Below are 57,671 nucleotides of genomic sequence, written 5' to 3'. Positions count from 1 at the left end.
TTCAATTCCAGAAATCTTCCAGAAATCATTTTGGAGGCAATTAATGCTTTTTCAGCAAGACACAATGGATATGAATTCTATCTAGTAGGTACGGTTGAAGTGTCTTATTCCTTTGAGGCAAATGGTTCTAAAGTATATGTACTAAACAAACTTCCAAAAGATGAGTATATAAATTTGATCGGGAGCTGCGATGCCGTTGTTTCAATGATTTATTCTGCACACCCAGGCGTTATTGCTTGGCAATCCGCCGCCTCCGGTATTCCAACCGTGACAAATTGTTTTTTACAGCGTGACAAAGACACTATAGAAAAAATCTCCAAGAACATCGTAGTTTATGATCCTTATCGCGATGAACTTGCGGATAAAATGGAATTGGCGTTGCAAATGGATAAGGGGGATGCCGATTTTAATCGAGAATTTTACGAAAATAAAGAGCCTAAAGATATTCGATCGTTCTTGTTGGACATTACTTCGGAGTAATCCTCCTCACGAATAAGGAACTTCAAAAGTCTATAAGACATAACAATATGTTGCCGAGCGTCGGAACATAACCTTGATGTTTGCAATTGTGACCTATGTTTCTGAACTGGCGATAGCAGCCTTCCAGTCCTTTGTATTGACCCATTGAAATTCTGCTCATGCTATAGGTAAGGAAAATAGTGATGAGTACGACTATGGACGATAAGATCAAACGCTGGACAGCGAAGCGGAAATCGGCATTGGTTATTGAGATCATTCAGGGCAAGACGACGGTATCAGAAGCAAGCCGCTCTTTTGATCTGTCGCCCTCCGAGATTGAGGGATGGGTTGAAGACGCCAAGCGAGGGTTGGAGAATAGCCTGCGTGCCAATCCCCTCGACATTATACCAAGGGCGTGAAGTTCTGACTCTTTAGGGATTCCATTTTTAGCACTGGCGTGATTCAACATGGCAAAGGAGATTTTGCCATGTCTGCCGCTTTGATTCTTAGCGATGCTTTTGACGCCGATAGTTTGCGCCGTCTTGCCAAAGGATGCCGCAATGCCAAACAGAGCCGCCGCCTACTGGCCATTGCGGCTGTCTATGACGGCATGAACCGTGCTGATGCCGCCAAAGTCGGCGGTATGGACCGCCAGACTTTGCGAGATTGGGTTCTTCGCTTCAATGAGCAAGGCACCGATGGTCTTGTCGACATCAAAGCAACCGGCGCTCCCATGCGCTTGAGCCCAGAACAGCTCGAAGAGTTTGTTGCTATCGTTGAAACCGGTCCTGATCCTGAGAAGGACGGCGTCTCTGTCTGGCGTAGCCAGGATCTGGTGCGTGTGATCCAAGAGCGGTTTGGGGTCTCCTACAAGGAACGTGGAGTACGGGATCTTTTGCGCCGCATGGGGTATGTGCGCATATCTGGTCGACCTCAACATCCAGAACAAAAGCCTGAAGTCATTGATGCTTTCAAAAAAACTTCTCCGCAACGTTGGCAGCGCATGTAGGCCATTTGCCAAAGAACAAGCCCATCGAGATTTGGTGGCAAGATGAGGCTAGGCTTGGTCAGAAGAATGGACTGGCGGGACTATGCAGAATTTTGTGCCCTGGCGCTTTGATTACGCCATTTGGAAACGATCTTCGAACATTATTGCGAACTGGCTTTTCACTGAGTGCCATTCGCGCACGGAGCGTTTCCATTCCACAGAAGTAGCATTCAGGGCGAGATAAATCAATTTCGCAGCTGCCTCGTCACTGGGGAAATGCCCGCGGGAGCGAACGGCCCGGCGGATTTTCGAGTTCAGTGCTTCAATGGCGTTCGTGGTGTAGATCAGCCTGCGCACTTGGGGCGGATAGTCAAGGAACGGGATCACCTCGTTCCAAGTCCGGCGCCAACTCGGCGCGATTGCCGGGTATTTGGCGGCAAGGTCGCTGTTTTCGAACTCCGCCAGCGCAGTCTCCGCGGCTGCTGCGTCCACAGCGGTGTAGACAGCCTTAAGAGCCGCTGCGACGGCCTTGCGATCCTTGTAGCTGGCAAAGCTCATGGAATGGCGCAGCAGATGCACGATACAGGTCTGGACCTGGGTCTGAGGAAAGGCTGCCTCGATGGCCTGGGGGAAGCCCTTCAGACCGTCCACGACGGCGATGAGAATGTCCTGAACGCCACGGTTGCGCAGATCGCTGAGAACTTTAGCCCAGAACTTGGCACCCTCATTGGCCTGGAACCAAAGCCCCAGAACGTCGCGGGTGCCGTCCGGGAGAACAGCCAGGGCCACAAAAACCGCCTTGTTCAGAACCACGCCGTCGGTGCGGATCTTGACCCGGATCGCGTCCATGAACACAATCGGATAACACGGTTCCAGCGGGCGGTTCTGCCAGGCGGTCACTTCCTCCATCACGGCATCGGTGATCGCCGAAATCAGGCTCGGGGACGCCTCTATACCATAGATATCCTCGATATGCCCCTGGATCTCGCGGGTCGTCATCCCGCGCGCGTACATGCTGATGATCTTGGTGTCGAACTCGGGAAAGCGGCGCTGATACTTGGCGATCAGCAGAGGATCAAAGCTGCCGTTGCGGTCACGGGGAATGTCGAGAATGACCTTCCCGCTGTCGGTGGTCACCGTCTTCTGGCTGCGGCCATTGCGACGATTTGGCGCCTGGTTCGCGCCTTCAGGCGGCGCATCGGCGCGTTCTTCGGTCAGATGCTCGTCCAGTTCGGCGCTCAGGGCTCGTTCGGCCAGCGCCTTGGTCAGTTCTTGCAGAATCCCGTCCTCTCCGAACAGATCGCCCGCTTTGCGGCCTTCCATCAGATGATCCAAAAGGGCTTTGTCGATGCTCATACGTGGGTCTCCTCATATTAGAGTTACCACGCCAGGGCACAAAATTCTCCATAGTCGGGCCAGTCCATTCTTCTGACCAAGCCTAGCCTCATCTTGCCACCAAATCTCGATGGGCTTGTTCTTTGGCAAATGGCCTACATGCGCTGCCAACGTTGCGGAGAAGTTTTTTTGAAAGCATCAATGACTTCAGGCTTTTGTTCTGGATGTTGAGGTCGACCAGATATGCGCACATACCCCATGCGGCGCAAAAGATCCCGTACTCCACGTTCCTTGTAGGAGACCCCAAACCGCTCTTGGATCACACGCACCAGATCCTGGCTACGCCAGACAGAGACGCCGTCCTTCTCAGGATCAGGACCGGTTTCAACGATAGCAACAAACTCTTCGAGCTGTTCTGGGCTCAAGCGCATGGGAGCGCCGGTTGCTTTGATGTCGACAAGACCATCGGTGCCTTGCTCATTGAAGCGAAGAACCCAATCTCGCAAAGTCTGGCGGTCCATACCGCCGACTTTGGCGGCATCAGCACGGTTCATGCCGTCATAGACAGCCGCAATGGCCAGTAGGCGGCGGCTCTGTTTGGCATTGCGGCATCCTTTGGCAAGACGGCGCAAACTATCGGCGTCAAAAGCATCGCTAAGAATCAAAGCGGCAGACATGGCAAAATCTCCTTTGCCATGTTGAATCACGCCAGTGCTAAAAATGGAATCCCTAAAGAGTCAGAACTTCACGCCCTTGGTATCAATATCCGTGGTGCAGATTACTTCCATTGAAAGGACAGGATATGCTGACACATCCAACCCTGGAGCAGCTCAATAGCCTCAAGCTCGACGGCATGGCAGAGGCCTTCACCGAGCTAGCCAGCCAAGACGGAACGGTCGATCTCACCCACGCCGAATGGTTGGGGCTACTCATCGACAGAGAAGCTGCCAGCCGCGAGACCAAGCGGTTCGAGAGCCGAATGCGAACCGCCCGTCTGCGCCATGTCGGAGCCGCCCCAGAAGATGTCGACTACAAAACCAGACGTGGGCTGGACAAGGCGCTGTTCCAGCAACTGCTGACAGGTAAATGGATACGGGACAAACGGAACTTGATGATCACCGGCTCATGTGGCGTCGGTAAAACCTGGTTAGCCTGTGCGCTCGCTCAGGCCGCTTGTCGAAGTGGTGTCACCGTGCTTTACAAACGTGTGCCACGTCTGTTTGGCGAATTGGAGATGGCCCATGCAGACGGGCGCTTCCCGCGCCTCTTTCGAAGCCTTGCCAAAACCCAACTCCTGATCCTCGACGACTGGGGACCCGACCGTCTGAATGCAAACCAGAGACGGGACCTCATGGAAATCGTCGAAGACCGATATGGTGCAGGGTCAATCCTGATCACCAGCCAATTGCCACTGAAAACCTGGCACGAGGTTATCGGCGAACCTACCTTCGCCGATGCAATCCTCGATCGGCTCGTGCACAACGCATATCGCCTCGAACTCGAAGGCCAGTCCTTCCGAAAAACCCATGTCAAAACGGGTGACGAAAACAACAAAAGCTGATACCTAAATCTTCAGGCCTCAAGACGGCACGCCAAAGGTGGCCGGATACTCCGGATTAGGTGGCCGGATGTTATCGGAATGGCCGGCCGGATGCTCCGGAATGCGCAGAAGGCCGCAAAGCGGGCGATCTGTTCGGAGAGGACGGGATTCTGCAAGAACTGACCAAGGCGCTGGCCGAACGAGCCCTGAGCGCCGAACTGGACGAGCATCTGACCGAAGAACGCGCCGATGCGCCGCCTGAAGGCGCGAACCAGGCGCCAAATCGTCGCAATGGCCGCAGCCAGAAGACGGTGACCACCGACAGCGGGAAGGTCATTCTCGACATTCCCCGTGACCGCAACGGCAGCTTTGATCCTCTGCTGATCGCCAAGTATCAGCGCCGCTTTCCCGAGTTCGACACCAAGATCATCAGCATGTACGCGCGCGGGATGACGACCCGCGAGATCCAGGGGCATATCGAGGATATCTATGGTATAGAGGCGTCCCCGAGCCTGATTTCGGCGATCACCGATGCCGTGATGGAGGAAGTGACCGCCTGGCAGAACCGCCCGCTGGAACCGTGTTATCCGATTGTGTTCATGGACGCGATCCGGGTCAAGATCCGCACCGACGGCGTGGTTCTGAACAAGGCGGTTTTTGTGGCCCTGGCTGTTCTCCCGGACGGCACCCGCGACGTTCTGGGGCTTTGGTTCCAGGCCAATGAGGGTGCCAAGTTCTGGGCTAAAGTTCTCAGCGATCTGCGCAACCGTGGCGTTCAGGACATTCTCATCGCCGTCGTGGACGGTCTGAAGGGCTTCCCCCAGGCCATCGAGGCAGCCTTTCCTCAGACCCAGGTCCAGACCTGTATCGTGCATCTGCTGCGCCATTCCATGAGCTTTGCCAGCTACAAGGATCGCAAGGCCGTCGCAGCGGCTCTTAAGGCTGTCTACACCGCTGTGGACGCAGCAGCCGCGGAGACTGCGCTGGCGGAGTTCGAAAACAGCGACCTTGCCGCCAAATACCCGGCAATCGCGCCGAGTTGGCGCCGGACTTGGAACGAGGTGATCCCGTTCCTTGACTATCCGCCCCAAGTGCGCAGGCTGATCTACACCACGAACGCCATTGAAGCACTGAACTCGAAAATCCGCCGGGCCGTTCGCTCCCGCGGGCATTTCCCCAGTGACGAGGCAGCTGCGAAATTGATTTATCTCGCCCTGAATGCTACTTCTGTGGAATGGAAACGCTCCGTGCGCGAATGGCACTCAGTGAAAAGCCAGTTCGCAATAATGTTCGAAGATCGTTTCCAAATGGCGTAATCAAAGCGCCAGGGCACAAAATTCTCCATAGTCCCGTGCGGTTGATCGCCGGGTCATGGAAACAGGCCTTGATCACAGCTGACTTCAGATTATCTGAGACAATCATCGCAGGCACACCGCCGAAGAAATCGAAGGCCCGCACATGGCTCGATATCCAATCCGGCAGGCTCTGGGTCCAACTGGCCTCCACATAGGTGTAGTTCGGCGCCCCAAGCGTGGCCACAAAGATCTGAGCTGTGCGCACTTCACCGGTCTGAGGACAGATCACATCCACGGTCTGGCCCGCATAATCGACAAACAACCGTTCACCAGCGGGGTGACGCTGGCGCATTACCGGCGAAAGCTTGCCTTCCCACGCTGAATAGCGGGCACAATATTGGCTGTAACCATAGCCGTCAGGATGAACCTCGCGATATTCCTGCCACAACAGAGCCAGCGTCACACCTTTGCGGCGCAGCTCGGCATGCATATGAGCCCAGTCCGGCTGCGGTACCGCGCGAGAGGACGCCCCAGGTTGGGATGGGTAAAGAAGAAGTTCCAGATCACTGTCAGACAAATCAACCGGCAGAGGCCATGCCAAACCAGCCAAATCCGCGCGACGGAAATAGTCCGATATCGTTGCTCGTCCTATCGAAAGGCTTTGCGCCACTCGGCGTCCTGACAAGCCTTCTGCCCGAAGCCGAAGGGCTTCCCGGATCTTGCGCATTGGTAATCTCTTCATGGGGCTTTCTCACGCTCCAAAAGAACACAAGATAGCCGGTGAGTGATTACCTCAAAACGGTCGGCAAATCCCCTTCACAAGGGGGGCCGAATGCTCCGGAATCAATGGCCGGATCAAATCGGAATGGGTGGCCGGATGCTGTCGGAATCAGTGGCCGGATAAGACCGGAATGCGCAATTATGGTCTCAAACAGGAGTTCATAACTCCGCATTGCCCGCAACAGAATGGAATGGTCGAACGTGTTATCAGAACAATGCATTCACAGACACCGCTTCGAAACCATTAAACATGCAAATCGGGTTATAAGCGATTGGATTGCCTTTTACAATAATTACCGCCCGCACCAAGCACTCGCCATGCGGACACCCGCTGAGGCATTCAAATTAGCAGCATAAACTGTGCAGATTCCGATGGGTCAATACAACCCTTCGAACGATCAAAATTGTAGGCGAGATTGGCCAGTGTCAGTTTTGTTTCAGCCCGAGCAAGCCCGATCGTTCGGATGAACAGGCCGTAGCGGTTCTTCTGATGAGCAAAGACATGTTCGACTCGGGCGCGGATTGAGGACTTCTTCGCATTTGCACGCGATGTTACGAGCGGCATGGGCTTGCCTGCTGGCTTGCGTCGATGGATCTGGCTTGTCAGCATGTTGCTGGCCAGCCATTTCTCATTGCTCTGAGAACGATAGGCACTGTCAGCCCAGACATCGGAAGCCGTGTTGTCCTTGCGCAAAACATGCCTTAACTGACGTCCGTCAGCATCAGCGGCCGATGTCACTGTGCTGCCCCTTATGAAGCCGAATTTGCGATCAATGCTGATATGGTTCTTGTAGCCAAATACTGGAAGGGCAATCTGAGGCAATGGCGTTCCGTCTGGCCGATAGCGCACTTTTCCGCCAACCTTCAGTGTCCAGCGGGCGTTGGTATCCTTTTGCGCGGCCTTGTTAGGCTGGTCTGGCCAAATCTCTTTGGCAGGCTTGCCTGCCTTGACCGCTTCCTTCTCACCATCCGTGTTGCGTTGCTTGGGAGCGGGAACCAGCGTGGCATCCACAATCTGGCCTGACATTGGGATGTAACCCTTCTTGTGCAATTGCCAATCAAAGGTTTTCATGACACGCCTCAGGGTGCCTGTTTCCGTCATGCGATTGCGGAAGTGTCGGATGGTATTCTCGTCGGGAGTGGCGCCGCCAAGTTCAAAGTTCAGGAACCGCATCCAGGATAGCCGATCACGGATCATGAATTCCATCTTGGCATCGGACAAATTGTGCTGAGCCTGCAGGATCAGAATTTTGAACATGGACACAGGATCAAACGGAGGGCGACCAACCTTGGACCCATCACCGTAACCGAGACCTTCAACAAGCCAGCCACGGAAATATTCAAAGTCGATCGTGACTTCGAGAACCTCGAGAGGATCACCGTGCTTGCTCAGACGTTCAAATTGCGAGCGGTTTTTGCGGGTCTCCAAGTGCAACACGCTTAAGCAAAGCAAATTTTGGCGTCTTTTCCAAGGTCTTGCAGCAGCGCCTGGAATGGGGTTTTGAATCCGAGGCTTTCGCGGAAAACTTCGGTGTTGCGTTTGAAATGTGAATCCACCGTCTCCTGAATTGAGCCCGGTCGAGAATATATGGCAGTTCATGCGGAAAAACCGGCTTTTCAACCGGATCTTCTCATCCTACGAGGAAATCCTCGCGATATGTTGCGAAGCCTGGAACAAACTCGTCGGTCAACCTTGGATAATTATGTCCATCGAATTGCGAGAATGGGCATATCGGTTCTGAATTCTGCTCGATGGTATTACCTATTATAATGCAGAGCGCCCACATTCTAGACATGGCATCTTGACCCCGAATGAGGCATATGACACCATACTAACCATCAAAAAATCGCAGCCTGATGTGAAACAATGAGCCACCTTAAAATGGCTGCAACATGATCCAAACTCTAGGACCACCTCTCACTTCGCGATGGAATCCACCATCCCGAGGCATATGATGCTCCATCATCTCATCAAAGGCGGTTGAATTACAACCTATTAATATCCCTCAACTACTTTTAAATCCGGCTCTTGTGAACCCAGCAGCGTTGCTGTCGGGTCGTCGGAAAGATCTCTTCCAGTGCCGCCCAAAATCCCATGGCATCATCTCCGGTGGCCAGTTTCGGCGGATTGAGACCGCGGTCTTTGAGAGCCAGCAGAACCTCTCGCCAGCTCTGGGTGGATTCCCGAACACCATCGTCGATAGCCAGAAAATGGCTTCAGCACGGCAGTTTACACCGATCACGACCAGAGCGCAGAGCCGGTCATCAGTGCCACGCAGTCCGCTGTAGATGCCGTCAGCCCAGATGCAGACGTTGGGTTAACACTTCAAGAGCGACACCCGGCGCCTAATTTTTCCTTGAGTAAATATCCTCTGCCTGCTAAATGGTTTCCCTAGAGTTTTTAGAATTATTGGTCTATATTAAGAATGTATTCAGTACCACCAAACTTCCTAGTTTCAAAGTACTTTGAATTTTTGTTCGCAATATGGATGTTTTCACTCTGCATCTTCACCCTTTTGGGCAATGCTGCTTCTGATATCTGGCTAACTGGGACAGTGGTGATTTTTCTTGCCGTCTGTCTGGCAGAGAGGAATTGGGGTTGGATGCGCATGCGCTGGGTTCAGATTGCTGCAGTTTTCTGGGTTTGGATTTTAATAGCGTCGCTGCTTTCTCAATGGCCGCAAAATGTTCTAAAAGACCCGCTGGTCTGGATTCGCTTTCCCCTGTTCGCTGTGGCTCTACCGTTTCTGCTCAACCGCTATCCAGATGCCCGAAAGATATTGTTGGTGTCTCTTTTAGCGGGTCTAACCATTCTCTTCGCAGTTCTGATTTCGGAAAAGATCAAAAATCCCGATGCACAACGACTTTATGGAACTTGGGGCAGGGACCTAAACCCTAAATCAGGTTGGCTCGTTGTGGGGTTTGGCTTACCGGTCGCTCTTTGGGCGCTAAGCAAGTTCTATTCTCAGCCAAAAGCTATGATTTGGGCCATTCCATTAATCGCGTTGATCACCTCGGCTGCGGTACTAACCGGCGAAATCTATGTCACCCTTTCTCTTATCCTTGGCATCGCTCTGTTTCTGTTGACGTGTAGGATGAATGTGAAGCTCTTTGCTAGTGTCGTGGCCGCTGTATCCGCTATGGCTGGCTTTGTTCTATGGATGTTCCCTGTGCTGTCCAATCGTTTCGAGCTTGCTCTGACAGCTCGGTTGCCGTGGCTTTCCAGTAGCGACTATTATATGCCTTGGATGAGCGGAATTGAAACGGCCAAACTCAATCCGTTGATTGGGGTCGGGCCTAGAGGGTTTGGTTCCTATTGCAACCAGAGCCCTGAGTTGCAGGTCCTGTTTGACGCAGGATGCTATCATCACCCGCATCAGCTCTATATTCAGATCGCCGCCGAGACAGGCTTGATTGGTTTGGGCTTGTTCTTGCTGCTGTTTGTCACCTTGCTTGCGCATATCCTTCAGGCCAGAAACTGGCGCGCACTGCCGAGCAATGTGACAGCCGCACTATGTTTAGTGATCACCGCACTCTGGCCCATTTCTACATATTCCAATGCCTTTGGCCAGCATAAAAACTTCTTCACTTGGCTTATCATAGCCTTTGCACTAGCGCTTGCTTCCCCAAACAACAAAGAACGACAAAATCAAGGCTAGCGGATTGTACGAAGCTCTGTATTGACCTACCGGAATCTGCACAGATTATGCTGCTAATTTGAAAGCCTCAGCCGGAGTTAGCATCGCGAGCGCCTGATGTGGCCGTTGGTTGTTGTAAAAAAAGATCCAGTCGGCAATAACGCGATTGGCGTGCTGGATGGTTTCGAAGCGGTGTCTGTGAATGCACTGCTCCTTCATCGTTCGGATCACACGCTCCACCATTCCATTTTGCTGCGGGCAATGAGGCGTGATAAACTCCTGTTTGAGCCCGTAGCTTTTGACGATTGCGGTGAAGTGCCGACTGGTAAAAACCAAACCATTGTCCGAGCGGAGAAGGAATTCCCGATCGACACGACCAAGTGTTCCAAATCGACTGATCAGAGCATGCTCTAGGGCTGCTGTAGCCGTCGTCGCCTTGCCTGTTCGTGAGAGATGCCAACCGAGGAGTTCACGGGTATGGCAATCGATCACCAATGCCAACGATGCCCAACCATCTTTTCCGGTCCAGACACGTGCCAAGTCTGTCGACCCATTGCCCGGCAGGCAATTGCGAAGCAAATGCCGAGAGGAGGCGCTCATTAGGCGCAGTGGCAACTGACGGTACCGCCTCGATCCGGGGACGCATTCCAACAGCCCTCTTACGAACCTGCCATCCCTTGATCTGGACGATCCTCTGAACGGTATTTTTGTTGAATCCTAAGAGCCAGGCAACCGTTCGATAGCCGAAGGACGGCTCCTTCTCGATCATGGCTTTGATCGGCTCAGCAAACCGGGGATCGACTTTGGGGGCCGATTTGGTTGGCCGGTAATACACGGTCCTGCGAGGAACGCCAAACCATGCGCAGAGCTTGGCAATCGGTGCACGCAATTCAAGCATGGCCTCGCCATAGGCTTCCTGAAGATCCTTCAATTGCTTCTCATATTGGGCGTGAATGTCGAGGGGATTGGCACGCAGGCTATTCTCCAACCCTCGCTTGGCATCTTCAACCCATCCCTCAATCTCGGAGGGCGACAGATCAAAAGAGCGGCTTGCTTCTGATACCGTTGTCTTGCCCTGAATGATCTCAATAACCAATGCCGATTTCCGCTTCGCTGTCCAGCGTTTGATCTTATCGTCCATGGTCGTACTCATCGCTATTTTTCTTACCTATTGCGGATTTCAGAAATACCGGACAGCGATTTCAGTAATTCGCGAACAGCTGAGTAATGGCTGATCCTTTACCTGGTTCAGGTTTGTGGATTGATGGTTTTCTGTTCTGTTTGTTGGGTCAAGTTCTGATTTTCTTCTGATCGCCTCATACTTTCCCCTTTGAGCTCTATTCGGTGCGCATTGTGAATAATTTGATCAAGGATGGCATCGGCAATTGTCGGCTCGCCGATCATCTCGTGCCATGCCGAAACGGGAAGTTGAGCCGTGATGATGGTTGATTTGCGTTGGTATCTTTCCTCGAAGAGCTCGAGCAGATCGAGGCGCTGCTGGTCTGTGAGCGAATGGGTTCTCCAGTCATCCAGGATGAGCAACTGGACGCGAGCAAGTTTGTCGACCAGCCTTGGAAAGCGCCCATCGAGACGGGCCATGGCCATGTCCTCAAACAGGCGGGGCATTCTGACATAAAAGACGGAATAGTCGAGCCTGGCGGATTGGCGTCCGAAGGCGCAGGCGAGCCATGTTTTGCCGGTTCCGGTTTGCCCTGTGAGAATGATTTGTTCATGAGCCTTAATCCAGTCTCCTTGAGCGAGAGAAAGGATTTTGCTCTGATCAAGGCCACGATTGGCAGCGAAGCTGATGTCTTCGATGCATGCATCAGGAAAGCGCATTTTTGCATTGCGCAGCCTGTTGGCAAAACGCTTGTCGGCTCGGGATGCTACTTCCTGGTCGAGCATAAGGCCAAGCCATTCATTCCGATCTAGGGATTGCCCAGGATCTTGTTCATTCAGGCTCTTCCAAGCTTGTGCCATTCCGGTCATGCCGAGTGCGGCCATTTGGTTCAATGTCGGGTGTGTCAGCATTCTTTCTCTCCTGTTTTGATGTTTGTTGATTACTGGTAGTAGGTTGCGCCTCGGATATTGTCGTGGCTCGGTGCTGGAGGGGCGGGTTCCTGGTGCGCGGGTGCCTTGTCGAGACCGGATACCAGGATGGATTGAACGGATTTGTATCTGACCGTCTCGCATGTCAGAGCCCTTTGACAGGCTGCTTCCAGTCTGTCTGTTCCGAACCGGCGTTGTAGGCTCACCCCCCCCAGTGCCGAGCGGAAACCCTGCTCGGGGTGTGGCCGATCTCGCATCAGGCGTTCCACCAACAGGGCGGTGTGATATCCAATGCGGGCAGCCTGAGCGACGAGGGTTTGAGGCGTCATGCCTGCGTGACGCTGGTGGGCCTTGGGCATATGCTGTGTAATCGTGGAATGGCCACCCCGATCCCGCCTGCGCTGATGAACTGCAACCCGCTCATGATTGCAAAATATCTCGACAACACGATGGGTTAGCCGGACATCAACCTGCCGTCCGATTAGCTTGTGAGGGACGGAATAGAAACCTCGTAAAATCTCGACATGATAGTCGAGATGCACCTTGGCCCGTTTCCATTCGGCATATTCAAATGGAGTGTCGGGCAACAGACGCAGGGCAGGCCGTTCAATCTCTTCAAACAGTTCCTTGCGGGATCTTCCGATCCGCCGCATTTGCTTGTTGTTGAGCACCACCAGCAATTCCGCGATGGTATTGTTCAACGCTTCAATCGAGAAGAATTGCTGATTGCGCAGCCGGGCCAGGATCCAACGTTCGACAATCAGAACCGCTCCTTCCACCTTTGCCTTGTCGCGCGGCTTACGTGGTCGTGTCGGCAAAATGGTCGTGTCGTAATGGGTTGCCATGGCTTCAAAGGTGGCAGTTAGCGATGGCTCGAACCACAATGGTGTGGCCACGGCGGCCTTGAGATTGTCGCAAATGATGGCCTTGGTAACGCCGCCGAAAAACTTCAGTGACCGAACTTGCGCATCAATCCAGTCCGGCAGCTTCTGGCTTCGAGAGGCCCAGGCAAATGTGTAGTTCGAGGCTCCGAGGACTGCGACGAAAATCTGGGCCTGATATGCCTCTCCGGTCGCAGGATCAAAAACCGGAATAGTGTGGCCGGCATAATCGGTCTGAATGGCCGCACCCGCTTCATGCCGGTTGCGAAAACGGGGATTGGCCCGGCACTCGAATTCCCTGAAACGAGTGCAGAACCAAGTATAGCCGTAACCTTCGGGATGGACCGCCCTATATTCCTCCCAGAGCAAGGTCAGGGTCACACCCTTGCGCTTCAATTCCGTCGCAATATGGCGCCAATCAGGTTCTGCATCGTCACGCGGTGGTCGACCTACATTCTGAAACAGGGCTGCCCGCAATTGCTCGTCATCATCGCGATCGGCTGGTATTGGCCAGCTGTTCAAGCCAGCGTCACGGGCTCGGTGAAGGTAGGTGGCAACGGTTGTCTTGCTCAGCTTCATTCGCGCAGAGACCTCTCGTGTAGAAAGCCCCGGATCATGCGTCAGCCGTAATATCTCTCGTATATCTTGCACAGTCGTGCGCCTCACTTGCTTGCGTCGGGGCATGCTCCCTCCTGATCTGTTCTTCGACCAAAAGAGTGCCCCAATTAGGCAGGTAAGGATCAACCAAAATTATGCCTTGAAAACTGTCCGGGTTTTTGTGAAATCGCTGTCCGGTATTTAATGAAACGACTGTCCGGGAATTACTGAAACCCGCAGGCAAATAGCATGAGCAAAATTTCAATGGGTCAATACACCTCCTTCAATCAGTCGTGCTGGAGCCTTGGCCTGAGCAACGCCGTCCGTACAGAATCTGCAGGCATATTTGGGGCGGCGGGTGACAATGACCCGGAATTGCGCTGGGATCACATCATGCCGTTCGGTCACATCCTCACCGATACAGTGCAACTCACCACCACAGGAGCAAACCAGATTGTCTGGTTCGATCACCTCTTCGATGCGCGGCAAATGCTTTGGCAAGGCCCCGCGATTGGCAGACCGGCACTTCTTGCGTTTGCGCTCTATTGGGGAAGGGGCTGCCTCATCGGCGGCATGCACTACGGCAATGGCTGTTTCCAGATCCTCAAGGGCCAATTGGAACTGATCGGGATCAACCTTTTCTGACTTGCTGCCGAAGAGCGCCTGTTTGAAGGCCTTTACCAGCTTCTCCAGCTCAGCAATCCGCTCATCCTGACGGGCACCATGGGCTTTGCTGGCAATCACCAGCGCTTTCAAAGCATCAATATCATCGGGCAGATCGGCTTCGGTCAACATGACCCTGATTTAGCAGATTTCTGCCATCAAGACCCAAGGAATATCGAACCCGAATCACCCTGACGCACCTATTCCACACCCTGAGGTGCACGCACGTTCACGCCCCGAGCCCGACGCCAGCCTAAAGCGTGATGCGATTAATTGACCTCAGACCTGGCAGCTTTGAAGTCGTTCAGACACTCCTTGGCAGAATAGAGGTCACAAATGTCACCGATCGCGTCTGAGATTGCATCGAAGTTTCTGGCTGCTCGCTTGCGCAGCAGTGTCTTGAGTTTGGAATATGCCATTTCGATGGGATTGAGGTCCGGTGAATATGGCGGAAGAAACAGCAGCCATGCCCCCTTTGATCTGACGAGCTTGTCAGCTTTCTCACTTTTGTGGAAGGCGACATTATCGAGGATGACGATGTCGCCAGCTGACAGGGTCGGCAGTAGTTGAGTTTCAATCCAAGTTTCAAAGATACGTCGGTTCATCGGAGCATTGACGATCCAGGGCGCAACCATCCCACGGGATCTCAAACCAGCGATGAAGGCCTGGGATTTCCAATGACCAAAAGAAGCGTGGGCGCGATAGCGCTGTCCTTTTGGTGACCATCCAGACCGTTTGGTCAGCTTCGTGTTGGTTGATGTCTCATCGATAAAGATCAATCGGGACAGTGCCTTGTTGAAGAAAGACTGGCGCTGATTGATCCATACATACCGATCATGAGCAATGGCGGCCCGTAGCTGTTTAGTGGCTACCAGACTTTTTTATGGCTCAGGCCGAGCCTGTGAAGCAGGCGCCCAACGCTGGAGCGATGCACATGGACCCCGCGTTCAGCCAATTCCAGACAAAGCTCATCAAGCGTCAGATCGCCATTCTCAGACATGCGCCTTGTGATCCATTCATGATGCCCACCCAACTTGCCTTTGTCTGGTCGGCCTTGCTTGCGAGGCTGCACAGAACCCGTCTCTTTCTTGAGAAGCATCAGGTTATTGACAAACCGTGGTGAAACGCGGAAATGGGTGGCGGCCGCCCGATGAGAGTGACCGGCCTCAACAAATGAGCAACACGTTCGCGCAATGCAATAGGAAGTGATTTGCCCATGATGATCCCCTTTTCTCAAAGGGAATCACAATTGGCAAAAAATGGGAATCCTGAATCTCATTAACTGCGACACGCTTTAGGAAGATGCGAATAGCATGGCATGGCAACACTCCTGACGGTCTCGACAACCACCTCGATACCATATCGAGGCGAGAGTGTTGCAATTCACGGCGGAATTCAAGGGGCGGTCTGTGCGGCCGCCCTTTTTATGAATAGTCTTGCTGGCCAATATCGCTAGGCGCGTTCAATGCAAAGAGCAATGCCCATGCCGCCGCCGATGCAAAGGGTGGCGAGGCCCTTCTTGGCGTCACGGCGGCGCATTTCATGCAGCAAGGTGACCAGTATGCGGGCGCCGGAAGCACCAATCGGGTGGCCAAGGGCGATGGCACCGCCATTGACATTCACCTTGTCGGTGTCCCATGCCAGTTCCTTGTTGACCGCGATGGCTTGAGCGGCAAAGGCTTCGTTCGCTTCGACCAGATCGAGATCATCGATTGACCAACCCGCGCGTTCCAGCGCTTTGCGCGAAGCCTCAATCGGGCCAGTGCCCATGATTTTGGGATCAACACCTGCTGTTGCCCAGGCAACAACCTTGCCGAGCGGCTCAACGCCGCGGCGAGCCGCTTCCTCGCCAGACATCAGCAGTACGGCAGCCGCGCCATCATTGACACCAGAGGCATTGCCTGCGGTGACTGTGCCGTCCTTCTTGAAGGCAGGGCGGAGCTTGCCGAGTGATTCTGCCGTTGTATCGCCACGGATAAACTCGTCGCGGTCAATGACTTCCTCGCCACGGCGTTTTTTGACCGTGACCGGGACAATCTCCTTGGTGAAGCGCCCTTCCGATTGAGCCAAGGCAGCGCGCCGCTGGGATTCAGCTGCGAACGCGTCTTGCTCTTCGCGGCTTATGCCAAATTGCTCGGCAACGTTTTCAGCTGTGATCCCCATGTGATAGTCGTTGAAGGCATCCCAAAGACCATCCTTGATCATGGTGTCGGTCATGCTTGCGTTGCCCATCTTGGTGCCATTACGCAAATGCATCACATGGCCAGACAGGCTCATATTTTCTTGTCCACCAGCGATGACAACGGCAGCATCACCGCATTTGATGGATTGCATGCCAAGAGCCACAGCGCGCAGACCCGAACCACAGACCTGATTGATGGTCATGGCAGTGGATCCCTCAGGCAGTCCTGCGTTGAGGGCAGCCTGACGAGCGGGGTTTTGCCCCTGACCGGCCGTCAGCACCTGACCGAGCAGGACATCTGATACGTCTTGCGGCTTGAGGTTTGCTTCTTCAAGCAAGGCGCGGATCACGCTTCCTCCCAAGACATGGGCTGGAACTGAAGATAATCCGCCATTGAAATTGCCAACAGCGGTGCGGGCTGCTGCTGCGATGATGATCTCTGTCATCTCGAATGTCCTGTTCGTTCGTCTGATTATGGATGCTATAAGCGGGCGGTTGGCCGAAATGCTTAGCTTGCCAGTTTCATTGTGATTACGTTGTCCGGGATGATCAGTTTGGCCTCGGTTGCTGCGATCACTTGATCAACGGAGACGTCTGGGGCGACTTCCCTGAGAACCAAACCATCTTCCGTTGGTTCGATGACAGCCATATCGGTCACGATAAGGTCAATCCGGCGCAGCGCGGTCAGCGGCAAATTGCATTCTTTAACAATTTTGGGACTGCCCTTGGCTGTATGCGTCATGGCAACGATGACGCGCTTTGCACCTTCGACAAGATCCATTGCGCCGCCCATGCCCGGAACCATCTTGCCCGGAACCATCCAGTTGGCGAGTTGACCTTTTTCATCGACTTGCAGTCCGCCGAGAACTGTCAAATCCAGATGGCCACCGCGGATCAGCGCGAAAGAAAACGCGGAGTCAAAACCGCATGCTCCCGGCATTGCGCCTATCGGGCTACCACCCGCATCGGTGAGGTCTTCATCGTGCAATTGCGGGTCCGGCAGCGGGCTCATGCCAAGGATGCCGTTTTCCGACTGAAAGAAGATTTCCACGCCTTGGGGCAGATAGTTGGCTACCATGGTTGGCAAGCCAATGCCCAGGTTTACCAGATCACCACTTTTCAATTCGCATGCAACACGGCTTGCGATAATCTGCTTGTTATCCATTGCGTTGCTCCTTTCTGACCAGATAGTCCACGATCACATGAGGGGTTGCGATGAGGTCTGGAGCCAGTGCACCGGTCGGGACAATACTCGCCGGTTCGGCAAGCACAGTCTGCGCTGCCATCGCCATCAGCGGGTTGAAGTTGCGCGCCGTCAAATTGTAGGTGAGGTTCCCCAGATAGTCGGAGCATTTGGCATTGACGAGTGCAAAGTCAGCCTTCAGGGGCTTGGCCAGAATGAAGGTCTTGCCATCAATTTCGATCGTGTCCTGACCTTCTTCAGCGAGGGTGCCGACGCCTGTTGGCGTGACCACAGCCCCAAGACCACAACCGCCTGCGCGGATGCGTTCTGCAAGCGTGCCTTGCGGTACCAGCTCGACTTCAATCTCACCAGCAATCATTTTCTGCTGGGTGATCGGGTTTGTGCCGATATGGCTAGTGATAAGCTTCGCTACCAGACCGGCATCAACCAACTTGCCGATGCCAGCATTTGGGCGGGCGGTGTCATTTGCAATGATGGTCAGATTGCCTGTTTGCTGCCTGACCAATTCGTCGATCAACTGTGGCGGGGTGCCAACACCCATAAAGCCACCGATCATGAGGACGGAACCATCGGTGATTTTTTCGACGGCGCCCTCAAGGGAAATAACCTTGGACATGTTTCTGCCTTTGAGAAGAGAAGAGGCTCCAGGTGTTCCGAGGGAGGATACAAAGAGGAAATCACCTGGAGCCTGATGGCATCAGCTGCGGGAATCGGCAATTTCCATTGCCATCAGCGCTGACGCCAGACACTTGCCGTGGGGATCCAGAGCGAGGGAACGGGTTACACCGCCACCAAGCGCCTGTTGCATGACGAAGTTCAGAGCTCCGATTGACGGAAGTTCATAGCGAACAACGTCGCCTTCAACGATCCCGGCAAAATGGGCTTTGACTTTTTCTGCGGTCACCTCCCGAGCGAGAAGTTCATAATCGCTCGGGTCATAGGCAATCACGGAAATGTTGGAGATGTCACCTTTGTCGCCGGTACGCGAATGGGCAATATCAAAGAGTTTCATGATTTCAAGCCTCGATGAACTGAATGGACGGGGTGACTTGTTCGCGCGGCAGCAGGGCCGAGAGCATTGCGACTACCTGCTTGGCAGATTTTGTGGCTCCGCCACCACCTGCCGGACCATTGGTGTAGAGGGTTTCTACCTCGTTGCCGATCCTGCCTGCTTCTTTCATCGTATCGCAACGACCTGTCACGCGAATGCGCACTTCGGTGGGTTCGGGCTGTGGCGCCAGAACGTCCTTGTGAATGGCGTTGACCCCGATGAGATCGAACCGCAATTCATTGGCTTCCAGACCAATGATCTGAAGGCGTTCCTTGACGATTTCCAGTGCCAGTTCGCCGCGCGCTCGAGCGCCCGGACCTGCATAGGACATTTCGCCCGAGCCCATATATCCATCGACATAACCAACGGATGCTTTGAGGGTTTCAGGGCGCGCAGTACCAGTGACATTGCCAACCTTGACGCGATCCTGACCGTCTTGCTCGAAGGTAATCTGCGAGAAGTTGGCTGTAACATCAGGGGTCAGGTAACGTGCAGGGTCGTGAACCTCATAGAGGATCTGTTCCTTGCAGGTGTGAACCGTGACGGATCCGCCCGCTTCAGCAATCTTGGTAATGACGATATCGCCATTTTCCGTTACTTCGGCAATCGGGAAGCCGAGGTGGCCGAGGCCCTCAATGTCCTTCTTGCCTGGTTCGGCAAAATACCCACCAGTAACCTGGCCGCCACATTCCAGCAAATGGCCAACGGCAGTCCCTTTGGCCATCTTGTCCCAATCATCCAGCGCCCAGCCAAATTCGACGATCTGCGGGGCAAGGAACATGGAAGGATCGGCAACGCGGCCGGTGATGACCACGTCGGCTCCGTCCTTCAGAGCCTTTGCAATCGGCTCACAGCCAACATAGGCATTGGCAGAAACGATCGTGTTGGACATCGAGGAAACCGGCATGCCGGTTTCGGTGATTTTGTTGTCGCCAGATTTGAGGACTTCCAGAACGTCATCCCCAAACACAGCTGCGACCTTGAGCTGGCCGAGACCGAGCTGAACGGCAATCTCGTGCGTGCGTTTTGCCGCAGCGACCGGGTTTGCAGCGCCCATATTGGTGATGATCTTAATGCCGTTCTTCTTGCATGCCGGCAGTACAGCCAGCATGCGGTCGTCGAGAAGGGCATCATAGCCCTTCTCCGGATCATTGAGTTTTGCCTTCTGGGCAATCGCAATGGTCCGTTCGGCGAGACATTCGAACACCAGATAGTCGATGTCTCCTTTTTCCGCCAACTCTACGGCGGGCTCGATACGGTCCCCGGAGTAACCGGCGCCGGACCCAATACGGATGGTCTTCATATCGATTTTCCTTGTTGTTGTTATTCTGTGGCTATCCAACGACCGATCACAGCGGGAAGACACCAAACAAGATGGCTGCAATTGTCATGATGAGCGTGATTGCAAAGGCCAGCGGGATGGTGAATTTCTGATGCTCACCGAGCGGAACGCCGGTCAAGCCAATCAGAAGGAAGGTCGATGCTGTCAGCGGGCTGACAGGGAAGCCGGTGGTCATCTGACCAAGAATGGACGCCTGACCAATCGCGACAGGATCGCCACCAAATGTCTGATAGACTTCTGCGATGACTTTCATGACGCCGAAATAGTAGCTGTCCGGATCAAACAGCAGGCTCAATGGCATGGACAACACGCCAACTGCGGCTGGCATATGCGAAGCAAATTCGGGAGAAACGAAGCCTGCTGCGGTTTCTGCCATGGCTTTGAGCATGCCGGTTTCGCGCATGATGCCGGTGAATGCGCCGGCAGCAAACAGGATGGATGCCATCATCAGGGCTGCTTTGGCATGCGCATCAATGCGGGTCTTTTGGGCTTCTGGCCGCGGATAGTTGATCAGCAGAGCAAAGACGGTGCCGAGCATGAAGGAAATGGCGGCAGGAAGAATGCCCGTGATCATCGCTGCAATCACTGCAATGGTAAGCAGGATGTTCACCCAGAACAGTTTTGGACGGCGATTTGCTTGTTCTTCTTCGGTCAATTCGCGAACATGGCTTTCGCCTTTGGCGAAATCGGAGCCTGCATAGCCAAGGCGTTTTTCTTCACGCAAGCCGAGCAAATAGGCAAAGCCGAGAACCGAGAGCATGCCGACAATCATGACGCCGATCATCGGGTTGAAGACTGTTGTGACTTCAACGCCCAGCGAGGAGGCTGCCCGCAATGTTGGACCACCCCAGGGCAACATGTTTGCTGTCCCTGCGGCTATCGCAGCAATCGCTGCCAGAACAACGCGCCGCATTTTCAGTCTGTCATAGAGCGGTAACATGGCAGGAATTGTCACCAGGAATGTGACGGCACCGGACCCATCGAGATGGACCATCATTGCAAGAATCGCCGTGCCGACCGTGATGCGTGCTGGTTTCATGCCAACTGTTTTTAGAACGCGGTTGATGATGGGGTCCATCATTCCGGCATCGGAGAGAATCCCGAAGAAGACGATGGCAAAAACGAACATCACCGCAACAGGTGCGATCTTCTTGATACCCGCTACCATGAAACCGGTTGTTTCCAGTCCGAAGCCGCCAATCAAAGCGGCTGCAATCGGAATAAGAATCAGCGCAACCAGTGGCGAGAGTTTGTTCGTCATGATCGTTGCGAGTAACGCAAGGATCGTGACAAGACCCAATAGTGCTAGCATTTCATCCCTCAGCTTTCAGGACATCCCACATGCGGCATTGTTTCCCTTCGCATGTTGGTGCCTTTATTAGTTTATAATGCAGTGTAGGGATAATTACATATGTATTTTCACTTCCCTTGGGGATGTGAATATTACCCCTCCCAAACTGAATGCAAGTTTTATTCTTAAGCTTGCGGAGCATATATTATTTGAAATCTATATATAAAAAAATTGAAATTAAATGATTTCAGTTATAGGAATTGATTATAAGAGGGTGGTTAGCTGCCTTGAAAATATTGAACTTTATCTGGACTCATTCAAAGGGCCAAATTTTCCTTCACGATTCAAGACTTGCTCACCTCATCGGTGGGTCCGGAAATTGATCTTGTTCACTAGGGTGAAGTAGGTTCTGGCAAGGAGAAATCATGCAACCCAGCTTCCGTCAAATCCGAGCCTTTCTTGCCGTGGCGTCTCATATGAAATTCGTGCGTGCCGCGGAGGAGCTTCATATCTCTCAACCGGCGCTAACGGTGCAGATCAGCCAATTGGAAGAAGCGCTTTCCATCAAGCTCTTCAATAGAAACCGCCGCGAGGTTTCTCTTACTCCAGCGGGGCAAAATCTTTTGCCCATGTTTGAGCGTATTGTTGCTGACCTGGAAGAAGTTATGGCGGCCAGCACGGAAATCCACCACGCTCGCCGTGGTGTGGTCCGTATTGCGGCCCTGCCGTCGGTCACGTCTCGAATCGTGCCTTACGCCATGGCTCGCTTCAGACAGACCCACCCGAACATTCAGATCAAGGTCAAAGACGTGGTGGCTGAAACCATTGTGGAACTGGTCAAGGATGACAAGGTTGATTTCGGTATCGGGACGCGTCTCACACCGGACAGCGAGATCAAGGTGGAGAATTTCATCACCGATGATGTCTGCGCCTTCTTTCAGGATGGACATCCTCTGCAAGATGGCCCCCCTGTCCTGAAGCTGTCCGATTGCACAGCCTATCCTCTGGTGCTTACGGGTAAGAACAGCTCTGTCCGGGTTCTTTTTGAGAGGTCAATGGCACGTGAAGGGGCCGAAGTGGATATTGCTTCAGAAGCAAATTATATGTCCACGGCCCTCGGTATGGTCTCCGCCGGGTTGGGCGTTGCCATTCTGCCGATGTCTGCGATCCATGCCGGGAGCGTTTCCGGGCTTGCCTATAAACGGATTGACGCTCCATGGCTGCATAGACGTGTGGGGATTATCCGGAAAGCCAATCGAACAGATTCTCCCGTTGCTGAGCAATTCATCAGAGCCCTGCACCACGCGACAGCGAGCCTCCCAAACGATCCATTCCAAAAGCTCTGAGAGACGCAGAAGCTCCGAGACCAAAGCCAGAGTGCCGCGTTGCTCGGCTCTTATCCTGTTTGCGATGGCTGCCAAAAGCGAGGCAGCAACTGGCGCAGAATGATCGGAGCGACTACGGCCAGTCCTACTGCTGTTGCAACTAAATTGGGCGCCACCAGTAGCAAGGCGGCAACAACCAGCACGATGCGCTCAAACCAGTAGAGCGGGGCAAAAAGCCAGTTGGAAACGGCCGATGCCAATACCCAGATTCCGAGAACCGCGCCACCAAAGGCCAAAGCGAAGGCCTGCCAGGTGAAGCCATCGGTGACGATCAACAGAGCTGGCTGAAAGGCGAAGACGAAGGGGACGAGGGCCTTTCCCATGCTGAGACGGAAAGCCGTATTCCCCGCCTTGAAAGCGTTCGCTCCGGCTATCCCTGCGCCCGCATAGGCAGCCATGGCCACCGGCGGTGTCACATCCGCGAGCACGCCGTAATAAAAGACGAAATAGTGAGCCACCATCTGCTGCACGCCGAGCATGCCCAGAATGGGAGCGGCAACTGCGACCATGATGATATAATTTGCAGTCGTGGGGATGCCGCAGCCCATCAGAATGCAGACCACGGCGGTCAACATGAGCGTGAACAGCAAGGTCAGCGAGGGAACGGTCATCAGCTCGAACGGCAAAAAGGCGATCAGCCCATGCATCGTTGTTGCCCAATCCTGCGCGATGCTGGTGACCATATAAGCGATCTTGAAGCCGACGCCGGTCAGGGTGACAACGCCAATCACAACACCCACAAGCGCTGCTGCGGCGGTCACCGACAACGACTGCTTGGCACCCAGAATGAAGCCCTGAAAGACCTCATGGGCCGTTCCCTTGATGCCCCCAATGAGACCTGAGGCCATAACCTGCTGGATGGCCAGAACGACGATGCAGGCAGAGATGGAATAGAAGGCTGCGGCAAAGGGGGTGCGTCCGGACAAGAGAACCGCAATCAGAATGACCAATGGGATGACAGACAGCCAACCCTTTTTCAGCACTTTCCAAGCGTTCGGCAATTCAGAGGCAGACAAGCCTCTGAGGCCGAGGCGACGGGCTTCGAGATGGACCTGAACCAGAACGCCGAAGAAATGCATGAAAGCCGGGACCAGCGCGGCTGTCAGGATCGTTGTCAGCGGCACGTTGAGATATTCGATCATCAAAAAGGCGACGGCCCCCATGACGGGCGGGGTGATTTGGCCACCGGTCGAGGCCGCCGCTTCAACGGCCGCTGCAAAATGGCGCGGATAGCCGATGCGGATCATGGCGGGAATGGTGAGCGCTCCGGTGGTCACCGTGTTGGCGATGGACGAGCCGGATATGGACCCCAGCATGGCCGAGGACAGGACGGATACTTTTGCCGGACCACCGGCATAGCGTCCGGCAAGGGCGGATGCGACATCGATAAACAACTGACCCAATCCGATGCGCGTGGCCATGACACCAAACAGCACGAAGTGAAACACATAAGTGGCAATGACACCAAGGGCTGTGCCGTAGATCCCTTGGGACGTGAGATAGAGATGGTTGACAATATTGGCCCAACTTGCGCCCGGATGAATGAGGATTCCGGGCATTGATTTGCCGAAATAGGCATAGGCAATGAAGAGCAGTGCGATCACGGGCAACGGCCATCCCATGGACCGGCGCACCGCTTCGAGCAGCACGACGATCATGATCGTTCCCATGAAAATGTCGATAGGCAGAGGATTGCCGACGCGGAAGGCCAGCTCGCTATAGATCCAGGGAACATAAAGTGCACTGAGCACCCCGGCAATGGCGAGGACCCAGTCGACAAGGGGCAGTCCGAAAGGCGCCTTCCAACTCGGCGTGACGACCTTGTTGCCGAATGCGGAGAAACTGAGAAAGACCACCAGCAATGTCACACCCAGATGCAGTCCGCGATGAACCGTCGCCTGAGGAATGCCATAGCCGGCTGTGTAATAATGGTAACACGAGAGCAGAAACAGGATCATCGCGGTGATGACGCTCAGTGGCCAACCCAAGGTTCTAAAACGCATTTCCGGGTCGTATTCTTCCTCGATTGCCTGAAGTTCTTCGGCAGAAAGAGGATGGATATCCTCGACTTCGTCCTGATTCTTGCGGGCCTCGGTCATCCCATGCGCTCCTGTCGGATAGTGGTAAAGGGGCCGAGATCTGCCTCGCCCCCTTTGATCTATCGAGAGTTCGGGCAGGAACCCGAACCGATGTGGCTTATTTCAGCAGGCCAGCTTCTTTGTAGAATTTCTCTGCACCCGGATGAAGCGGAATGCCAACGCCGTCAAGAGCGGTATCTGGTGTGATCATCTTGCCTTTGGCATGGCCAGCGTCAAGCAGCTTGCGGGTGCTTTCGTTCCAAAGGGCCTTGGTGATGTTGTAGACCAGCTCTTCGGGCTGATCCGCGCTCGTTACCCACTGGGCACCAACGGAAAGCGTATTCACGCTGTCTGCATTGCCTTCATAGGTGCCACCCGGGATGGTGTCGGGACCAAAGAACTTGAAGTCTTCACAGATCTTGGGTGCTTCTTCGCAGGTGATCGGGATCAGCTTGACATCGTGCTGGCTGGCCAGCTCGGAGATGGCACCGGCAGGATAGCCACCAACGAAGAAGAAGGCGTCCATTGCACCGTCGCGCATCCGGTCAGCCGCCTGATCAGGCTTGAGATATTCTGGATCGATATCGTCTTCAGTGATGCCATAGCCATTGATGATGATCTTTGCATCAACAAGGGTACCCGAACCGGGTTCGTCCATGGAAACGCGTTTCCCCTTCAGATCGGTAACGCTGTTGATGCCAGACTCAGCGCTGGCCACCAGGTGGATGCTTTCCGGATAGAGATTTGCGATGGCGCGCAGTTTTTCAACGGCAGGTTTGCCTTCCCAGATGCCGGTTCCTGTATAGGCCCAGGTCGCAACGTCGGACTGCGAAAAGCCCGATTCAAGCGTTCCACCAGCAATGGCGTTGATGTTGGCAACCGAGCCGTTGGCCGACAGGGCCGAGGCAACAAGGCCCGGAACGCCGCAAGATCCGCCTTGGTCACAAGGACGAGAACCCGGAGGGTTCGAAATCGCGTTGGCAAGAAGTCCACCAATCGGATAGTAGGTTCCAGCGGTCCCGCCGGTGCCGATACGGAAAAACGCCATATCCTGAGCAACAACTGCCGAAGCGGTCATGCTGAGCGCAATTGCGGCGCCCGCGAGCATCTTGAAATGTTTCATAATTATCTCCTCATTTTTACTGCAGTGACCAAAAGCTTGACCCTAACAAGTCCTAGAGCCCAAGTCGATGAAAATAGTTATTCATTGCAATGCCATGTATTCGTAGATCGACGGAATTGTCTTGACCGAATGAACTGCAATGAACCCTCCGATGACGCGTGTGTGGTCGACTTGATGAACACTTCTCGCCTTGTGCAGGATCAAGGTTATTCAGATCCTTGCCAAGTAGTCTATGGTTTCAATCCCCATAACTGCATCGAATGCTGCATTCGCCGTGCGGCATTCCATCGCGGCATTCCATCGCGGCATCCTTTTGTAGCGAAACATTTTGAATGTAATCGTCGTCGCCCTTGCTGGCATTGCTCCTGCCGGTATCTACCGCACCCTGAATGTCTTCCTGCGCTTTTTGCCGTATCGCAAGTGCCCCAAAACGGAACGCATTACACATTTCATTGCTGCGTAGTGTTCGCCACCTTATGCTTGCTTTGGGCTTCCATCAGGCTCTCGCGGAAAGCAATCGCCAGGGGCGACATCACACTTGGCGGGAAGTGCGCTACGCAAAATCCGACCGTGAAATTGATCAAATCGGGCCGCAGGGCGCGCATCTTTCCCTCTTCCACCCACTGCTTGGCATAATGGTTGGGCAAGAAAGAAATATAGCGCCCGCTTAGCACCAGATGTGTGTTGCATTCCATCGAGCTTGAGGTGGCTGCCGGTGGCTGGTTGAACAGGGCGGTCACCGCCGAAGAGTTGGTGTAGCCGCGCCGGACATATTGTTGCTGAGAAATATTCTCCAGAGTCAGCTTCTCGACCGGTGCGTCGAAGAGCGGGTGCCCTTTGCCGCAATAGAGATATTGCTGTTCCTTGAAGATCTGCTCAAGCTGAACCGGGGCACTGATCGGCTGGTTCGAGACGATTGCGATGTCCACCCGCCGCTTGAGAAACGCGTTGGCGGCCTGATTGGGCGTGATCAGCGTTATGAACAGATGCACGTCAGGCGCCCGCTTGTTGAAAATCGCAATTGCCTCATGCAAGGCACAGGCTGGATTTTCGATGCAGGCGTCAAGCACTCCCACATGTAGCTCCCCCGTCAGACGGCCGCGCATCGCACTGATTTCCGTGCGGAAATTATCCAGCACGGCAAAGCATTTGATTGCCTCTTCAAAGATGCGCTGGCCGTGCTCTGTGAGCGAAAAGCCCGAACGCCCGCGGTTGCAGAGTTTGAAACCCAATCGCGTCTCTAGCGACGACATTTGTGCGCTGATCGTGGAGCGCGAAAGCCCCAGTTCGTCCTGCGCAGCGCTAAAACCGCTATGCTCAACGACGGCCTTGAAAATTCGCAATTGCTTGAGATCGGCGCTGCTGAGGGGAGGGACCGGAGAAACCACAATAGGTTTCCTTTTCTGGACGTTTAGTTTTGTACTTTGATATTATCGGACGTTCTTCGATATGGCAACATTCGTACAACAAAAGCATAAGAATGGAGCCAGAGCGTGTCAGAAAACGGCATTGAGAAACTGAAATCAAAAGAAGGCCAGCCTTCATTCACGCCAATCTCCGGAATGGACATGCCCCGTTTCGCCGGGCCGGTCAACTTCATGCGCCTGCCGCATCTGACATGGGACGACGACGCAGTCGAGCAAGTCCAAATCGGTATCGTCGGCGTTCCATGGGATGGAGGAACCACCAACCGCCCCGGCGCTCGCCATGGTCCACGCCAGCTTCGTGATCTGTCCACGATGATCCGCTGGATTAACCCCGCCTCCGGCATCAATCCTTATGAAGCCTGCAACATCGCCGATATGGGAGATGCGCCGGTCAACCCTGCTGACATGGCCGACAGCCTTGATCGGATCACGACTTTCTACAAAGTCCTGAAAGAGAAGAACATCGTGCCAATGACGGCTGGCGGTGACCATCTCATCTCCTATCCGGTGCTCAAGGCCATTGCAGCAACCTCTCCGGTCGGCATGATCCATTTCGACGCTCACACCGATCTCTTCGATAATTATTTTGGTGGTTTCAAATATACCCACGGCACTCCGTTCCGCAGGGCCATTGAAGATGGCCATCTCGATCCCAAACGCACCGTTCAGATCGGCATTCGCGGCGCAATGTATAACGATGACGATATCGTCTGGGGTCTTGAACAGGGCGTCCGCATCATCCGCATTGAAGAAGTCGAAGACCGCGGCATCAAGGACGTGATGGCAGAGGCGCGCAAGATTGTCGGTGACAAGCCCACCTATGTCAGCTTCGATATCGACTCTATCGATCCAGCCTTCGCGCCGGGCACGGGCACGCCGGAAATCGGCGGTTTCACAACTCGCGAAGCGCAGCGCATGGTGCGGCTCCTTGAGGGACTCAACCTCATAGGAGCGGATCTCGTCGAGGTTTCCCCTCCCTTTGACAATACGGGCGGCACGGCTTGGGTCGGCGCCAATATTATGTATGAGCTTTTGTGTGTTCTCTCGCAATCTCCGGCAATCAAAAGCAAATGAAACTTAATCAATAAAAATCACCTAACCAAAACCATCCAGAAGGTTACGCAATGAAAAAGCTTTCAACCAAACTCTGTGTCGCGGCTGCGGCAGCAATCATATCAGCGACCTCCTACAGTTCTGCATTCGCTGAAGACCTCACAATCGGCTTCTCGACATGGGTCGGTTATGGCCCGCTCTACATCGCTCAGGAAGAGGGCTTCTTCGAGGATGAAGGTCTGGACGTCGATCTGGTTAAAATGGAAGACGTGAAGACCCGCATGCCAGCCCTTTCTGCCGGTCGCATCGATGTGGCTGCGACCACCGTTGACACCGTGCTTGGCTTCACCACCGAAGCACATCCGCTGACCTATCTGTTTGCCGTTGATGACAGCAGCGGCGGCGATGGTATCGTGGCCAACAAGGACATTGCCTCGGTTGCCGATCTCAAAGGCAAGAAGGTCGCCTATACCGAAGGCTCCGTATCGCAGTTCTTCCTTGGTGCGCTGCTCAAGGATGTCGGGCTCAAGGTCTCTGACGTTGAAAGCCTCAACATGACCGCAGGTGATGCTGGTGCAGCTTTTGTCGCCGGTCAGGTTGATGCCGCCGTGACCTGGGAGCCTTGGCTGACCCGCGGTAAGCAGGCCGACCATGGCAAGATTCTCGTCGACAGCAGCAGCACGCCGGGCCTCATTACCGACATCATGGTGACCACCAAAGAGGCCTATGCCAAGCGGGGCGACGACTTCAAGGCGCTCTATCGCGCATGGTCCAAAGCTGTCGCGTGGCAACAGGCCAACCCGGAAGCGGCCGACAAGATCATGGCAAAAGGCGTCGGCGGCTGGCTTGAAGATGCTGAGGTCTTTGCCGAAACCCGCGCGGGCATCGTCTATTACGACAGCGCGAAAAACGAAAGCTTCATGGATCCTGCAAATGCAGACGGCATCATGAAAACCATAAAGGCAGCTGCGGAACTCGGCAAGGAAGCCGGTCTGTTCACCGCAGAGGTTGATCCTGCTTCGATGATCGCCAGCGGCGTCATCAACAAGTAACGATAACAAAACTGGAGCAGGCATCATGCGTACCAAGTCAATTTTGTCGCCCAAGGTCGACATTCCACGCAGCATTTATATCTCGCTTGGCGTGCTATCCGTTCTGACCGTTCTGGGCTTATGGTGCCTGCTCACTTATGGCGGCTTTACGCCAAGGGATTTTCTGGCGACGCCGGGGCAGGTTGTCGCGGCGGCCATCAAACGCATTTCGAACCTGTCTTTGTTCGAACATATGGGCGCCTCTTTATCAGTGATCCTGTCGGGCTTCATCCTCGCGTCCATCTTCGCGGTTCCCATTGGAATCCTGATGGGGTCATTCCGCGCGGTTCAGGCCTTTTTCGAGCCGATCACCGGTTTCATGCGCTATATCCCCGTCTCAGCCCTCATTCCGTTGCTCATTCTGTGGATCGGGATCGGCATGGGGCAGAAGATCATGGTGATCTTCCTTGGCACATTCTTCCAGCAGTTGATCCTGATTTCGGATGTATCCTCGCGGGTCAGCAAGGATCTGATTGACAGCGCCTACACACTGGGCGCCAACCGTCGACAGGTGATCTGGCGGATTTTGTTGCCGGCCTGCATGCCCGGCGTGATGGATAACCTGCGCGTGACAATGGGATGGGCTTGGACGTATCTGGTGGTTGCCGAACTGGTGGCCGCCGACAGCGGGCTTGGCTACATGATCCTCAACGCCATGCGCGGCCTGTTCACCGACGTCATTCTGCTCGGTGTCTTCACCATTGGTATTCTTGGCCTGATCACCGATTTCATTTTCAAAATGCTGCGCCAGCGTTTGATGCCTTGGTCCGCTGATTTTTAAGGAAATTTTCCAATGAGTTTGCTTGCTATTAGCAATGTCGGCGTGGTGTTTCACCCCAAGCACAAACCGCCCGTTACGGCCCTGAAGAATGTTTCTCTGACCGTTCCGCACAATACATTTTCCGTGATCGTCGGACCTTCGGGATGCGGCAAGTCCACGCTCTTGCGTCTGGTTGCCGGCCTCGAAGAACCGAGCTCGGGCGAATTGCTGCTCGACGATGAAGTGATCGATGGTCCCTCCGCCGACCGGGGTATGGTGTTCCAGAGCTATACGCTCTATCCGTGGCTATCTGTGCGCGAGAACATCATGTTCGGCCCGACGCTCCAGAAGCTGCCAAAGGCAGAATGCAAGGACATTGCCGACGGCCTCATTCAAGCCGTGCAATTGTCGGGCTTTGCGGATTCCTATCCCAAGGAGCTTTCGGGCGGCATGCGCCAGCGTGTCGCTCTCGCCCGTGCCCTGGCCAACAATCCGCGCATCCTTTTGATGGACGAGCCTTTCGGCGCGCTCGACAGCCAGACGCGTCAGTTGATGCAGGAGCTTCTGCTCGACATCTGGCAAGAACACCGCAAGACGGTTCTGTTCATCACCCATGATATCGACGAGGCCATTCTGCTTGGCGACGAGGTGCATGTGATGACGGCCCGCCCGGGCCGGATCAAGAAATCCATGTCCATCGACATCGAGCGTCCGCGCGGCATGGGCACGCTGACCTCCCCGGATTTCATGGCCTACAAGCGGGAGATTCTGGAGTTGATGCATTACGAGGCGGTCCGCGCCAGCGAAGGGGTCTGAACGCGATCATCCAGACACTCGCTTTCCGCTTTCGCACTTTTGGGAGAAAAGACCATGAGCTGGTCCTCTGACAAGTTGGACGCCTTGCGTCAAAAGTTTGCCGACGCTGCTGCGTCCGATATGTTCAACCCGCGCTTTGCCCGTGTGGCCGACAAGATCTTCGCCAAGAACGGCACGCGCATCGCACCCTATGCCGGGATGCAGACCTTCTGCTCCGCTCCGTCTCTGCAGCCCGGTGAAGCGTTCGACCTTGGCGATCTGCAAGTGGCCATGCTGGGCGTGCCAATGGATCTTGGCGTCACCAACCGTCCCGGCTCCCGCTTTGGACCCCGCGCCTTGCGCCATATCGAACGAATCGGCCCTTACAATCACGTGCTCGACTGTGTGCCGACACAGGATCTCAGGGTTGCTGACATTGGCGATGTTCCCATTGAAAGCCGCTTTCGGCTGGAACAGAGCCATGACAATATCGAGGCCTTCATCGCCAAAATCGTAGAGCAGGGTGTAGCACCGCTTTCGGTTGGCGGCGATCATTCAATCAGCCATCCGATCTTGCGTGGGGTTGGCAAGAAGGAACCGGTTGGCATGATCCATATCGATGCCCATTGCGACACCGGTGGCCCCTTTGATCAAACCAAATTCCACCATGGTGGCCCTTTTCGTAATGCGGTGCTCGATGGAGTGCTTGATCCCGAACGCACAATCCAGATCGGCATTCGTGGCTCGTCCGAGTATCTCTGGGAGTTCAGCTATGAGTCAGGCATGACCGTCATCCATGCCGAGGAGATCTCGGCCATGGGCATTCCGGCTGTCATTGCCAAAGCGCTCGAAATTGTCGGCGATGGCCCCACCTACCTCTCATTTGATATCGATAGCCTTGATCCGTCCTATGCTCCGGGAACCGGGACACCGGAAATCGGCGGTCTGACGACCCGAGAAGCGCTTGAGCTGCTGCGCGGTCTCAAAGGCGTTAACCTCGTGGGAGGCGATGTCGTGGAAGTGGCGCCTCAATATGATGCCAACACCAACACCGCCCAAGCGGGAGCGCAAATTCTGTTCGAGATTCTCAGCCTTATGGTCTTCAGTTCGTCGATCAATGCCTGAACACTTGGACGGACTTTGACGGATCTGAAAGGGAAGCCATGCGCAACACACCGCGCGACAAACAGGGTGACATACCGGGCAACGTATTGCCTCAGACGCTGAAGTCGGCACTCGCCGCACTGCTCGGGCCATCCGGTTTTATGTCTGGTGCGAGTGTGCCATCGCGTAATCATGGCGACGCCAGTGTGATGGCGGGTGCAAAGCCTCTTGCAGTGCTGCGCCCTCAGACAACCGAAGAGCTGGCCGAAGCCGTCAAGCTCTGCGCTGAACAGTCCGTCGCCATCACTGTGCAGGGCGGACTTACGGGTTTGTGTGGTGGGGCGATCCCGTCGCCCGGTTCTGTGGCGCTGTCGCTTGAGAGGATGAACAAGATCCTCTCCATTGACCCGGTCGCCATGACCGCCACAATTGAGGCTGGCGTGCCGCTTCAAGCACTGCAGCAGGCCGCTGAAAAGAGCGGCCTTTTGTGCCCCGTTGACTTTGGTGCCCGAGGCAGCTGTACCATCGGCGGCACTGTTGCCACCAATGCCGGGGGCACACGCGTCTTGCGCTATGGCATGACACGCCAATCCGTGTTGGGGCTGGAAGTGGTGCTGGCCGACGGCTCCATTCTTGATGACCTCTCCCCCATGCTCAAGAACAATGCCGGATTTGATCTCAAGCAGCTTTTCATCGGATCGGAAGGGAGCCTCGGGGTCGTCACCCGCGTGGTTCTGGCGCTGCAGCCAAAGCCGGGCTGGTCCGAACTGGCAATGGTTGCGACCAGAGACTTTGACAGTGCCATGCAGGCCTTCGTCCGGGCGCGGCGAAAACTGGGCCCGCGCCTTTCCACCTTTGAAGTCATGTGGCCCGACTATTGGTCGATGGTCACTCAGAATGTGACCGGCTGCAGCGATCCCTTTCCCGACCCTCACGACTTTTATTTCCTCATCGAGGCGAGCGGCCCTGAGGAGGCTGGCTGCGGGGCCGTTCTTGAGGCCTATCTCTCGGACTGCTTTGAGGCCGGGATTGTCGAGGACGCGGTGCTAGCCAAATCGCTGAGCGAGACCGAAAGGCTGTGGGCCATTCGCGACGCCAGTGCAGAGATCGAGCCTGTGCTCGGTGAGCATGAAAGCTTTGACATTTCGCTTCCCATCCATTCCCTCGGCCCCTTTGCACAGGCTTGCCGCACCGCTCTGAACGAAGCCTACCCGCAGGTGAGGGCCGTCTTTTTCGGTCATGCTGCCGATGGCAATCTGCATATCATGGCCTCGGTCCCGATGTCCTCGCCCGCGGGCCACACGGCGATCGAGAAAATCATCTATGACCTTGCCAGATCCTATCGCGGCAGCATATCGGCCGAGCATGGTATTGGCGCACTGAAAAGGCCATGGTTGGGCCATTCGCGCAGCCCATTGGAGCTTGCGCTGATGCAGAATTTGAAGACAACGCTGGATCCGAATAACCTCCTTAATCCGGGGAAAGTGCTTCCGTAAGGCTGCCATCCGCAATTGGTTTTGAAAAGAGAACAGATGTCTGAAACTTCCTCTCCCGCCGGGATCAATCCACTGGTTGCCCGCCTGTCTCCGCCGCCCATCCCGAAGGTTCAAGCTTGCCTTAGCCGCTATGATGGAGGAAAGGGCCCCTCAATCGATCTATCGCAGGCGGTGCCCGGCTATCTGCCCCATCCCGACTTGCTGGGATGGCTCTCAGAGGCCGCGGGCAGCGCCAGTCTTGCCGGTTATGGGGCCATTCAGGGCGAATTGGGTTTGCGCGAAGCGCTCGCTCGGGACGTCTCAACCGCCTATGGCAGCAAGGTTGAGGCCAAGAATGTGCAAATCACGGCTGGTGGCAATCAGGCCTTTTTCATCACGGCTTTGGCGTTAACCAGACCCGGCGACGAGGTTCTTATTGTTCGTCCTTTCTATTTCAACCACGAAATGACACTCGATATGCTTGGCATTACGGTGCGCTTTGTCGATGCCTTGGCGGAAGATGGTTTTGTGCCGAACGCCGAAGCCCTCAAAGAGGCCATGACGAAAAAGACCCGTGCCGTTTATATCGTCACACCGAACAATCCGACGGGCGCGGTCTATCCTTCGACCTTCCTTGAGGCTGCTTATGAGATTTGCCGGGATGCGGGCGCTTATCTGGTGGTAGATGAGACCTATCGGGACTTTCTCGATCAGGGAGCAGGCCGCCCGCACGCCCTATTCAGTAAACCTGACTGGGAGAGCCATTTTGTGCATCTCTACAGCTTCTCCAAGGTCTTTTGCATTCCGGGCCACCGGGTCGGTGCCGTGCTGTGCGGCGGGACGCTGATGGAGCAATTGCTCAAGGTAATGGACAATCTGCAGATTTGTGCTCCAAGGCCTGCCCAGCATGCGGTCGCCAAGGCCATCGAAACGCTCGGTGAGTGGAGAGTGGACAACAGAGCCGAGATCGCCTTGCGCCGAGAAGCCTTCAAGGCTGCGATCGCTTCGGTTGACGGCTGGGAGATTGCATCGATCGGTGCCTATTTTGCCTATCTCAAACACCCGTTTGGTGCTGAGGACGCGATGCAGATTACCCAAAGGCTCGCAGGTGACCATGGCATCCTGATGTTGCCCGGCACCGGTTTTGGCGCCAACCAGCAGGCCTATTTGCGGGCAGCCTTTGCCAATGCCGAGAGCGACGTTATCGCGACCTTGCGCTTTCGCCTGCCGAGCAGCTTTTGACGCCCCTCACACTTTCCCGCCGGCGTGACCATTGGAAAAAGCGGTGACATAGCAACGGTGATCTATAAACCAATCGTCTGAGCAACGGATAGGGTGTCAGACACAAGATCGGGGCCAGACACAAGATCGGGGCCAGACACAAGATCGGGGCCAGACACAAGATCGGGGTCAGGCATCCGCAGTCTGACTTTCTCTATCGTCAGGAGTTGGGTGATTGGCACAAGTCAGGGTTTCTGCATTCCTTGAAGGCAGCCTTCTCGCGCGCGCAACAGCGCCTCTATGTGCAGGGCCGCCTGTCGCACGGGCAAAAGGGATCAACGCCTTGTTCCTGCTCCGAGACGGTGACCAGATACGCCAAATCCCAGTGGGTCCTGTTTTTGGCGTTCATCAAGAGGCCAGGTCGCAGGATTGGCCGCGCTCAGTCTCTGTCAGGTTTTGGAATGAGCGATTGCCTATCGCAAAGCCCTGCCAGTCTCTGGCCGGCTTTGTTTGATTGGGGTACGAATTTGTTAGGGACTTTTGTCATTGCCTTGTGAGCTGTGGCAAGAATGGTCTTGATTGGCTAATTCTCATCGTATAAAGATATCTTTATATGTTTGAGGGTAGTCAATGTTAGCACTTGAAGAAATGGTTGGACTGTTGAAGGCCAGTGGTGAGACGACGCGGTTGCGCCTGCTTGCGTTGCTGGCCGAGGGGGATTTGTCGGTCAAGGATTTGACGGCTATTCTCAATCAGAGCCAGCCGCGCATTTCGCGCCATCTGAAGCTACTCTATGAGGCCGGGCTGGTTGAACGCCTGCCCGAAGGGGCTTGGGTTTATTACTGCCTGACGCAGGATGAGGCCAAGAGCAATCTTCTTTCGGCCTCGCTCAAGCTGCTGGATCGGGGCGATGTTATGATCCGCAGGGATCTGGAGCGCCTCCATCAGATCAAGGCAACCAATGTCCAGCAGGCAGCCGACTATTTCCAGCTCAATGCGGAGCATTGGGACGAATTGCGCGAGCTGCATGCGCCCGAAAGTGCCGTGGACCAAGCCATCATTTCCGCTCTTGGAGATCAGCCGGTCGAGCGCCTGCTGGATCTGGGCACCGGAACGGGGAGCATTCTGTCGCTTCTTGCGGGGTTGTGCCGTCAGGGACTGGGAATTGACGTCAACCGGTCGATGCTGGCGATTGCCCGTTCGCGGCTCGATGGCCCCAATCATGGCCATCTGCATGTCCAGCAGGGTGATATTCTGGATCTTGCCTCGCTTGATCGGCGGTTTGATCTGGTGACCCTGCATCAGGTGCTGCATTATCTCGACGATCCATCCGCAGCCCTGTTCGAGGCGGCCAATGTTATGGTGCCGGACGGGCGCATTCTGGTTGTCGATTTTGCCCCTCATGATCATGAATTCTTGCGAAAGGATCACGCGCACCGACGGTTGGGCTTCTCCCATGACGTCATGCGCCGCTGGATGGAGCAGGCCGGTTTCACGGTTGAACTGGCGCGTGATCTCAAGGCCGAGATGAAACCCGATGAAGCCTATTCGGCGCATTTGACGGTGACGATCTGGGTGGCGCGCAAAACGAGTGAAGCCGGTCGCAAGAGCTGACACGATTTATTATACCGCTTTCGGCTTGTTGACCGATTGGGTTTCGACCATTTGATCCTTTGCTCGCTGTTCGAGCGAAGCAGGGTCTGAAGTAATAGACGAAAGAGACACGATGACTCCCAATGCTGAACGAAGCGGTCGCCGTAGCCGGTCCGCCGACAAGCTGAAAATCTCCTTTGAGTTCTTTCCCCCAAAGAGTCCAAAGATGGAAGCCATGCTGTGGGAGAGTGTTCAGCGCCTTGCGCCGTTGGCACCCGAATTCGTATCCGTGACCTATGGAGCGGGCGGCTCTACCCGTGAGCGTACCCATGCCACGGTCGAGCGGATCATCAAGGAAGCGGGCATTCCGACAGCCGCGCATCTGACGTGCGTCGGGGCGACCAAGGAAGAAGTGAACGACGTCATCCGGTCCTATCGCGAGATTGGTGTCAAGCAGATCGTTGCCCTGCGCGGCGACCCCGTGGATGGGGTAGGGGCGAAATATGAAGCTCATGAAGGCGGCTACTCGGGCTCGCCTGCTCTCGTCTCGGGGATCAAGGAGCTGGGTGAGTTTGATGTCTTTGTCTCGGCCTATCCGGAGAAGCACCCGGAAAGCTCCGACTTTGCGACCGATATCGAGCTGTTGCGCCAGAAGGTGGACGCCGGGGCGACCAAGGCAATCACGCAGTTCTTCTTTGATAATGACCTCTATGAGGCCTTTGTTGAGCGGGTGCGGCGCGCCGGGATCTTCATTCCCATCGTGCCGGGCATCATGCCGATCCACAATTTCACCCAGGCCGCAGGATTTGCCACCCGGGCCGGGGCGAGTGTGCCGCAATGGCTGGCTAACCGGTTCGAAGGGCTGGAGAATGATGCTGATACCCATCGACTGGTGTCTGCTGCGATGGCTGCCGAACAGGTCGAGGATCTTCATGCGCGCGGCGTTGACGAGTTCCATTTCTACACGTTGAACCGGGCCAATCTGGTCTATGCCATCTGTCATTTGCTGGGGATGCGCCCGGTCAAGACTGCAACCGCGGATGCCGAATAACGCCAACCAACCGTTCAGTCTGAATTTTGCGAGGATATGCCTCGCACCTCTATCACGAGTGAAGGAAGAAGCTTATGCCGAGCCTGCCACTGAGTCCGTCCTATGATTTGCTGACCCGCCTTGCTGCCGAACGCATTCTTATTCTCGACGGGGCCATGGGGACAATGATCCAGCGTCTTGGCCTGACGGAAGAAGATTTCCGAGGTGAGCGTTTCAAGAGCTGGAATCAGGATCTGAAGGGCAACAATGACCTTCTGTCGATCACCAAGCCTGAAGCAATTCGCGATATCCATCGCCAGTATTTTGAAGCCGGTGCCGATTTTGCCGGCACCAACACATTCTCTTCCACGACCATCGCGCAGGCCGACTATGCCATGCAGCATCTGGCCTATGAGCTCAATGTGGAGAGTGCCAAGATTGCCAAGGAAGCGGCGCGCGATGTCGAATCCCGTTTCCCGGGCCGTCAGTGCTTCGTGCTGGGGGCCATGGGGCCGACCAACCGGACTGCGTCGATCTCGCCGGACGTCAACAATCCGGGCTATCGTGCGGTCTCCTTTGATGAGTTGAAGGACGCTTACCGCGAAGCGGCGCGCGGGTTGCTCGATGGCGGGGCGGATGCCCTGGCAGTTGAGACCATCTTTGACACGCTGAACGCCAAAGCCGCGCTGTTTGCCATCGAGGACGAGTTCGAGGCGCGCGGCATGCGCTGGCCGGTGATCATCTCGGGCACCATCACCGACAAGTCAGGCCGGACCCTATCCGGTCAGACGGCCGAGGCCTTCTATCACTCGGTGCGCCACGCCAAACCTTTTGCGGTTGGGCTCAACTGTGCCCTTGGCGCGGCCGAGCTGCGTCAGCATGTGGACGCTATCTCGCGGGTGGCTGAAACCCGCGTTTCGACCTATCCGAATGCGGGGCTTCCCAACGAATTTGGCGAGTATGATGAGAGCCCGGAGCATATGGCCGGGATTCTCGATGGTTTTGCGCGTGATGGTCTCATCAACATTGTTGGCGGCTGTTGCGGCACCACGCCGGATCATATTCGTGCCATTGCCGAGACGGTGAAGAAATATGATACCCGTCCTGTTCCTGAGATTACGCCCTTTATGCGCCTCAGCGGTCTTGAGCCTTTCACGCTGACGCCGGAGACCAATTTCGTCAACATCGGTGAGCGCACCAACGTGACCGGGTCGGCCAAGTTTCGCCGTCTGATCGAGGCCGGGGATTACGAGACGGCGCTTGATGTGGCACGCCAGCAGGTGGAAAGCGGCGCTCAGATCATCGATGTGAACATGGATGAAGGGCTGTTGGATTCCGAAGCGGCGATGGAGACCTTTCTCAATCTGATCGTTGCCGAGCCTGATATCTCTCGCGTGCCGGTGATGATCGACAGCTCGAAATGGAGCGTCATCGAGACGGGCCTCAAATGCCTTCAGGGCAAGTCCGTGGTCAACTCGATTTCCATGAAGGAAGGTCGTGAGCCGTTCGTCGCTCATGCCAAGCTGGTTCAGCGGTATGGCGCTGCGGTTGTTGTCATGGCCTTTGATGAAAAGGGACAGGCAGACAGCTTTGAGCGCAAGATCGAGATCTGCAAGAAGTCCTACGATATCCTCGTCAATGAAGTGGGTTTTGCGCCCGAGGATATTATTTTCGATCCGAACGTCTTTGCGGTCGCGACCGGCATCGAAGAGCACAACAATTACGGCGTCGACTTCATCGAAGCGACGAAATGGATCCGCAAGAACCTGCCTGGAGCGCATGTCTCGGGCGGTCTGTCCAACCTCAGCTTCTCCTTCCGCGGCAACAATATGGTGCGCGAGGCGATGCATTCGGCCTTTTTGTATCATGCCATCAAGGCGGGGCTCGATATGTCCATCGTCAACGCCGGTCAGCTGTTGGTCTATGATCAAATCGATGCGGAACTGCGTGAGCGGATCGAGGATGTGATCCTCAATCGCCGCGACGACGGCACGGATCGCCTTTTGGAAATTGCAGAACGCTTTTTGCACCAGAAGGGCGAGGCTCGGGTTGTTGACCTTAGCTGGCGTGAGTTGCCCGTCGCCAAGCGGCTTGAACATGCGCTCGTCAAAGGCATCAGTGATTATGTCGAGATCGATGCGGAAGAAGCGCGTAAGGCCTCCACACGGACCCTTGATGTGATCGAAGGGCCGTTGATGGACGGCATGAATGTGGTTGGCGATCTGTTCGGCGATGGCAAGATGTTCCTGCCGCAGGTGGTCAAGTCCGCTCGTGTGATGAAGAAGGCCGTGGCCTATCTGATGCCCTTCATGGAAGAAGAGCAGCAGGGCGAGAAGACCAGTGCCGGTAAGGTGCTCATGGCGACCGTGAAGGGCGACGTGCATGACATCGGCAAGAATATCGTTGGCGTTGTTTTGCAGTGTAACGGTTATGACGTGGTCGATCTGGGGGTCATGGTTCCGGCCAATGACATCCTTGAGGCTGCGCGCCGGGAGAAGGTGGACATCATCGGACTGTCCGGCCTGATCACGCCATCGCTTGATGAGATGTGCCATGTTGCCGCCGAGCTGGAACGAGAGGGATTTGAACAACCGTTGTTGATCGGTGGGGCCACGACCTCGCAGGTTCATACGGCGGTGAAGATCGCTCCGAACTATGAGCGCGGTCAGGCAATCTATGTGACCGATGCCAGCCGTGCGGTTGGGGTGGCAACCAAATTGCTGTCGCGCGACAAGGCTGACTATGTTGCCGATATCAAGGGCAGCTACATACAGGTTCGTGCCAAACATGAAGCGGCGCAGGACAAGAAGAAGCGCCTGACGATTGATCAGGCGCGGGCCAATGCGCAGAAGATCGACTGGGCCGGTTACAGCCCGGTTGCGCCTAGCTTTACCGGAACCAGGGTTTTTGAGAGCTATGACCTTGCTTCGCTGGTGCCTTTCATCGACTGGACACCTTTCTTCTCCACCTGGGAGATGAAAGGACGCTATCCAGCAATCCTTGAAGACGATCGGTATGGCGAGGCAGCGACAAGCCTCTTCAATGATGCGCAGGCGATGCTGAAGCGGATTGTCGAGGAGAAGTGGCTGACGGCTCGCGCGGTAATCGGCCTTTGGCCTGCCAATGCGGTCGGTGACGATATCGCGGTCTTCGCGGATGAGGCGCGCAGCGAGGAGGCGGCCCGTTTCCATGGCCTCAGGCAGCAAATCGCGGGACGGACAGCGCGTGCCAACATCTCGATCAGTGACTTTGTGGCACCTCAGGACAGTGGCGTGAAGGATTATATCGGTGGCTTTGCTGTCTCAACCGGGTTTGGCGAGGCGGACCGCGTGGCGGCCTTCGAAGCGGCAGAGGATGATTATTCAAAGATTCTCTTGCAGGCGCTTGCGGATCGCTTGGCTGAAGCTCTTGCAGAAGCCATGCACCAGAAAGTGCGCAAGGAACTTTGGGGCTATGCTGCCGATGAAACCCTCAGCCACGAGGCGCTCATCGAAGAGACCTATCAGGGCATACGGCCCGCTGCGGGCTATCCTGCCCAACCGGACCACACGGAAAAGGCAACATTGTTCGAGCTACTGGACGCGGAAGCTGCGACCGGCATCAAGCTGACCGAGAGCTTTGCCATGGTGCCGGGCTCGGCTGTCTCGGGGCTCTATTTCGCTCATCCGGACAGTCACTATTTCGGTGTTGGCAAGATCGAGCGGGATCAGGTTGCTGATTATGCGAAGAGAAAGGGCTGGGCGATTGAAGAAGCCGAGCGCTGGCTGGCTCCGATTCTCAATTACCGGCCTTGATGCTGCGATGCATTTTTCTTGGAGGGCCGGTGACTTAAGTCGCCGTTGACCTAAGTCTCTGGCCCTTCGAGTATTTCTCAAGTATATCAAAAAATAAAACCGGGATTTCTCCCGGCTTTTTTTATCCCCAATTTGAGGATTGATGTGTCTTTTCAAGCTTTTGTTTGAAATTTCGTGCTGTCTGGCACTCGGTGCTGGTCTATCCTCCTAAATAATACCAACGACGACTGCTGCAACGAATGCAAAGGCTGCACATACAAACATGATATTCAAAGATCTGATCATGTGATTGCTCCTCCTAGCCTTTTCTTTACAAGGGAAAGTCTAGGGCAACTCCAAAAATTGGAGAAGGGAAAAAATTGTTGCAGTGCGAATGAAAGCGGTAGATTGCATGCGAAATAGGGCCTAACTCCTTGTCTTCACTGAATTTGGTATGCGACAAACAAAAGACAGAATAGTGGGGGATAAGAGGGAAATGTTGCGGTGCATTATTCACAAAACTGTCAAGAAGCGCTGATCGAGGTCGAGACGCTTTTGTGCCAAGCAGGCCCTCAAGGACAAACGCAAGGCTGGCGGGCGTAAGAAAGCCAGACAGATTTCCTGATTATTGATTGATATGCCGTTTGATCGCGCCTTCGAGCCAATGCGCGAATTGAAGGGTGTTCCTGTCCGCCTGACATCGTCCGATCACCTGAACCCCAAGCGGCAAGCCGCTGTCGGTCATGAGACCGGCGACGTTGAGGCATGGCATGCCGAACAGCGTCCAGATCCGGTTGAAAATCGAGGATCCGGTCGACTGGAGCCCATAGGGAGCGGGGCCGGGGGCCGACAGGGAGATGAAGATGTCGAGTTCCTCGAAATAGTCATCTATTTCCGCGCTGGCAATTTCGGCGTTGATTTTTGCTTCGTCATAGTCGGACGGTGTGATCGTCTGGGCGAAGTCGAGGGTCTGGCGCAAGAGCGGGCTGAGGCGATCCACATGTTGGCTGTATTCCCAAGCCAGTGATTGCCGGGCTTCGAAATCCTGAATGATCTGATGGGCGTGGAAAGCCGCGATATAGTCGTCGCTTGGTTCGATTTCCACCAGCTCCGCTCCCCACGTCTTGAGACGGGCGGTCAACTCATCGAACTTGTGCCGATATTCCGGGTCGGCATCCTGCCATGTGTGACTTCTGACGATGCCAATGCGCGGCGAGGAGATGTTCTCCTCGAGATTGATGGCGAGATTGCGGCCGCTCAGAACCGAGGCGGCATAGGCAACATCGGCAACGGTCGCGGTAAACAGGCCAACTGTATCAAGGGACCAGGAAAAGTCCTTCAAACCCACTTTGGGCAGCAGTCCGAAGCTTGGCTTGTAGCCGGTGATGCCGCAAAAGGCGGCGGGGCGGATGGTCGAGCCTCCGGTCTGTGTGCCGATCGCTAGGTGTGCCATGCCCGCGGCGACGGCGGCTGCCGATCCCGATGACGACCCGCCCGGTGTGTGATCGAGATTGTAGGGATTGCACGTGATGCTGGGTTCCATAAAGGCAAATTCCGTCGTTACGGTTTTGCCGATAAGGGCGGCTCCCGCATTTCGGGCCAGCGTAACAATGGCGGCATCGCGCGCGGGTTCATGGTCGCGATAGATGATCGAATTGTATTCAGTGGGCAGATCCTGAGTTTCGAACACATCCTTGACGGCAAAGGCAATGCCTCTGAGGGGGGCATCCTCAGGCGTGTCTGAAGCGAGCGCGTGGCCGTTCAATGCCGTGAAGGCGTGAATGTCGCCATCAAGAGCTTGAATGCGCTCGATGCACTGTCCAATCGTGTCAGATGGCAACAGCTCACCGCTCATGATGCGCCTCAGCGTTTCGAGCAGGCTGATCGGCGCGACATGGTCTGGCAATTTGCAAGATTTCGTCACAACTTCACCTTTGTTTACCATTTCCCTTCAGGATGCGCTCTAAACGGACTGGCTGCAAGCAGGAATAGGGCGCGATGAGAGATTGGGGTTACAGAATGGTTCAATTGACGCTGCTGGCAATCATGTCTTTTTTGATCGGATGTACGAGTTTTTTGGATACTGAAGAGGTCGACCAAAGCAAATTGCAACGGGAGGCTGTTCTCCCGGATCCTGCCATTTCAGAACAGTTCTGCCCTATCGTTGAGAGCGGGCAAAATGCAGCTGTGGCTTTGCCGCCGATTGAAGGTCGAGGAGGGTGTGGACATCCCGCGCCCTTCCTTTTGTCGACGATCTCCGGGCCTCAGCCCGTGAAGCTCAGCCGTGAGGCAACTGTGAATTGCGTGATCCTTTCGCAGCTCAACCGATTCTTTAATGACCGGGTCCAGCCATTGGCGCAATCCTATATGGATCAGAGGGTCACGGGCATCCGCGTTGCCGCGTCCTACTCCTGCCGCTCGCGCAACAACAAGCGCGGTGCCAAGCTATCCGAGCACGCCAAGACCAACGCGATTGACATCAGCGGTTTGACGCTTTCCGACGGAACCGTGCTTGATGTTGAGGATGACTGGCCCGGATATGGCAGCAAGGGCCGGTTCATGCGCGCGTTCAACCGGGAAGCGTGCAAGTATTTCACCACCGTTATCGGGCCTGGCGGCGACAAGTATCACAAGAATCACATCCATCTTGACCACGCCAAACATGGTCGAAAGGGCACCTGGCGGCTCTGTCAGTAGACCGCACCTAGCCGGATGGGATGATTTTTCGAAATAATTGGCCAAAAAGGCAGTTCATTTTCCGGTCTCCATACTCGCAATATGCGACCAACTCGCATAGATTGAGGCGGCTTGAGCAAATGGGTGAGCAGCAACTATCATGAGTATCTGGAGCCAGATTGGCAGTCTTATCGATGACATAAGGCAGAGTGAAACCATCACTGCCATCGTCGACAAGGTGGCGTCGACCGTGCGTGGCTTTGGGAGCGGTGTTGATCGAAAACAACTGACCTTTACGGTTGCGATGATCGCGCTCTCCGCCAAAATGGCCAAGGCCGACGGTGTGGTGACGCAAGACGAGATCAACGTCTTTCAACGCCTGTTCGATATTCCCGCAGGGGAAGAGCGCAACGTTTTGCGCATGTTCAATCTGGCCAAGCAGGATGTGGCTGGCTACGAGGCCTACGCCAACCAGATTGCCAAGCTCTATCAGGACGAACCCGAAGCGCTCACCGATATCATGGATGGTCTGTTCATGATCGCCGGCGCGGATGGCGTGATGCATGATCGGGAGATGCTCTATCTTGAGAGCGTCGCTGCCATCTTCGGGATCACTGAACGCTGTTTCGATCGCCTCAAGATGACGCACGTCCAGTCGGACGAACAGGACCCCTATACGGTGCTGGAAGCAGACCGGGGCATGACGGACACTGAGCTCAAGAAACATTACCGCAAACTGGTGCGGGAAAACCACCCTGACAGCCTGATCGCTCGCGGTGTGCCGGAGGAATTCGTGCGCATTGCGACAGAGAAGCTGGCAACCATCAACAATGCCTGGGCGCTGATCGTGCTGGAGCGCGGCTTGCGCTGACGATCTGATCGCCCGACGGCTTTTCGCTTTTTGATTGGAGTGAAGACATGCTGTGTGACGCACAGACAAGTTGCCCTTGCGAGGTCAAACCCTCTCCCAATTTCGAGGATCGCAAGGACGGCAGGGCCGTGGACATGCTGATCATGCATTATACCGGCATGGCGGATGACCAGCAGTCTCTGGACTGGCTCTGTTCGCCTGAAAGCAAGGTTTCCTCGCATTATTTCCTCAACCGGGATGGCTCGCTCCTGCAATTGGTGGACGAAGCAAAACGCGCCTGGCATGCGGGCCAGTCATTCTGGCACGGGGAGAACGATATCAATAGCTGTTCAATCGGCATTGAGATTGCCAATGCTGGCACCGAGGACTTCACCGAAGAGCAGATGGTCACGCTTACGATGCTGTCCAAGGAGTTGATGGCGCGTCATGGCATCCCGGCTCACCGGGTTCTGGCGCATTCGGACGTGTCGCCGGGGCGCAAGATCGATCCGGGGCCGAAGTTTCCATGGAAGCTCCTGGCCAGCGCCGGAGTTGGCCAATGGGTTGAGCCGCAGACCGTTGCTGGCGGGCGCTTCTTTCAGCTTGGCGATGAAGGCCAGCCGGTTCAGGCATTGCAATCGATGCTGGCGGTTTATGGCTACAAGATCGACGTTACCGGGGTTTTCGATGCCCAGACAGAGACGGTGGTGAAGGCCTTCCAGATGCACTTCAGGCCTGAAAGAGTGGATGGGGTGGCTGACGCCTCCACCATTACCACCCTTTACAAACTGAGCGCGCAGCTGCCCGAGCTCTGAGGCCCGGGCAGGCTTTTGGTGTGCTAGAGGCCGAGCACCATGTGTGGTCGGCCATCTGACGTCTTTTCCTGAGTTGTTCCGTCAGGTCCGACGGTCTGGCTGGTGCGCGTGCGCCAGTTGCTCATGCCCTCGAAGGTGATCACGTCCACCGCTTCGTCAAACTGGAACGTGAGATGATACCAGCCGTCCGACATGCGCCGGACCGCGATAATCTCTGCCTTGAAGGGCTGGGACAGGTAAAGCCCCGAAACCCTGTCGCCGACCTGCCATTGACGGGATGCGCGATTGCCGAAGCTGGCGAACAGGGTGTTCCAGTCGCGATAGCCGTGTTGTTGGGCGATCAGTTCCAGCGTTTTGCTGTGCGAAAGCTCCATGCCTTCGGCTCTGAGTTTTTCGCGCAGGAGCTTGGCCTGTTTTTTCGCTTCTTCGATGGTTGATGGCTTGTTGCTCATGAGCGTGGCTCCTCAGTATGGACGAATAGCCCCCATTTGCGGTTGGCACTTTTCGCTGTTTTTGTCAGGACCAGCAATGCTGTTGCAAACAGCAAGACTTCGGCGATGGGTGAAGCGAGCCAGATGCCCCTTTCTCCCAACAGCAGAGGCAAAGTGAATATCATCGGCAAAAGGAACAGATAGGCCTTTGACAGGCCGAGAATTGCGGCGCGTGCCGCATCTCCGATGGCTTGAAAGTAGCTTGATGTGATCAGGATCGGACCGGAGATGAAATACATCGCCATGGCCATCGGGATGATCCGTGCCACTTCTGCGACCACTTTTTCGTCGGCCGTGAAAAGGTGACCGATCGGTGCAGTAAAGGTGATCAGCACAAACTCGACGACCAGGCAATAGATGAAGGCCAAAGCCAACCCGATGCGCAGGCCCTTGTCCGAGCGGTGCCAGAGTTCGGCCCCGTAATTGTTGCCGATGATCGTCTGAAACGACAGGGCAAGCCCCATCATCGGCAAGAAAACAAAGGTCGTAATGCGCGTGATGATGCCGTAGGCCGTGACGGTTTCGGCGTAATTGGGCACGGCCATCAATTGCAGTGACGTTATGATCGCCGTCGAGACCAGAGCCATACCAAGGAAATTGAGGCTCTGCGGAGCGCCCAAGGCCAGCATTGCGCGCCATTCGGCAAAGAGGCTGTTGCGCCAGACCACGGCAGGCTTGAGATGTGTCTTGCCGCGGATGCGGAAGCCGATGATGATCGCCAAGGCGAGCGCCTGGGCCAGCACTGTGCCGTAGGCCGATCCGGCGACCCCCATATCGAGCTGGACAATGAGCAGGTAGTCAAAGGCGATGTTGGCCAACGATACCAACAGGCTCATGCCTGCCATCAGTCCAGCATAGCCCTCATTGCGCAGGGCATCGGTATGAAGCGAGAGAATGAAGTAAAGCGGCGTGGAAAGGGCGACAATCCGCAAGTAGATGTAACCGAGATCTGCCAGTTCCGCCGAGTTGCCGGCAAGGATCAGGGTCACCTCGACACCCAAGGTCAGAAACGCCGCGATGAATAATAGGCTGATAAAGAGCGCAAGCCCGTGGGCTCCGGCAAAGAGCGCCTGAGCGTCGTTTATCCGGTTGGCGCCCAGATGCCGGGCAAGCAGGCTCGACATGCCGTTCGAGACCAACGTTGTCAGGGCGATGACCAGCATGTAAAGCGGGAACATCAGGGTGACCGCGGCCAGAGCGTTGGTGCCGACATAGACGCCGAGAAACATGGCATCCACGACGGTCAGAAGGCCGTTCATGCTCATCACGAAAATGACAGGCAAGGCCGTTTTGGCAAACAGGGAACCGAGAGGGGCCTCGGTGAATTTGTTGCGCACAAAGATAGTGTTGCTAGAGCTGTCCGATGACATCTCAGCCTCCAATGGCTACGCATTTCCTTGTTTTAGATGGGGCTCGCGTTGCCACCCTCATGAAATGCATGCGGGGCTGACTTTATCAAATCGGATATCAGAACTTCACCATGACCCGAGGGTCGTGCGAGCGGCTGGTGTCTGCAACCGTGAGCGGATATAGGCGCTCACAGGTAAGCTGTCAAGCCAACTCGTGGGTGGTGTGCTTGAGATTGATTGATTTTGCCTTAAAAAAGAGGTTGTCTGCAGCCGGAAGCGGCTATTGCTCCCGGCTGCAGACGCCCTACTAACCTGTCGAAAAGGTGCGAGGCCTGTCCCCCAAAGCCTGCACCTTGGTTATTTTCGACTGGTCAGTGTGCGAATACTTGGTGCCACCTGGATCCCATCCTTGAGGCGGGCGTCATCAATCGGCTGGCCATAGGCCGTTGTGATCGGAACGATGCCTGCCCAGTGATCAAGATCGTAGTCTTCCTCGTCATCGACCGGCATGCCTGCGCGATGTTTGGCTGCTGCCGTTTCTATGGTCACAGCGATCACGGTTGTGGCTGCGGCTTCCTTTTTGGTCATCTCACGCGTTTCTTCCCAGCGACCGGGTGCCAGATGGTCAGTGATCGCCACCAGCGCGTTATATTTCTCCTGTTCATCTTCCACCAGCCTTGCCGTGCCGTGAATGTTGACAGAGCGATAGTTCATGGAATGATGAAAGGCTGAGCGGCCGACAACCAGACCATCGACAATCGTGACGTTGATGCAAACGGGAAGGCCAACCTTGAGCTTTTTGAAGAGCCGGGTTGCCTTGGCTCCATGGATGTAGAGCTGATCCTCAATGCGGGCATAGATCATCGGCAGAACAATCGGCATGCCGTCGTCGGCAAAGGCAACATGCGCGAGGATGCCTTCATCGAGAATGTCGTGCACTGTTTCCACATCATAAGAAGCTCGGTGGGAGGCGCGAATCTTGTTAGTGGAAGAAACGGGATATGAGCTAGAAGATTTTGACGTATCGGTCATGATGGTCACGCATTTGAACCCGACCCGATGGGTCGAGTGACTGTCTGTCATGGTTTGGGGGAGGTGCACGAAGCGGTGCCGTGCTCAACGTCAATGGTTGGGTCGGTGGTTGGATCATAGAATTTGTTCATTGAACATGGCTGCCTTTTGGATCTAGATAAAGATCCAAAAGAGGAAAAATTTGAGGGCCAAAATGATAACGGAGCAGATTTGTCTCGACCGGACGCGCGAACCGGGGCTTTCGCGGCAGTTGTTCATTCAGTTGCGCCGCATCATCGAGACGGGGAACGTGGCCTCCGGTTTGCCCCTGCCGCCCAGTCGCCAACTCGCCAAGGATCTCAGGGTCAGCCGCAACACGGTCATGGCTGCCTATGAGCAATTGACGCTTGAAGGCTATCTGGAAACAGGCGGTCGACGCGGGACACGGGTCAGCAAGGCAACGACAGGCTTCAGGCAATGGCACGATGAGGAGCAACCGGTTGACGATGGTGCAAAACAGGTCCGCCTTTCAGCTCATGGCCACCGCCTGATTCTCAATGAAAGGCCTATGAAGCGATTGTCGACCAGCTTTCAAACCGGTTTGCCAGAGGTTCGGTCCTTTCCTCATGATCTGTGGGCGCGGCTGCTCCGGCGTGCGGCGCGCCAGCTTGCTTCAAGGCGGGTGCTGGCAGGATACGACAATTATGACGGCATTCTGGAGCTCAAGACGGCCATTCTGGATCATGTCGCGGCCAGTCGCGGCGTGGTTGCCACACCCGAACAGGTGATCATCCTGTCATCAGCTCAGGCCTCGATGGACCTTGTGGTGCGGATGCTGCTGGACGAGGGCGCACTGGCGCTGCATGAAGAGCCCGGATATGCCGGCATGCATGCCAGTCTGTTGGCCGCTGGCGCGGATATGCGTCCGATTCCGGTGCAACAGCCGCAGGCCTATCAAGACCTCAAGAGCACGTTTTCGAACGAGGACGCGCCCCGCCTCATCTATGCCACGCCCTCGCATCAGTTTCCGACCGGGCGCGTGATGCCGCTGGAGGACCGGCTGGCGCTTCTGGATTTTGCTGCATCCCGGAATGCGTTCGTGCTCGAAGATGATTATGACAGCGAGTTCCACTTCTCCGGGGCGCCGATCTCCTGCCTGCAGGGGCTGGATCGCAACGGGTTGGTGATCTACATGGGCACCTTTGCCAAGTCGTTCATGCCGTCCTTGCGATTGGCCTATCTGATTGCACCGCCGCTTCTGGCGGAGCCCTTGACCTTTGGCTTGCGCAACACCGGTGCTGTCCCTTCGCATACGGTACAGCTGGCCTTGTCCTACTTTATCGAGGAAGGGCATTTCCGGGCCCATTTGCGCGAAATGACCCGCACCTACCGGGAGCGCCGCGATGCGCTTGTAGAGGCACTGGTGCGGCAATGCGGTGATTTTCTGGACCCGGCGAGACCGGCCGGGGGCATCCAGTTGCCCGCTTATCTCACGCCAGCCTGTCTGGCTGCCGGGTGGACAGATGACAAACTGGCTGAGCGACTGGTTGAGGAAGGGATCGAATGTGCGGCCCTTTCGTCGCTCTACTGGTCGGGCACAGAAGAGGCCCGGCAGGGGCTTTTTCTGGGCTTTGCGGCATCCGATATCGAGGAGATCGACACGGGTGTGGGCTGCATTGCCCGTGTTCTAAATGGCGAGGCCTCTTGACCTTATGGCGGGAAAAGCTTAGGTCCGTCTCACCAGTCGGTCGGGCAGCCGCACCGGTCGCGCGAAAGCAATCCGGTGAGGAAAGTCCGGGCTCCATGAAAGCACGGTGCCGGGTAACGCCCGGCGGAGGCGACTCTAGGGAAAGTGCCACAGAAAGCAAACCGCCAGACTGCGGTCTGGTAAGGGTGAAAGGGTGAGGTAAGAGCTCACCGCGCCTTCAGCAATGAAGATGGCAGGGTAAACCCCACCGGGAGCAAAACCGAATAGGAATGGCGTGGGCGAAAGCCCGGCTTGCTTTCAAGCCAGTCATTCGGGTGGGTTGCTAGAGGTGTTCAGCAATGGGCACCCCAGATGAATGGTTGCCGCGTGAGGGCCTTGGTCCTCGCCATACAAAACCCGGCTTACAGACCGACTGGTATTTCTCTTTTTTGCATTGTCGACCTGGTTCGGATGGACCCGATCGGGAAGGGCGGGGCGCAAGGCGCCACACCCATGTTTTGAAACGGATCATGTCTCTCCGTCTAGCTATTTGTATTTCTTGATTTCCCCCGACTTCAGACGAGTGGTGTAGGAGGTGAGCTCCGTGCGTACGATGCCCATCAGGAAGTAGAGGCCGGTGATGTTGACGACCGCCATGGCGAAGATCGCCGCGTCGGAGAAGTCGATCACGGGACCAAGGCTTGCCGCTGCACCGATGACCACGAAGACACAGAAAATGAGCTTGAAAGTGATTTCTGATGTCTTGCCTTCGCCAAACAGGTAGGTCCATGCCTTCAGGCCGTAATAGGACCAAGAGATCATGGTGGAAAAGGCGAACAGAACTACCGCAATGGCCAGCACATAAGGGAACCAGCTGATGGACGAGCCAAAGGCCGCGGAGGTCAGGGCGACGCCCGTGTTGCCATCAACTGTGGCAATGCGGCTGCCATCCAGAATGTATTTTCCAAGGTCGGCATCAAAGACCAACTGGCCTGAAATGGTGATGACGAGGGCCGTCATCGTGCAGATCACAACCGTATCGATCAGTGGTTCGAGCAGGGAGACGACACCCTCGGTGATCGGCTCATTGGTGCGGACCGCTGAGTGGGCGATGGCGGCTGAGCCAACCCCTGCCTCGTTGGAAAAGGCCGCGCGCTTGAAGCCCTGAATGAGGGCACCGACAAAACCGCCCGCAATGCCAAGACCGGTGAAGGCCCCTTCGAAGATCTGGCCGAAGGCCCAGCCGATCTTGTCCGCATTGACGATGAGGATGATGATTGCTGCGCCGACATAGAGGATGCCCATGAAGGGAACGACCTTTTCCGTCACGCTGGCGATGGACTTGATGCCGCCAACGATGACGGCAAAGACCACTGCGGCAAAGATGATGCCGGTGATCCAGCCGGGATAGTCGCCGACGATGCCCGAGATCTGGGCATGCGCCTGATTGGCCTGAAACATGTTTCCGCCGCCAAGAGCTCCCAGAATACAGAAGATGGCAAAGGCAACGGCAAGAAACCTGCCCCCCGGCAGCCCGCGTTCCTTGAAGCCCTTGGAGATATAATACATCGGCCCGCCGGACACCGTGCCGTTTTCATATTCGTTGCGATATTTGACGCCAAGGGTACATTCGGTGAATTTCGACGCCATGCCCAGAAGGCCCGCAAGGATCATCCAGAAGGTCGCCCCCGGTCCACCAATGCCGACGGCCACGGCAACGCCGGCAATGTTGCCAAGGCCAACGGTGCCGGACAAAGCGGTCGTCAATGCCTGAAAGTGGCTGACTTCACCGGCATCCTTGGGGTTGGAATAGTCCCCCTTTACCAAAGAGATCGCATGGCCAAAAAGGCGGAACTGCACGAAGGCGAAATAGACGGTGAAAATGCTTGCGGCAACCACCAGCCACATGACAATCCACGGAAAGCCTGTGCCCGGGATGGGGGCGAAGATCAGGCTGACGAACGGTCCTGTCGCGGTGGCGAAGATTTCATTCACCTTCTGGTCAATCGACATGCTTTCCTGTGCTTTGGCGATTGCCGAGCCGGAAACGATCGCAAACAGATTAAGGACAAAAATAGATATGAACTTTTGAAAGAACTGCATGGGATTAAACTCCGGGATTGACCACCGTGACAGGAACAGACGCATGCATGACGAGATTGGCCGTCGAGCTGCCGAACAGGCGTTTCGCGATGCCATCTTCGCTTGAGCGGCAAATGATGATTTGATCGGCCCCTTCCTCTTCAGCGATGCTGATCAAGGTGTCTGCAACGTTGCCGTGTTGAACGATGCCCCTTGCGTTCAATCCGGTTGCTTTCAGGCCGTTGACCGCAGGTGTGACGATGCGCTCCATCGCTGTTGCGATCTCCTCTTCGCGACGCTTGTGGCGTCTTTCGTTTTCCTCTGCCGTCTGAAAGGAAAAGGGCGACCACTCGATTACGTAGACAACCAGAAGCTCGCAAGTCCCAAGCTTGGAAGCCAAGCTTTCCCCATAGGTGAGTGCACGTTGGCCAGACGGTTGCCCATCCAGCCCAATAACCAATTTTGAAGTCATTTTATAAACTTTCGTTTTGTTGGCTCAGCCCTGAAACAAGACGACCGTCCAAGCGGTTGGGGACAGGGCTGTTCTCATCCCCCCATGAGCTTTCCGTCTCTCAACCCATAGTTTAGGAAATGTGACAGTTTTTGGGACCAAATATGGTGAAATATTGGTTAAAATACCTATATTCTAGGTAATATCAGTGAAAACGCCTATTTGGCCAGTTTATTGGCCTTTTGCTGCTCTAAGTACAGGCTGTGGCGCGGTCCGGGACCCTTGTTTCATCGGGGCTGGCACGCTGGGATTCTCGCTTCGAATTGTTGGCTCTCGGGCGGCTTTTTACCATACAGTTTGCGCAATTTTTCGCGCCTGACAGGTGCTGAGATCTGAGGGGGGTATCGAGGGCGGCTCATTCCGTTTGAAACGAATCCTTGCAGTCTCTTCTGGGCGATTTTGTCAAGTTGCTGATGTTCCGTTGGCTTTGAAGCTGAACACTTATCCCAAGGCTGTTGAGAAGGGCTGCTGCGGCAAAAGTGGTGTTTCTCATAACGCTTTGTTAACTATGAATTTATTATGATTGTCTCTTAATGATGCCTCACGGTGACTCCATGAGAATCCGTTGACGCCCATAAGAACCCATGGTATCCCATAAGGGTGCCTTGAGCGATCATGTCTTTAGTAATGACCTGATCGCTTTGGCGCTCGAAACAGCATCGCAAATTCGCGGCCCTTATCGTTGGTTGTAATTGCGTTTCAAGGCGGGACCAGATGGACGACTTCGTGTCCAAATATGTGAATCGACTGGATTCAAAGGGGCGGGTGTCTATCCCGGCTCCATTCCGGCAGATTCTGGTCCGGGAAGGGTTGGACTCCTTGTTTTGCAGTCCCTCTCTGGAGCTTGATGCGGTTGATGCTGGCGGGCTCGGATTGCGCGGTGCGATCGATACCTATCTGGAGGCCTTTGATGTCTTTTCCGAAGAACGTGAGGTGCTTGCCACTGCGCTTCTTGGAGAAAGCGAAAGCCTCAAGATCGACAAGGATGGACGCGTGGTTCTCAGCGAAACCATAAAAGAGCATGCAGGAATAACGGATGCGGTGTCCTTTGTTGGCAACGGCTTTAAATTCCAGATATGGCAGCCTGAAAGATATGAAGCCTACAGGGCTGATGCGACCAAGCGGGCGCTCGCTCTGCGCAAGGCAGCTGGCAATCGGCGCACTACGTCTGCTGGAGGTGGGGCATGACCGATCCGGTTGAACTAGACGGCGTTGACCAAGGGGCCCGACACATTCCGGTGTTGCTTGAGGAAGTGATTGGGGCGCTCGATCCAACTGCAGAGCAATGGGTGCTTGATGGCACATTCGGGTTCGGTGGCTATTCCGCGGCCATTCTGGACAAGGGTGCCTATGTTCTTGGTGTGGATCGTGATCCGCTGGCAGCCGAACGCGCAGACGAATTGAAAGACACCTATGGAGATCGCCTGCGCTTCGTGCAGGGGTGCTTTGGTGAGCTGGCCGACATTGCGCAGGATGAGGGGGTGGCTCCTCTTGATGCCATTGTTCTGGATATCGGCGTGTCCTCGATGCAGCTTGATGAAGCCGAACGCGGTTTCTCCTTCATGCATGACGGACCGCTGGACATGCGCATGTCACAGAGCGGCCCGACCGCTGCAGACGTGGTCAATGACTATGAGGAAATTGAGCTGGTGCGGATCTTCCGCGAGCTTGGTGAAGAGAAGCAGGCGCGGCGGATCGCCGGTGCCATTGTGGCGCGGCGATCAAAGGCGCGCTTCGAGACCACGCTTGATCTGGCCAGCACGATTGAAAAATGCGTCGGTCGCAAACCGCAGCAAAAGATCCATCCGGCGACGCGGGTTTTTCAGGCGCTGAGGATCTTCGTCAATGGCGAGCTTGATGAGCTGGTTGATGGCCTCGTTGCCGCCGAGAAGACCTTGAAGCCGGGCGGACGGCTGGTGGTAGTCACCTTTCATTCGCTCGAAGACAGAATTGTGAAGCGCTTCTTTCAGGAGCGCTGCAAAACCCATTCCGGTGGCTCTCGCTATTTGCCGGAAATGGACCTTGAGGCTCCCAGCTTTGACTTGCTTGTCAAGGGTGGGGTGGGTCCATCAGAAAGAGAGCTGGCGCGGAATCCGCGCGCGCGGTCGGCTAAGATGCGGGCTGGTGTGCGTACGGAAGCCGCGCCGCACAGTTTGGATGCGCGCGGGCTCGGGTTGCCCAAAATGCTGGCAGAAAGCCGCACAGGAGACCCTTCATGAGCAGACTGGTTAATGTCGTTCTCTTCGTCTTTGTGCTTGTTGGAGCCTTTTGGCTCTATCAGGTCAAGCATGAGGCTAAGCTCGAAGAAGAAAAGATTGCAACACTGCAAAAGCAGATCAAGGAAGAGAAACAGGCGCTTTTGCTGCTCAAGGCGGAGTGGAGTTATCTCAATCGGCCGCAGCGCGTACAGACCCTGACGGACCGCTTCTCCGATGAGCTTGGATTGAAGCAGGTCGAACCCTATCAAATCGGAAAGGTCGCGGACCTGCCCGAGCGGGTCGAGGGATCAACCGTGTCTGATCAGGATCAGAAGCAGCTCAAGTCTCTTTTGAATCAGGCGCAGCCTGCTTCTTTGAAATCGGAATAGGGGAGTGGCCATGGTCGATGCAAGCCAGGATCATCACGCGTCCCACTACACGCGTCACAACTTTGATTTCGAAGGGGCAAATAAACTGCGTTCGGAAGAGACCAGCGGGCGTATTCGCTTCTCGATGGTTGCTTTCGGTATCTGTTTTTCAATCATGGTCGCCCGTCTTGTTCTGTTGGGTTATGCAACACCGGCGTCTGCGAACTATCAGTCAGGCCCGCAGGATGCGATTGCAGCGGCACGCCCCGATCTGGTGGACAGAAACGGCGAGATTCTCGCAACTGATGTGCGCACAGCTTCGATCTTTGCCGAGCCGCCCCGTATCGTCGACGTCGAAGAAGCGATTGACGCCCTGACCGGCGTCTTTCCTGACCTTAATGTCAATCAACTGCGTCATCGTCTCTCAAGCGATAGCAAGTTCGTCTGGATCAAGCGCGAAGTGTCGCCAAAGCAGCAGCAGGCCGTTCATGAGGCCGGTATCCCCGGCATCGCGTTCCTGCATGAAAACCGCCGCTTCTATCCCGCCGGCAAGACGGCCTCGCACATTGTCGGTCTGGTAAATGTCGACAATGTTGGCATTGCCGGCATCGAGAAATATGTCGATGAGAATGGCCTTTCCGCCTTGCGCGAAGCGGGCTTTGCGACAACCGAAGATCAAAAGCCGGTTCAGCTTTCCATCGATCTGAGGGTTCAGCATGCCTTGCGTGACGAGCTCTTCAAGAGCATGACGAAATACAAGGCGATCGCCGCGGCTGGCATCGTGCTCAATGCCAAGACCGGTGAGGTTATGGGGATGGCGTCGTTGCCTGACTATGACCCGAATGACCCGGTTGATGTCAGCAAGCCGGACCGTCTCAATCGCATCACTGCGGGCACCTATGAAATGGGATCGGTGTTCAAGGCGATTACCACCGCGATGGCGCTTGATTCCGGGGTAGTTTCGCTACAGGACAGCTTTGATGCGCGCCAGCCAATCCGTGTGCGCGGCAATACGATCAGCGACTTCCACGGCAAAAAACGCATTCTGTCCGTGCCCGAGGTTTTTATCTATTCTTCCAACATCGGCACGGCGAAAATGGCGCTGAAGGTCGGGCGCGAACAGCATGAAGCCTTTCTCAAGCGGGTGCACATGCTTGATCGTCTTCAGACGGAGCTGCCGGAATCCCGTTCTCCTTCCTATCCATCGAAATGGACCGATCTTTCGACGATGACCATTTCGTTTGGTCATGGTCTGTCCGTCGCACCCATCCAGCTCGCGGCAACGGCTGCGGCTGTCATGAATGGTGGGTACTATATGAAACCGACTTTCTTGAAACGATCCAAGGAACAGGCGAAGGAGATCTCCGAACGCTTGTTCAGAGATCAGACAAGCGCCGACATGCGCTATCTGATGCGGCTCAATGCCATCAAGGGATCGGGCAAGCGAAGTCGTGTTGACGGCTATCTGGTGGGTGGCAAGACCGGCACGGCCGAGAAGGTTGTCGATGGTAAATATTCCCACGACAAGCTGCTCACTTCGTTCCTTGCTGCCTTTCCGATCGACAATCCCGAATATGTGGTTCTTGTCATGCTGGATGAGCCCAAGGGCCTCAAAGAAACCTATGGCTATGCTACTGCCGGTGTGAATGCCGCCCCCACCGCGGGTGCAGTTATTCGCAGGGTCGGGTCAATTCTGGGGGTTGCGCCCCGTTTTGGTCAAAAGATTGTTCCAACAGTGGCGGCATCCTTTTAAAGCTGAGCCGCGTGATGCGGTAAAGAAACAGGGCCGGAGTGCTGTTGGATGAAACTATCAAAGCTGCTGGATAGCCTCGAAGAACCGGTGGATCGGGATCTGTTGTCACGGATTGGAGACCCACATATCGATGGTGTGACTTCGGACAGTCGGGCTGTCGAGACCGATTTCATTTTCGTAGGCATCCCGGGGGCTCGGGTTGATGGAGCGCGTTTCGTTCCGCAAGCCTTTGAGCAGGGCGCTTGTCTCTGCATCATCTCCGCCAAGTCCCAATTGCCGGACGCATTCGATGCGACCGGCAAAGCTGTGTTGCGCCTCGATGATCCGCACATGGCGCTTGCCCGTCTGGCAGGAGCCTTTTATCCGACGTCTCTTGAATGGGTGGGCGCCGTCACCGGAACTAATGGCAAAACCTCCATCGCATCCTTTTTGCGTCAGATCTGGGCCCATGCGGGCAAGGGCGCTGCCAACATCGGCACGATCGGGATCGAGGGCCCCAAGGGCAGCAGTTATGGCGGCCTGACAACCCCCGATCCAGTTGGTCTGATGAAAAGTGTCAAGGCGCTCGAAGCGGATGGTGTCACACATCTGGCACTGGAGGCTTCCAGTCATGGTCTTGAACAGAAGCGTCTGGATTGCCTCACCATTGATGTGGGCGGTTTCACCAATCTGACCCG

At 55.3% G+C, this 57,671-nt stretch carries 53 protein-coding genes, 1 other RNA gene and 3 pseudogenes (2 of these 57 cut by a window edge); 30 read left to right on the top strand and 27 right to left on the bottom strand.

Features of this window, described 5'->3' with window-relative positions:
* The 3 genes from CPH65_RS23625 to CPH65_RS23615 all read left to right on the top strand — a co-directional run.
* Positions 1–480, top strand: partial view of a hypothetical protein gene (locus tag CPH65_RS23625; RefSeq protein ID WP_157747875.1) — the final stretch only. The gene continues 891 nt to the left of window position 1, outside the view; 480 of the gene's 1,371 nt are visible here — the last part of the coding sequence; its start codon lies off the left edge, out of view; its stop codon occupies positions 478–480.
* Between the two features lie 182 nt (positions 481–662).
* Positions 663–878: a DUF1153 domain-containing protein gene (locus CPH65_RS23620; protein ID WP_096173299.1), complete on the top strand. Its 216-nt coding sequence runs from the start codon at positions 663–665 to the stop codon at positions 876–878.
* Between the two features lie 38 nt (positions 879–916).
* Positions 917–1,468, top strand: coding sequence for a winged helix-turn-helix domain-containing protein (locus CPH65_RS23615; RefSeq protein ID WP_157747456.1), 552 nt, complete (start codon positions 917–919; stop codon positions 1,466–1,468).
* A 111-nt stretch (positions 1,469–1,579) separates the two neighbouring features.
* On the opposite strand, the gene CPH65_RS23610 is transcribed toward CPH65_RS23615, so the two are convergent.
* Both CPH65_RS23610 and CPH65_RS23605 read right to left on the bottom strand, forming a co-directional pair.
* Positions 1,580–2,803, bottom strand: coding sequence for an IS256 family transposase (locus CPH65_RS23610; protein ID WP_096171576.1), 1,224 nt, complete (start codon positions 2,801–2,803; stop codon positions 1,580–1,582).
* A 134-nt stretch (positions 2,804–2,937) separates the two neighbouring features.
* A complete protein-coding gene (locus CPH65_RS23605; RefSeq protein WP_157747456.1) occupies positions 2,938–3,489 on the bottom strand; it encodes a winged helix-turn-helix domain-containing protein in 552 nt (183 codons plus the stop codon).
* 95 nt (positions 3,490–3,584) lie between these two features.
* On the opposite strand from CPH65_RS23605, the gene istB (CPH65_RS23600) reads away from it, so the two are divergent.
* Entirely contained in the window at positions 3,585–4,343 is a 759-nt protein-coding gene (istB, locus tag CPH65_RS23600; protein ID WP_096176129.1) for an IS21-like element helper ATPase IstB, read from the top strand.
* Positions 4,344–4,402: 59 nt separating this feature from the next.
* Entirely contained in the window at positions 4,403–5,638 is a 1,236-nt protein-coding gene (locus CPH65_RS23595; RefSeq protein WP_096176128.1) for an IS256 family transposase, read from the top strand.
* On the opposite strand, the gene istA (CPH65_RS23590) is transcribed toward CPH65_RS23595, so the two are convergent.
* The gene (istA, locus tag CPH65_RS23590) at positions 5,544–6,359 is read right to left on the bottom strand and encodes an IS21 family transposase (protein WP_157747874.1); all 816 of its coding nucleotides are present in this window, start codon (positions 6,357–6,359) and stop codon (positions 5,544–5,546) included. The genes CPH65_RS23595 and istA (CPH65_RS23590) overlap by 95 nt on opposite strands.
* 224 nt (positions 6,360–6,583) lie before the next feature.
* Here istA (CPH65_RS23590) and CPH65_RS25110 point away from each other — a divergent pair, with 224 nt between their 5' ends.
* On the top strand, positions 6,584–6,754 hold the full coding sequence (locus tag CPH65_RS25110; protein ID WP_197703916.1) for an integrase core domain-containing protein: 171 nt from the start codon (positions 6,584–6,586) through the stop codon (positions 6,752–6,754).
* Here CPH65_RS25110 and CPH65_RS23580 read toward each other — a convergent pair.
* A complete protein-coding gene (locus CPH65_RS23580) occupies positions 6,738–7,826 on the bottom strand; it encodes a transposase (RefSeq protein WP_244574487.1) in 1,089 nt (362 codons plus the stop codon). The genes CPH65_RS25110 and CPH65_RS23580 overlap by 17 nt on opposite strands.
* Positions 7,827–7,956: 130 nt before the next feature.
* On the opposite strand from CPH65_RS23580, the pseudogene CPH65_RS24790 reads away from it, so the two are divergent.
* A pseudogene (locus CPH65_RS24790) lies at positions 7,957–8,139 on the top strand (IS630 family transposase); the annotation flags it as partial.
* 283 nt (positions 8,140–8,422) lie between these two features.
* Here CPH65_RS24790 and CPH65_RS23575 read toward each other — a convergent pair.
* Positions 8,423–8,715: pseudogene (locus CPH65_RS23575) on the bottom strand (transposase); the annotation flags it as partial.
* A gap of 108 nt (positions 8,716–8,823) precedes the next feature.
* On the opposite strand from CPH65_RS23575, the gene CPH65_RS23570 reads away from it, so the two are divergent.
* A complete protein-coding gene (locus tag CPH65_RS23570) occupies positions 8,824–10,056 on the top strand; it encodes an O-antigen ligase family protein (RefSeq protein ID WP_096176125.1) in 1,233 nt (410 codons plus the stop codon).
* 45 nt (positions 10,057–10,101) lie between these two features.
* Here the strand turns inward: CPH65_RS23570 and CPH65_RS24365 are convergent, their stop codons facing one another.
* The 13 genes and pseudogenes from CPH65_RS24365 to CPH65_RS23515 form a co-directional block, all read right to left on the bottom strand.
* Positions 10,102–10,527: an integrase core domain-containing protein gene (locus tag CPH65_RS24365; protein WP_244574676.1), complete on the bottom strand. Its 426-nt coding sequence runs from the start codon at positions 10,525–10,527 to the stop codon at positions 10,102–10,104.
* On the bottom strand, positions 10,505–11,176 hold the full coding sequence (locus CPH65_RS24785; RefSeq protein ID WP_244574486.1) for a transposase: 672 nt from the start codon (positions 11,174–11,176) through the stop codon (positions 10,505–10,507). Before CPH65_RS24785 ends, CPH65_RS24365 begins: the two co-directional genes overlap by 23 nt.
* 107 nt (positions 11,177–11,283) lie before the next feature.
* Positions 11,284–12,066 carry an IS21-like element helper ATPase IstB gene (gene istB, locus CPH65_RS23560; RefSeq protein WP_096171761.1) on the bottom strand — a complete coding sequence of 261 codons (783 nt, stop codon included), beginning with the start codon at positions 12,064–12,066 and terminating at the stop codon, positions 11,284–11,286.
* Positions 12,067–12,095: 29 nt separating this feature from the next.
* Positions 12,096–13,649, bottom strand: coding sequence for an IS21 family transposase (gene istA, locus CPH65_RS23555; RefSeq protein WP_096171585.1), 1,554 nt, complete (start codon positions 13,647–13,649; stop codon positions 12,096–12,098).
* Positions 13,650–13,829: 180 nt separating this feature from the next.
* Positions 13,830–14,357, bottom strand: a pseudogene (locus tag CPH65_RS23550) (IS66 family transposase zinc-finger binding domain-containing protein); the annotation flags it as partial.
* Positions 14,358–14,494: 137 nt separating this feature from the next.
* The gene (locus CPH65_RS24780; RefSeq protein ID WP_157747873.1) at positions 14,495–15,004 is read right to left on the bottom strand and encodes an IS630 family transposase; all 510 of its coding nucleotides are present in this window, start codon (positions 15,002–15,004) and stop codon (positions 14,495–14,497) included.
* A gap of 89 nt (positions 15,005–15,093) precedes the next feature.
* Positions 15,094–15,324 (bottom strand): winged helix-turn-helix domain-containing protein, encoded by a 231-nt coding sequence (locus CPH65_RS24775; RefSeq protein WP_244574485.1) that lies wholly within the window; start codon positions 15,322–15,324, stop codon positions 15,094–15,096.
* 353 nt (positions 15,325–15,677) lie between these two features.
* The gene (locus CPH65_RS23540; protein WP_096176124.1) at positions 15,678–16,853 is read right to left on the bottom strand and encodes an acetyl-CoA C-acetyltransferase; all 1,176 of its coding nucleotides are present in this window, start codon (positions 16,851–16,853) and stop codon (positions 15,678–15,680) included.
* Positions 16,854–16,915: 62 nt separating this feature from the next.
* A complete protein-coding gene (locus tag CPH65_RS23535) occupies positions 16,916–17,572 on the bottom strand; it encodes a 3-oxoacid CoA-transferase subunit B (protein ID WP_096176123.1) in 657 nt (218 codons plus the stop codon).
* Positions 17,565–18,227 (bottom strand): CoA transferase subunit A, encoded by a 663-nt coding sequence (locus CPH65_RS23530; protein WP_096176122.1) that lies wholly within the window; start codon positions 18,225–18,227, stop codon positions 17,565–17,567. The genes CPH65_RS23535 and CPH65_RS23530 overlap by 8 nt, the downstream gene beginning before the upstream one ends.
* Before the next feature lie 81 nt (positions 18,228–18,308).
* Positions 18,309–18,623, bottom strand: a complete 315-nt coding sequence (locus CPH65_RS23525; RefSeq protein WP_096176121.1) for a hypothetical protein — start codon at positions 18,621–18,623, stop codon at positions 18,309–18,311.
* Between the two features lie 4 nt (positions 18,624–18,627).
* Positions 18,628–19,965 carry an acyclic terpene utilization AtuA family protein gene (locus tag CPH65_RS23520; protein ID WP_096176120.1) on the bottom strand — a complete coding sequence of 446 codons (1,338 nt, stop codon included), beginning with the start codon at positions 19,963–19,965 and terminating at the stop codon, positions 18,628–18,630.
* A gap of 46 nt (positions 19,966–20,011) precedes the next feature.
* The gene (locus CPH65_RS23515) at positions 20,012–21,316 is read right to left on the bottom strand and encodes a CitMHS family transporter (protein ID WP_096176119.1); all 1,305 of its coding nucleotides are present in this window, start codon (positions 21,314–21,316) and stop codon (positions 20,012–20,014) included.
* Between the two features lie 404 nt (positions 21,317–21,720).
* Here CPH65_RS23515 and CPH65_RS23505 point away from each other — a divergent pair, with 404 nt between their 5' ends.
* Entirely contained in the window at positions 21,721–22,641 is a 921-nt protein-coding gene (locus CPH65_RS23505) for a LysR family transcriptional regulator (RefSeq protein WP_096176117.1), read from the top strand.
* Positions 22,642–22,691: 50 nt separating this feature from the next.
* Here CPH65_RS23505 and CPH65_RS23500 read toward each other — a convergent pair whose 3' ends face one another.
* Complete coding sequence (locus CPH65_RS23500; protein ID WP_096176116.1) at positions 22,692–24,779, bottom strand: TRAP transporter permease; 2,088 nt, start codon at positions 24,777–24,779, stop codon at positions 22,692–22,694.
* Between the two features lie 97 nt (positions 24,780–24,876).
* Positions 24,877–25,881 carry a TAXI family TRAP transporter solute-binding subunit gene (locus CPH65_RS23495; protein WP_096176115.1) on the bottom strand — a complete coding sequence of 335 codons (1,005 nt, stop codon included), beginning with the start codon at positions 25,879–25,881 and terminating at the stop codon, positions 24,877–24,879.
* 328 nt (positions 25,882–26,209) lie between these two features.
* Between CPH65_RS23495 and CPH65_RS24870 the strand changes: the two genes are divergently transcribed.
* Positions 26,210–26,344 carry a hypothetical protein gene (locus CPH65_RS24870; RefSeq protein ID WP_256385205.1) on the top strand — a complete coding sequence of 45 codons (135 nt, stop codon included), beginning with the start codon at positions 26,210–26,212 and terminating at the stop codon, positions 26,342–26,344.
* Here the strand turns inward: CPH65_RS24870 and CPH65_RS23485 are convergent.
* Positions 26,331–27,269, bottom strand: coding sequence for a LysR family transcriptional regulator (locus tag CPH65_RS23485; RefSeq protein ID WP_096176113.1), 939 nt, complete (start codon positions 27,267–27,269; stop codon positions 26,331–26,333). The two genes, CPH65_RS24870 and CPH65_RS23485, sit on opposite strands and share 14 nt — an antisense overlap.
* Positions 27,270–27,443: 174 nt before the next feature.
* On the opposite strand from CPH65_RS23485, the gene speB (CPH65_RS23480) reads away from it, so the two are divergent.
* The 10 genes from speB (CPH65_RS23480) to metH all read left to right on the top strand — a co-directional run bounded on the left by speB (CPH65_RS23480) (position 27,444) and on the right by metH (position 41,224).
* Positions 27,444–28,382 (top strand): agmatinase, encoded by a 939-nt coding sequence (speB, locus tag CPH65_RS23480; RefSeq protein ID WP_096176112.1) that lies wholly within the window; start codon positions 27,444–27,446, stop codon positions 28,380–28,382.
* 50 nt (positions 28,383–28,432) lie between these two features.
* Positions 28,433–29,413 (top strand): ABC transporter substrate-binding protein, encoded by a 981-nt coding sequence (locus CPH65_RS23475; protein ID WP_096176111.1) that lies wholly within the window; start codon positions 28,433–28,435, stop codon positions 29,411–29,413.
* Positions 29,414–29,438: 25 nt separating this feature from the next.
* On the top strand, positions 29,439–30,233 hold the full coding sequence (locus CPH65_RS23470; RefSeq protein ID WP_096176110.1) for an ABC transporter permease: 795 nt from the start codon (positions 29,439–29,441) through the stop codon (positions 30,231–30,233).
* 12 nt (positions 30,234–30,245) lie between these two features.
* Entirely contained in the window at positions 30,246–31,028 is a 783-nt protein-coding gene (locus tag CPH65_RS23465) for an ABC transporter ATP-binding protein (RefSeq protein WP_096176109.1), read from the top strand.
* Positions 31,029–31,082: 54 nt separating this feature from the next.
* A complete protein-coding gene (speB, locus tag CPH65_RS23460) occupies positions 31,083–32,132 on the top strand; it encodes an agmatinase (RefSeq protein ID WP_096176108.1) in 1,050 nt (349 codons plus the stop codon).
* A gap of 38 nt (positions 32,133–32,170) precedes the next feature.
* Positions 32,171–33,607 carry an FAD-binding oxidoreductase gene (locus CPH65_RS23455; protein ID WP_096176107.1) on the top strand — a complete coding sequence of 479 codons (1,437 nt, stop codon included), beginning with the start codon at positions 32,171–32,173 and terminating at the stop codon, positions 33,605–33,607.
* Between the two features lie 36 nt (positions 33,608–33,643).
* A complete protein-coding gene (locus tag CPH65_RS23450; protein ID WP_096176106.1) occupies positions 33,644–34,828 on the top strand; it encodes an aminotransferase in 1,185 nt (394 codons plus the stop codon).
* 609 nt (positions 34,829–35,437) lie between these two features.
* Positions 35,438–36,421, top strand: a complete 984-nt coding sequence (locus tag CPH65_RS23445) for a metalloregulator ArsR/SmtB family transcription factor (protein WP_096176105.1) — start codon at positions 35,438–35,440, stop codon at positions 36,419–36,421.
* Between the two features lie 112 nt (positions 36,422–36,533).
* Positions 36,534–37,451: a methylenetetrahydrofolate reductase [NAD(P)H] gene (metF, locus tag CPH65_RS23440; RefSeq protein ID WP_096176104.1), complete on the top strand. Its 918-nt coding sequence runs from the start codon at positions 36,534–36,536 to the stop codon at positions 37,449–37,451.
* Positions 37,452–37,525: 74 nt separating this feature from the next.
* Entirely contained in the window at positions 37,526–41,224 is a 3,699-nt protein-coding gene (metH, locus tag CPH65_RS23435) for a methionine synthase (protein ID WP_096176103.1), read from the top strand.
* Between the two features lie 604 nt (positions 41,225–41,828).
* On the opposite strand, the gene CPH65_RS23430 is transcribed toward metH, so the two are convergent.
* Positions 41,829–43,109 carry an amidase gene (locus tag CPH65_RS23430; protein WP_157747872.1) on the bottom strand — a complete coding sequence of 427 codons (1,281 nt, stop codon included), beginning with the start codon at positions 43,107–43,109 and terminating at the stop codon, positions 41,829–41,831.
* A 92-nt stretch (positions 43,110–43,201) separates the two neighbouring features.
* Between CPH65_RS23430 and CPH65_RS23425 the strand changes: the two genes are divergently transcribed.
* The 3 genes from CPH65_RS23425 to CPH65_RS23415 all read left to right on the top strand — a co-directional run bounded on the left by CPH65_RS23425 (position 43,202) and on the right by CPH65_RS23415 (position 45,544).
* Positions 43,202–43,900: an extensin family protein gene (locus tag CPH65_RS23425; protein WP_096176101.1), complete on the top strand. Its 699-nt coding sequence runs from the start codon at positions 43,202–43,204 to the stop codon at positions 43,898–43,900.
* Positions 43,901–44,039: 139 nt separating this feature from the next.
* Positions 44,040–44,750: a molecular chaperone DjiA gene (locus tag CPH65_RS23420; protein WP_096176100.1), complete on the top strand. Its 711-nt coding sequence runs from the start codon at positions 44,040–44,042 to the stop codon at positions 44,748–44,750.
* A gap of 50 nt (positions 44,751–44,800) precedes the next feature.
* Entirely contained in the window at positions 44,801–45,544 is a 744-nt protein-coding gene (locus CPH65_RS23415) for an N-acetylmuramoyl-L-alanine amidase (protein ID WP_371359472.1), read from the top strand.
* A gap of 23 nt (positions 45,545–45,567) precedes the next feature.
* Here CPH65_RS23415 and CPH65_RS23410 read toward each other — a convergent pair whose 3' ends face one another.
* The 3 genes from CPH65_RS23410 to CPH65_RS23400 form a co-directional block, all read right to left on the bottom strand.
* On the bottom strand, positions 45,568–45,996 hold the full coding sequence (locus CPH65_RS23410; RefSeq protein ID WP_096176098.1) for a glyoxalase superfamily protein: 429 nt from the start codon (positions 45,994–45,996) through the stop codon (positions 45,568–45,570).
* On the bottom strand, positions 45,993–47,405 hold the full coding sequence (locus CPH65_RS23405) for an MATE family efflux transporter (protein ID WP_096176595.1): 1,413 nt from the start codon (positions 47,403–47,405) through the stop codon (positions 45,993–45,995). Before CPH65_RS23405 ends, CPH65_RS23410 begins: the two co-directional genes overlap by 4 nt.
* 336 nt (positions 47,406–47,741) lie before the next feature.
* The gene (locus CPH65_RS23400) at positions 47,742–48,332 is read right to left on the bottom strand and encodes a pyridoxamine 5'-phosphate oxidase family protein (RefSeq protein ID WP_197703914.1); all 591 of its coding nucleotides are present in this window, start codon (positions 48,330–48,332) and stop codon (positions 47,742–47,744) included.
* A gap of 277 nt (positions 48,333–48,609) precedes the next feature.
* Between CPH65_RS23400 and CPH65_RS23395 the strand changes: the two genes are divergently transcribed.
* Together CPH65_RS23395 and rnpB are read left to right on the top strand one after the other, a co-directional pair.
* Positions 48,610–50,103 (top strand): PLP-dependent aminotransferase family protein, encoded by a 1,494-nt coding sequence (locus tag CPH65_RS23395; RefSeq protein ID WP_096176096.1) that lies wholly within the window; start codon positions 48,610–48,612, stop codon positions 50,101–50,103.
* Between the two features lie 32 nt (positions 50,104–50,135).
* Positions 50,136–50,523, top strand: an RNA gene (rnpB, locus tag CPH65_RS23390) — RNase P RNA component class A.
* A gap of 105 nt (positions 50,524–50,628) precedes the next feature.
* Here the strand turns inward: rnpB and CPH65_RS23385 are convergent.
* Positions 50,629–52,095: an alanine/glycine:cation symporter family protein gene (locus tag CPH65_RS23385; protein ID WP_371359471.1), complete on the bottom strand. Its 1,467-nt coding sequence runs from the start codon at positions 52,093–52,095 to the stop codon at positions 50,629–50,631.
* 94 nt (positions 52,096–52,189) lie between these two features.
* On the bottom strand, positions 52,190–52,636 hold the full coding sequence (locus CPH65_RS23380) for a universal stress protein (protein WP_096176094.1): 447 nt from the start codon (positions 52,634–52,636) through the stop codon (positions 52,190–52,192).
* Positions 52,637–53,389: 753 nt separating this feature from the next.
* On the opposite strand from CPH65_RS23380, the gene CPH65_RS23375 reads away from it, so the two are divergent.
* The 5 genes in view from CPH65_RS23375 to CPH65_RS23355 are tightly spaced (at most 48 nt apart) and all read left to right on the top strand, a layout consistent with a single transcriptional unit that may run on beyond the window.
* Positions 53,390–53,863 (top strand): division/cell wall cluster transcriptional repressor MraZ, encoded by a 474-nt coding sequence (locus tag CPH65_RS23375; RefSeq protein WP_096176093.1) that lies wholly within the window; start codon positions 53,390–53,392, stop codon positions 53,861–53,863.
* Entirely contained in the window at positions 53,860–54,894 is a 1,035-nt protein-coding gene (rsmH, locus tag CPH65_RS23370) for a 16S rRNA (cytosine(1402)-N(4))-methyltransferase RsmH (RefSeq protein ID WP_096176092.1), read from the top strand. Before CPH65_RS23375 ends, rsmH begins: the two co-directional genes overlap by 4 nt.
* Complete coding sequence (locus CPH65_RS23365) at positions 54,891–55,262, top strand: hypothetical protein (protein WP_096176091.1); 372 nt, start codon at positions 54,891–54,893, stop codon at positions 55,260–55,262. Before rsmH ends, CPH65_RS23365 begins: the two co-directional genes overlap by 4 nt.
* Before the next feature lie 10 nt (positions 55,263–55,272).
* Entirely contained in the window at positions 55,273–56,994 is a 1,722-nt protein-coding gene (locus CPH65_RS23360) for a penicillin-binding protein 2 (protein ID WP_197703913.1), read from the top strand.
* Between the two features lie 48 nt (positions 56,995–57,042).
* A protein-coding gene (locus tag CPH65_RS23355) for a UDP-N-acetylmuramoyl-L-alanyl-D-glutamate--2,6-diaminopimelate ligase (protein ID WP_096176090.1) crosses the window boundary here: on the top strand, positions 57,043–57,671 show its beginning. The gene runs 868 nt beyond the window's last position; the window shows 629 of its 1,497 coding nt (coding positions 1–629); it begins with the start codon at positions 57,043–57,045; the stop codon falls past the right edge of the window.

The sequence above is a fragment of the Cohaesibacter sp. ES.047 genome, from assembly GCF_900215505.1.
GTDB lineage: Bacteria > Pseudomonadota > Alphaproteobacteria > Rhizobiales > Cohaesibacteraceae > Cohaesibacter.
Note: the sequence above shows the minus strand (reverse complement) of the source record. Positions and strands in the feature narration are given on the sequence as shown.

Bases quoted from the DNA above. Each gene is read 5' to 3' on its own strand.
- speB (WP_096176108.1), top strand. From the start codon at position 31,083: ATGAGCTGGTCCTCTGACAAGTTGGACGCCTTGCGTCAAAAGTTTGCC.
- CPH65_RS23530 (WP_096176122.1), bottom strand. From the start codon at position 18,227: ATGTCCAAGGTTATTTCCCTTGAGGGCGCCGTCGAAAAAATCACCGAT.
- metH (WP_096176103.1), top strand. From the start codon at position 37,526: ATGCCGAGCCTGCCACTGAGTCCGTCCTATGATTTGCTGACCCGCCTT.
- CPH65_RS23475 (WP_096176111.1), top strand. From the start codon at position 28,433: ATGAAAAAGCTTTCAACCAAACTCTGTGTCGCGGCTGCGGCAGCAATC.
- istA (WP_096171585.1), bottom strand. From the start codon at position 13,649: ATGCCCCGACGCAAGCAAGTGAGGCGCACGACTGTGCAAGATATACGA.
- CPH65_RS23505 (WP_096176117.1), top strand. From the start codon at position 21,721: ATGCAACCCAGCTTCCGTCAAATCCGAGCCTTTCTTGCCGTGGCGTCT.
- istB (WP_096176129.1), top strand. From the start codon at position 3,585: ATGCTGACACATCCAACCCTGGAGCAGCTCAATAGCCTCAAGCTCGAC.
- istA (WP_157747874.1), bottom strand. From the start codon at position 6,359: ATGAAGAGATTACCAATGCGCAAGATCCGGGAAGCCCTTCGGCTTCGG.
- metF (WP_096176104.1), top strand. From the start codon at position 36,534: ATGACTCCCAATGCTGAACGAAGCGGTCGCCGTAGCCGGTCCGCCGAC.
- CPH65_RS23425 (WP_096176101.1), top strand. From the start codon at position 43,202: ATGAGAGATTGGGGTTACAGAATGGTTCAATTGACGCTGCTGGCAATC.
- istB (WP_096171761.1), bottom strand. From the start codon at position 12,066: ATGCTGACACACCCGACATTGAACCAAATGGCCGCACTCGGCATGACC.
- CPH65_RS23365 (WP_096176091.1), top strand. From the start codon at position 54,891: ATGAGCAGACTGGTTAATGTCGTTCTCTTCGTCTTTGTGCTTGTTGGA.
- CPH65_RS23385 (WP_371359471.1), bottom strand. From the start codon at position 52,095: ATGTCGATTGACCAGAAGGTGAATGAAATCTTCGCCACCGCGACAGGA.
- CPH65_RS23570 (WP_096176125.1), top strand. From the start codon at position 8,824: ATGTATTCAGTACCACCAAACTTCCTAGTTTCAAAGTACTTTGAATTT.
- CPH65_RS24785 (WP_244574486.1), bottom strand. From the start codon at position 11,176: ATGGACGATAAGATCAAACGCTGGACAGCGAAGCGGAAATCGGCATTG.
- CPH65_RS24775 (WP_244574485.1), bottom strand. From the start codon at position 15,324: ATGCTTCTCAAGAAAGAGACGGGTTCTGTGCAGCCTCGCAAGCAAGGC.
- CPH65_RS23495 (WP_096176115.1), bottom strand. From the start codon at position 25,881: ATGAAACATTTCAAGATGCTCGCGGGCGCCGCAATTGCGCTCAGCATG.
- CPH65_RS23470 (WP_096176110.1), top strand. From the start codon at position 29,439: ATGCGTACCAAGTCAATTTTGTCGCCCAAGGTCGACATTCCACGCAGC.
- CPH65_RS23525 (WP_096176121.1), bottom strand. From the start codon at position 18,623: ATGAAACTCTTTGATATTGCCCATTCGCGTACCGGCGACAAAGGTGAC.
- CPH65_RS23455 (WP_096176107.1), top strand. From the start codon at position 32,171: ATGCGCAACACACCGCGCGACAAACAGGGTGACATACCGGGCAACGTA.
- CPH65_RS23420 (WP_096176100.1), top strand. From the start codon at position 44,040: ATGAGTATCTGGAGCCAGATTGGCAGTCTTATCGATGACATAAGGCAG.
- CPH65_RS23360 (WP_197703913.1), top strand. From the start codon at position 55,273: ATGGTCGATGCAAGCCAGGATCATCACGCGTCCCACTACACGCGTCAC.
- CPH65_RS23540 (WP_096176124.1), bottom strand. From the start codon at position 16,853: ATGACAGAGATCATCATCGCAGCAGCAGCCCGCACCGCTGTTGGCAAT.
- CPH65_RS23465 (WP_096176109.1), top strand. From the start codon at position 30,246: ATGAGTTTGCTTGCTATTAGCAATGTCGGCGTGGTGTTTCACCCCAAG.
- CPH65_RS23375 (WP_096176093.1), top strand. From the start codon at position 53,390: ATGGACGACTTCGTGTCCAAATATGTGAATCGACTGGATTCAAAGGGG.
- CPH65_RS23395 (WP_096176096.1), top strand. From the start codon at position 48,610: ATGATAACGGAGCAGATTTGTCTCGACCGGACGCGCGAACCGGGGCTT.
- CPH65_RS25110 (WP_197703916.1), top strand. From the start codon at position 6,584: ATGGAATGGTCGAACGTGTTATCAGAACAATGCATTCACAGACACCGC.
- CPH65_RS23500 (WP_096176116.1), bottom strand. From the start codon at position 24,779: ATGACCGAGGCCCGCAAGAATCAGGACGAAGTCGAGGATATCCATCCT.
- CPH65_RS23445 (WP_096176105.1), top strand. From the start codon at position 35,438: ATGTTAGCACTTGAAGAAATGGTTGGACTGTTGAAGGCCAGTGGTGAG.
- CPH65_RS23410 (WP_096176098.1), bottom strand. From the start codon at position 45,996: ATGAGCAACAAGCCATCAACCATCGAAGAAGCGAAAAAACAGGCCAAG.
- rsmH (WP_096176092.1), top strand. From the start codon at position 53,860: ATGACCGATCCGGTTGAACTAGACGGCGTTGACCAAGGGGCCCGACAC.
- CPH65_RS23450 (WP_096176106.1), top strand. From the start codon at position 33,644: ATGTCTGAAACTTCCTCTCCCGCCGGGATCAATCCACTGGTTGCCCGC.
- CPH65_RS23515 (WP_096176119.1), bottom strand. From the start codon at position 21,316: ATGCTAGCACTATTGGGTCTTGTCACGATCCTTGCGTTACTCGCAACG.
- speB (WP_096176112.1), top strand. From the start codon at position 27,444: ATGGACATGCCCCGTTTCGCCGGGCCGGTCAACTTCATGCGCCTGCCG.
- CPH65_RS23610 (WP_096171576.1), bottom strand. From the start codon at position 2,803: ATGAGCATCGACAAAGCCCTTTTGGATCATCTGATGGAAGGCCGCAAA.
- CPH65_RS23535 (WP_096176123.1), bottom strand. From the start codon at position 17,572: ATGGATAACAAGCAGATTATCGCAAGCCGTGTTGCATGCGAATTGAAA.
- CPH65_RS23405 (WP_096176595.1), bottom strand. From the start codon at position 47,405: ATGTCATCGGACAGCTCTAGCAACACTATCTTTGTGCGCAACAAATTC.
- CPH65_RS23620 (WP_096173299.1), top strand. From the start codon at position 663: ATGAGTACGACTATGGACGATAAGATCAAACGCTGGACAGCGAAGCGG.
- CPH65_RS23520 (WP_096176120.1), bottom strand. From the start codon at position 19,965: ATGAAGACCATCCGTATTGGGTCCGGCGCCGGTTACTCCGGGGACCGT.
- CPH65_RS23380 (WP_096176094.1), bottom strand. From the start codon at position 52,636: ATGACTTCAAAATTGGTTATTGGGCTGGATGGGCAACCGTCTGGCCAA.